Source organism: Ruegeria sp. AL1 (assembly GCF_056540905.1).
Window position 1 is genome coordinate 1 of the sequence record NZ_JBQFXP010000002.1, and the last position, 55,206, is coordinate 55,206.

At 56.1% G+C, this 55,206-nt stretch carries 59 protein-coding genes and 2 pseudogenes (1 of these 61 only partly in view); 42 read left to right on the forward strand and 19 right to left on the reverse strand.

Annotated elements, in window-relative coordinates:
* Positions 1–309: 309 nt before the first annotated feature.
* From ACRZ9X_RS03070 to ACRZ9X_RS03145, 16 genes are all read left to right on the forward strand, one after another.
* Positions 310–2,010, forward strand: a complete 1,701-nt coding sequence (locus ACRZ9X_RS03070) for a glycosyltransferase (protein ID WP_480515901.1) — start codon at positions 310–312, stop codon at positions 2,008–2,010.
* The gene (locus tag ACRZ9X_RS03075; RefSeq protein ID WP_480515902.1) at positions 1,998–2,834 is read left to right on the forward strand and encodes a sulfotransferase family protein; all 837 of its coding nucleotides are present in this window, start codon (positions 1,998–2,000) and stop codon (positions 2,832–2,834) included. The genes ACRZ9X_RS03070 and ACRZ9X_RS03075 overlap by 13 nt, the downstream gene beginning before the upstream one ends.
* On the forward strand, positions 2,828–3,880 hold the full coding sequence (locus ACRZ9X_RS03080) for a hypothetical protein (protein WP_480515903.1): 1,053 nt from the start codon (positions 2,828–2,830) through the stop codon (positions 3,878–3,880). Before ACRZ9X_RS03075 ends, ACRZ9X_RS03080 begins: the two co-directional genes overlap by 7 nt.
* 679 nt (positions 3,881–4,559) lie before the next feature.
* The gene (locus ACRZ9X_RS03085; protein WP_480515904.1) at positions 4,560–5,582 is read left to right on the forward strand and encodes a hypothetical protein; all 1,023 of its coding nucleotides are present in this window, start codon (positions 4,560–4,562) and stop codon (positions 5,580–5,582) included.
* A 90-nt stretch (positions 5,583–5,672) separates the two neighbouring features.
* On the forward strand, positions 5,673–6,629 hold the full coding sequence (locus ACRZ9X_RS03090) for an AAA family ATPase (RefSeq protein WP_480515905.1): 957 nt from the start codon (positions 5,673–5,675) through the stop codon (positions 6,627–6,629).
* Entirely contained in the window at positions 6,626–7,531 is a 906-nt protein-coding gene (locus ACRZ9X_RS03095; RefSeq protein WP_480515906.1) for a DUF58 domain-containing protein, read from the forward strand. The genes ACRZ9X_RS03090 and ACRZ9X_RS03095 overlap by 4 nt, the downstream gene beginning before the upstream one ends.
* On the forward strand, positions 7,528–7,899 hold the full coding sequence (locus ACRZ9X_RS03100) for a hypothetical protein (RefSeq protein ID WP_480515907.1): 372 nt from the start codon (positions 7,528–7,530) through the stop codon (positions 7,897–7,899). Before ACRZ9X_RS03095 ends, ACRZ9X_RS03100 begins: the two co-directional genes overlap by 4 nt.
* Positions 7,892–8,854, forward strand: a complete 963-nt coding sequence (locus ACRZ9X_RS03105) for a VWA domain-containing protein (RefSeq protein ID WP_480515908.1) — start codon at positions 7,892–7,894, stop codon at positions 8,852–8,854. Before ACRZ9X_RS03100 ends, ACRZ9X_RS03105 begins: the two co-directional genes overlap by 8 nt.
* Complete coding sequence (locus tag ACRZ9X_RS03110) at positions 8,851–9,750, forward strand: VWA domain-containing protein (RefSeq protein WP_480515909.1); 900 nt, start codon at positions 8,851–8,853, stop codon at positions 9,748–9,750. The genes ACRZ9X_RS03105 and ACRZ9X_RS03110 overlap by 4 nt, the downstream gene beginning before the upstream one ends.
* Positions 9,747–10,421: a hypothetical protein gene (locus tag ACRZ9X_RS03115; protein WP_480515910.1), complete on the forward strand. Its 675-nt coding sequence runs from the start codon at positions 9,747–9,749 to the stop codon at positions 10,419–10,421. Before ACRZ9X_RS03110 ends, ACRZ9X_RS03115 begins: the two co-directional genes overlap by 4 nt.
* Positions 10,418–11,599 (forward strand): hypothetical protein, encoded by a 1,182-nt coding sequence (locus ACRZ9X_RS03120; RefSeq protein ID WP_480515911.1) that lies wholly within the window; start codon positions 10,418–10,420, stop codon positions 11,597–11,599. The genes ACRZ9X_RS03115 and ACRZ9X_RS03120 overlap by 4 nt, the downstream gene beginning before the upstream one ends.
* A 110-nt stretch (positions 11,600–11,709) precedes the next feature.
* Entirely contained in the window at positions 11,710–12,429 is a 720-nt protein-coding gene (locus tag ACRZ9X_RS03125; protein ID WP_480515912.1) for a response regulator, read from the forward strand.
* A gap of 9 nt (positions 12,430–12,438) precedes the next feature.
* Positions 12,439–13,596 carry an FIST N-terminal domain-containing protein gene (locus ACRZ9X_RS03130; protein WP_480515913.1) on the forward strand — a complete coding sequence of 386 codons (1,158 nt, stop codon included), beginning with the start codon at positions 12,439–12,441 and terminating at the stop codon, positions 13,594–13,596.
* Between the two features lie 2 nt (positions 13,597–13,598).
* Complete coding sequence (locus ACRZ9X_RS03135; RefSeq protein WP_480515914.1) at positions 13,599–15,854, forward strand: PAS domain-containing sensor histidine kinase; 2,256 nt, start codon at positions 13,599–13,601, stop codon at positions 15,852–15,854.
* Between the two features lie 45 nt (positions 15,855–15,899).
* A complete protein-coding gene (locus ACRZ9X_RS03140; RefSeq protein ID WP_480515915.1) occupies positions 15,900–16,574 on the forward strand; it encodes a hypothetical protein in 675 nt (224 codons plus the stop codon).
* Positions 16,575–16,606: 32 nt separating this feature from the next.
* Entirely contained in the window at positions 16,607–16,957 is a 351-nt protein-coding gene (locus ACRZ9X_RS03145) for a hypothetical protein (protein WP_480516567.1), read from the forward strand.
* Positions 16,958–16,977: 20 nt separating this feature from the next.
* On the opposite strand, the gene ACRZ9X_RS03150 is transcribed toward ACRZ9X_RS03145, so the two are convergent.
* Complete coding sequence (locus ACRZ9X_RS03150; RefSeq protein WP_480515916.1) at positions 16,978–17,790, reverse strand: quinoprotein dehydrogenase-associated SoxYZ-like carrier; 813 nt, start codon at positions 17,788–17,790, stop codon at positions 16,978–16,980.
* A 122-nt stretch (positions 17,791–17,912) separates the two neighbouring features.
* Between ACRZ9X_RS03150 and ACRZ9X_RS03155 the strand changes: the two genes are divergently transcribed.
* The gene (locus ACRZ9X_RS03155) at positions 17,913–18,944 is read left to right on the forward strand and encodes a quinoprotein relay system zinc metallohydrolase 2 (RefSeq protein WP_480515917.1); all 1,032 of its coding nucleotides are present in this window, start codon (positions 17,913–17,915) and stop codon (positions 18,942–18,944) included.
* Positions 18,945–19,012: 68 nt separating this feature from the next.
* On the opposite strand, the gene ACRZ9X_RS03160 is transcribed toward ACRZ9X_RS03155, so the two are convergent.
* The gene (locus ACRZ9X_RS03160) at positions 19,013–19,627 is read right to left on the reverse strand and encodes a hypothetical protein (protein ID WP_480515918.1); all 615 of its coding nucleotides are present in this window, start codon (positions 19,625–19,627) and stop codon (positions 19,013–19,015) included.
* Between the two features lie 164 nt (positions 19,628–19,791).
* Here ACRZ9X_RS03160 and ACRZ9X_RS03165 point away from each other — a divergent pair, with 164 nt between their 5' ends.
* The 7 genes from ACRZ9X_RS03165 (at position 19,792) to ACRZ9X_RS03195 (ending at position 26,036) form a co-directional block, all read left to right on the forward strand.
* Complete coding sequence (locus ACRZ9X_RS03165) at positions 19,792–20,904, forward strand: S-(hydroxymethyl)glutathione dehydrogenase/class III alcohol dehydrogenase (RefSeq protein ID WP_480515919.1); 1,113 nt, start codon at positions 19,792–19,794, stop codon at positions 20,902–20,904.
* Position 20,905: 1 nt separating this feature from the next.
* A complete protein-coding gene (gene fghA, locus ACRZ9X_RS03170) occupies positions 20,906–21,739 on the forward strand; it encodes an S-formylglutathione hydrolase (RefSeq protein ID WP_480515920.1) in 834 nt (277 codons plus the stop codon).
* A 55-nt stretch (positions 21,740–21,794) separates the two neighbouring features.
* Complete coding sequence (locus tag ACRZ9X_RS03175; RefSeq protein ID WP_480515921.1) at positions 21,795–22,151, forward strand: c-type cytochrome; 357 nt, start codon at positions 21,795–21,797, stop codon at positions 22,149–22,151.
* Between the two features lie 132 nt (positions 22,152–22,283).
* Positions 22,284–24,086 (forward strand): lanthanide-dependent methanol dehydrogenase XoxF5, encoded by a 1,803-nt coding sequence (gene xoxF5, locus ACRZ9X_RS03180; RefSeq protein ID WP_480515922.1) that lies wholly within the window; start codon positions 22,284–22,286, stop codon positions 24,084–24,086.
* Between the two features lie 69 nt (positions 24,087–24,155).
* Positions 24,156–24,659: a c-type cytochrome, methanol metabolism-related gene (locus ACRZ9X_RS03185; protein WP_480515923.1), complete on the forward strand. Its 504-nt coding sequence runs from the start codon at positions 24,156–24,158 to the stop codon at positions 24,657–24,659.
* Entirely contained in the window at positions 24,643–25,485 is an 843-nt protein-coding gene (locus ACRZ9X_RS03190) for a substrate-binding domain-containing protein (protein ID WP_480515924.1), read from the forward strand. The genes ACRZ9X_RS03185 and ACRZ9X_RS03190 overlap by 17 nt, the downstream gene beginning before the upstream one ends.
* Positions 25,482–26,036: a PQQ-dependent catabolism-associated CXXCW motif protein gene (locus ACRZ9X_RS03195; RefSeq protein WP_480515925.1), complete on the forward strand. Its 555-nt coding sequence runs from the start codon at positions 25,482–25,484 to the stop codon at positions 26,034–26,036. The genes ACRZ9X_RS03190 and ACRZ9X_RS03195 overlap by 4 nt, the downstream gene beginning before the upstream one ends.
* 1 nt (position 26,037) lies before the next feature.
* Here ACRZ9X_RS03195 and ACRZ9X_RS03200 read toward each other — a convergent pair whose 3' ends face one another.
* From ACRZ9X_RS03200 to ACRZ9X_RS03210, 3 genes are read right to left on the reverse strand one after another with little or no spacing between them, the layout of a single operon-like run.
* Complete coding sequence (locus ACRZ9X_RS03200) at positions 26,038–26,856, reverse strand: quinoprotein dehydrogenase-associated SoxYZ-like carrier (RefSeq protein ID WP_480515926.1); 819 nt, start codon at positions 26,854–26,856, stop codon at positions 26,038–26,040.
* The gene (locus tag ACRZ9X_RS03205; protein WP_480515927.1) at positions 26,853–27,818 is read right to left on the reverse strand and encodes a beta-propeller fold lactonase family protein; all 966 of its coding nucleotides are present in this window, start codon (positions 27,816–27,818) and stop codon (positions 26,853–26,855) included. Before ACRZ9X_RS03205 ends, ACRZ9X_RS03200 begins: the two co-directional genes overlap by 4 nt.
* Positions 27,784–28,323 carry an SRPBCC family protein gene (locus tag ACRZ9X_RS03210; protein WP_480515928.1) on the reverse strand — a complete coding sequence of 180 codons (540 nt, stop codon included), beginning with the start codon at positions 28,321–28,323 and terminating at the stop codon, positions 27,784–27,786. The genes ACRZ9X_RS03205 and ACRZ9X_RS03210 overlap by 35 nt, the downstream gene beginning before the upstream one ends.
* Before the next feature lie 299 nt (positions 28,324–28,622).
* Here ACRZ9X_RS03210 and ACRZ9X_RS03215 point away from each other — a divergent pair, with 299 nt between their 5' ends.
* The 7 genes from ACRZ9X_RS03215 to ACRZ9X_RS03245 are packed head-to-tail and all read left to right on the forward strand — an operon-like array spanning position 28,623 to position 33,844.
* On the forward strand, positions 28,623–29,804 hold the full coding sequence (locus ACRZ9X_RS03215) for an ABC transporter substrate-binding protein (protein ID WP_480516569.1): 1,182 nt from the start codon (positions 28,623–28,625) through the stop codon (positions 29,802–29,804).
* Positions 29,805–29,816: 12 nt separating this feature from the next.
* Positions 29,817–30,788: a YVTN family beta-propeller repeat protein gene (locus ACRZ9X_RS03220; protein ID WP_480515929.1), complete on the forward strand. Its 972-nt coding sequence runs from the start codon at positions 29,817–29,819 to the stop codon at positions 30,786–30,788.
* A gap of 19 nt (positions 30,789–30,807) precedes the next feature.
* The gene (locus ACRZ9X_RS03225) at positions 30,808–31,245 is read left to right on the forward strand and encodes a cupredoxin domain-containing protein (protein ID WP_480515930.1); all 438 of its coding nucleotides are present in this window, start codon (positions 30,808–30,810) and stop codon (positions 31,243–31,245) included.
* Positions 31,246–31,260: 15 nt separating this feature from the next.
* The gene (locus ACRZ9X_RS03230) at positions 31,261–31,509 is read left to right on the forward strand and encodes a PepSY domain-containing protein (RefSeq protein WP_480515931.1); all 249 of its coding nucleotides are present in this window, start codon (positions 31,261–31,263) and stop codon (positions 31,507–31,509) included.
* A gap of 20 nt (positions 31,510–31,529) precedes the next feature.
* Positions 31,530–32,495 carry an ABC transporter substrate-binding protein gene (locus ACRZ9X_RS03235; RefSeq protein WP_480515932.1) on the forward strand — a complete coding sequence of 322 codons (966 nt, stop codon included), beginning with the start codon at positions 31,530–31,532 and terminating at the stop codon, positions 32,493–32,495.
* A 6-nt stretch (positions 32,496–32,501) separates the two neighbouring features.
* Complete coding sequence (locus tag ACRZ9X_RS03240; protein WP_480515933.1) at positions 32,502–33,251, forward strand: ABC transporter permease; 750 nt, start codon at positions 32,502–32,504, stop codon at positions 33,249–33,251.
* Entirely contained in the window at positions 33,248–33,844 is a 597-nt protein-coding gene (locus ACRZ9X_RS03245) for an ABC transporter ATP-binding protein (protein ID WP_480515934.1), read from the forward strand. Before ACRZ9X_RS03240 ends, ACRZ9X_RS03245 begins: the two co-directional genes overlap by 4 nt.
* A 3-nt stretch (positions 33,845–33,847) precedes the next feature.
* Here ACRZ9X_RS03245 and pqqE read toward each other — a convergent pair whose 3' ends face one another.
* The 9 genes from pqqE to ACRZ9X_RS03290 form a co-directional block, all read right to left on the reverse strand.
* On the reverse strand, positions 33,848–34,960 hold the full coding sequence (pqqE, locus tag ACRZ9X_RS03250) for a pyrroloquinoline quinone biosynthesis protein PqqE (RefSeq protein ID WP_480515935.1): 1,113 nt from the start codon (positions 34,958–34,960) through the stop codon (positions 33,848–33,850).
* Complete coding sequence (gene pqqD, locus ACRZ9X_RS03255; protein WP_480515936.1) at positions 34,960–35,235, reverse strand: pyrroloquinoline quinone biosynthesis peptide chaperone PqqD; 276 nt, start codon at positions 35,233–35,235, stop codon at positions 34,960–34,962. Before pqqD ends, pqqE begins: the two co-directional genes overlap by 1 nt.
* Positions 35,232–35,981, reverse strand: coding sequence for a pyrroloquinoline-quinone synthase PqqC (pqqC, locus tag ACRZ9X_RS03260; RefSeq protein ID WP_480515937.1), 750 nt, complete (start codon positions 35,979–35,981; stop codon positions 35,232–35,234). Before pqqC ends, pqqD begins: the two co-directional genes overlap by 4 nt.
* On the reverse strand, positions 35,978–36,874 hold the full coding sequence (gene pqqB / locus ACRZ9X_RS03265) for a pyrroloquinoline quinone biosynthesis protein PqqB (protein WP_480515938.1): 897 nt from the start codon (positions 36,872–36,874) through the stop codon (positions 35,978–35,980). The genes pqqC and pqqB overlap by 4 nt, the downstream gene beginning before the upstream one ends.
* Before the next feature lie 23 nt (positions 36,875–36,897).
* Positions 36,898–36,999, reverse strand: coding sequence for a pyrroloquinoline quinone precursor peptide PqqA (pqqA, locus tag ACRZ9X_RS03270; protein ID WP_120634970.1), 102 nt, complete (start codon positions 36,997–36,999; stop codon positions 36,898–36,900).
* Between the two features lie 102 nt (positions 37,000–37,101).
* Positions 37,102–37,785: a response regulator transcription factor gene (locus ACRZ9X_RS03275; RefSeq protein WP_480515939.1), complete on the reverse strand. Its 684-nt coding sequence runs from the start codon at positions 37,783–37,785 to the stop codon at positions 37,102–37,104.
* 9 nt (positions 37,786–37,794) lie between these two features.
* Positions 37,795–39,396, reverse strand: coding sequence for a sensor histidine kinase (locus ACRZ9X_RS03280; protein WP_480515940.1), 1,602 nt, complete (start codon positions 39,394–39,396; stop codon positions 37,795–37,797).
* Entirely contained in the window at positions 39,393–40,184 is a 792-nt protein-coding gene (locus ACRZ9X_RS03285; protein ID WP_480515941.1) for an ABC transporter permease, read from the reverse strand. Before ACRZ9X_RS03285 ends, ACRZ9X_RS03280 begins: the two co-directional genes overlap by 4 nt.
* Positions 40,181–40,927, reverse strand: a complete 747-nt coding sequence (locus ACRZ9X_RS03290) for an ABC transporter ATP-binding protein (protein WP_480515942.1) — start codon at positions 40,925–40,927, stop codon at positions 40,181–40,183. Before ACRZ9X_RS03290 ends, ACRZ9X_RS03285 begins: the two co-directional genes overlap by 4 nt.
* A 180-nt stretch (positions 40,928–41,107) precedes the next feature.
* On the opposite strand from ACRZ9X_RS03290, the gene ACRZ9X_RS03295 reads away from it, so the two are divergent.
* The 4 genes from ACRZ9X_RS03295 to ACRZ9X_RS03310 are packed head-to-tail and all read left to right on the forward strand — an operon-like array spanning position 41,108 to position 43,529.
* On the forward strand, positions 41,108–41,545 hold the full coding sequence (locus ACRZ9X_RS03295; RefSeq protein ID WP_480515943.1) for a thiosulfate oxidation carrier protein SoxY: 438 nt from the start codon (positions 41,108–41,110) through the stop codon (positions 41,543–41,545).
* A 15-nt stretch (positions 41,546–41,560) separates the two neighbouring features.
* On the forward strand, positions 41,561–41,890 hold the full coding sequence (gene soxZ / locus ACRZ9X_RS03300) for a thiosulfate oxidation carrier complex protein SoxZ (protein WP_480515944.1): 330 nt from the start codon (positions 41,561–41,563) through the stop codon (positions 41,888–41,890).
* Between the two features lie 2 nt (positions 41,891–41,892).
* Complete coding sequence (locus ACRZ9X_RS03305) at positions 41,893–42,246, forward strand: c-type cytochrome (RefSeq protein ID WP_480515945.1); 354 nt, start codon at positions 41,893–41,895, stop codon at positions 42,244–42,246.
* 23 nt (positions 42,247–42,269) lie between these two features.
* Positions 42,270–43,529: an FCSD flavin-binding domain-containing protein gene (locus ACRZ9X_RS03310; RefSeq protein ID WP_480515946.1), complete on the forward strand. Its 1,260-nt coding sequence runs from the start codon at positions 42,270–42,272 to the stop codon at positions 43,527–43,529.
* 354 nt (positions 43,530–43,883) lie between these two features.
* On the opposite strand, the gene ACRZ9X_RS03315 is transcribed toward ACRZ9X_RS03310, so the two are convergent.
* Both ACRZ9X_RS03315 and ACRZ9X_RS03320 read right to left on the reverse strand, forming a co-directional pair.
* On the reverse strand, positions 43,884–44,912 hold the full coding sequence (locus tag ACRZ9X_RS03315) for an IS110 family RNA-guided transposase (RefSeq protein WP_480515947.1): 1,029 nt from the start codon (positions 44,910–44,912) through the stop codon (positions 43,884–43,886).
* Between the two features lie 102 nt (positions 44,913–45,014).
* A pseudogene (locus ACRZ9X_RS03320) lies at positions 45,015–45,812 on the reverse strand (IS5 family transposase).
* A gap of 146 nt (positions 45,813–45,958) precedes the next feature.
* Here ACRZ9X_RS03320 and ACRZ9X_RS03325 point away from each other — a divergent pair.
* Both ACRZ9X_RS03325 and ACRZ9X_RS03330 read left to right on the forward strand, forming a co-directional pair.
* Entirely contained in the window at positions 45,959–46,336 is a 378-nt protein-coding gene (locus ACRZ9X_RS03325) for a hypothetical protein (protein ID WP_480515948.1), read from the forward strand.
* Positions 46,323–46,575: pseudogene (locus ACRZ9X_RS03330) on the forward strand (IS6 family transposase); the annotation flags it as partial. The gene ACRZ9X_RS03325 and the pseudogene ACRZ9X_RS03330, both read left to right, overlap by 14 nt.
* Before the next feature lie 79 nt (positions 46,576–46,654).
* Here the strand turns inward: ACRZ9X_RS03330 and xylB are convergent.
* From xylB to ACRZ9X_RS03345, 3 genes are read right to left on the reverse strand one after another with little or no spacing between them, the layout of a single operon-like run.
* A complete protein-coding gene (gene xylB, locus ACRZ9X_RS03335; protein ID WP_480515949.1) occupies positions 46,655–48,118 on the reverse strand; it encodes a xylulokinase in 1,464 nt (487 codons plus the stop codon).
* A 34-nt stretch (positions 48,119–48,152) separates the two neighbouring features.
* Positions 48,153–48,884 carry an HAD family hydrolase gene (locus ACRZ9X_RS03340; RefSeq protein WP_480516571.1) on the reverse strand — a complete coding sequence of 244 codons (732 nt, stop codon included), beginning with the start codon at positions 48,882–48,884 and terminating at the stop codon, positions 48,153–48,155.
* 11 nt (positions 48,885–48,895) lie between these two features.
* The gene (locus tag ACRZ9X_RS03345) at positions 48,896–49,912 is read right to left on the reverse strand and encodes an ABC transporter ATP-binding protein (RefSeq protein ID WP_480515950.1); all 1,017 of its coding nucleotides are present in this window, start codon (positions 49,910–49,912) and stop codon (positions 48,896–48,898) included.
* A 149-nt stretch (positions 49,913–50,061) separates the two neighbouring features.
* Here ACRZ9X_RS03345 and ACRZ9X_RS03350 point away from each other — a divergent pair, with 149 nt between their 5' ends.
* From ACRZ9X_RS03350 to ACRZ9X_RS03370, 5 genes are all read left to right on the forward strand, one after another.
* Entirely contained in the window at positions 50,062–51,405 is a 1,344-nt protein-coding gene (locus ACRZ9X_RS03350; protein ID WP_480515951.1) for an ABC transporter substrate-binding protein, read from the forward strand.
* Between the two features lie 64 nt (positions 51,406–51,469).
* On the forward strand, positions 51,470–52,336 hold the full coding sequence (locus tag ACRZ9X_RS03355) for a carbohydrate ABC transporter permease (RefSeq protein WP_480515952.1): 867 nt from the start codon (positions 51,470–51,472) through the stop codon (positions 52,334–52,336).
* Positions 52,337–52,339: 3 nt separating this feature from the next.
* The gene (locus tag ACRZ9X_RS03360) at positions 52,340–53,158 is read left to right on the forward strand and encodes a carbohydrate ABC transporter permease (RefSeq protein ID WP_480515953.1); all 819 of its coding nucleotides are present in this window, start codon (positions 52,340–52,342) and stop codon (positions 53,156–53,158) included.
* A gap of 64 nt (positions 53,159–53,222) precedes the next feature.
* On the forward strand, positions 53,223–54,194 hold the full coding sequence (locus ACRZ9X_RS03365) for a sugar-binding transcriptional regulator (RefSeq protein WP_480515954.1): 972 nt from the start codon (positions 53,223–53,225) through the stop codon (positions 54,192–54,194).
* A gap of 12 nt (positions 54,195–54,206) precedes the next feature.
* Positions 54,207–55,206: the 5' portion of an NAD(P)-dependent alcohol dehydrogenase gene (locus tag ACRZ9X_RS03370; RefSeq protein ID WP_480515955.1), read on the forward strand. It continues 44 nt past the right edge of the window; the window shows 1,000 of its 1,044 coding nt (coding positions 1–1,000); it begins with the start codon at positions 54,207–54,209; its stop codon lies off the right edge, out of view.

Genomic DNA, 55,206 nt, shown 5'->3' on the forward strand with positions numbered 1-55,206 from the left:
AAACACCTTGCGCAGGGGACGTCCATAGATCCACTCCTTGGCGGTTAAGATGCGCCAGAAACCCTCTCTTATCACATCGACTTAAACTGCCACAGTGGCCATGACGAAGACACTTAAGTTGACATCTGACGGGTTGGAATGTTGGTGCTATCATGCCCAACCATAGGCGAACTAGGCATATTGGCTTGACATTTTTTAGTGAATTGAGCACCAGCTAGTTGAACCGCGCTCTTGGCAGTCAGTAACCGTAAGTTGTTCTGAAGCTTTAAGGTGCAATCTTTGCCTGCTCATTTCAATTTGGTCAAATAGATGGTAAAATCTTCATCGGTCGCGGAGAGCTCGGCGTTCAAAGTTTGGACATATTGGGAGAACCTTCCCGGACATCGCACGCCGCCTTACTTACAGCTCTGTCACGAAATTCTAAATAAACAATGTGCGACGGGGGATGTCCACTTAGTCGGACCGGACGATTTGCCGGAATTGATCGGAGACCTACCGATAGATTTCGAGAGGCTACGAGTCCGAGGGAAGACTGGACCGCAATTGGCGCAAAAGGCCGACTACATTCGTTTGCAACTATTGGAAAAGTATGGCGGCCTTTGGGTCGACATGGATGCCATCGCTTTGCACGATCTTGCAGCCTACGCCGATGCCGAGCTTGGAGAGGCCCAATTCTTGTGTATGAAAAAGGCGCGGGGCCACGTTAGCAATAACTTTATGGCGGCACGGCCGGGATCTAAGATCGTTAGTGAAGCTGTGGCTGAAGTGACAAAGCTCTTAGTTGACGCTGTTGCTACGGGCGAAGAATTGGATTGGCAGGCTGTAGGGGCGGGGGTAATCACGCCACTTGTAGAAAAGCACGCGTCAACTGCCAAACTTTTGCCCGAAGCTGCTATCCATCCTATCGACTGGGCTGATTCCGACCTGTTTTTCAAACGCTCCGATTTGTTGAACTATCGCAATTACATAAGTGAAGACGCTAAACTTGTAATGCTGTACAATGCGCGCTTTCGTCCAGTAGACCGCGCTTTGCCACGGCGGGAGCTGCTCAATGATAATACGCTGATTGGCCAACTCTTCCGGGTCGCAATGAGTGACGATACTGGTTCGTCTTCCGACATTCCAAAGACTAAAACGGACAATGGATTCTCCGCCGCTGACGTCGACATGATATTCACCACGGTTAATCGGATCGACTCAACAACAACATTTATCAAGTCCGTTCGAAAGCAGATTGGCCCACAAATTCGGATAAACATCGCTGTTCAGGACCAAGATAGAGCACCTTGGGAGGTTCTTGCAAAAGAGTATGACCTTAGGTTGATCTTTATGGATCCAGATGCTGGTTTATCCCGCAGCCGAAATGCGTGTATTGAAGCGACCGACAGACCCATCATTTTTTTGGTTGACGATGATTTTATTTTTGATGACCAGTTGCATTTTAAGCAGGCGCTGAACGCAATGGAATCCTATCCGCAAATTCAAATTCTAGGAGGGGTGGTTCTGAATCAGGAAAGGAATCGAGATGGTTCTTTGAAAGAGCCACTACCAAACACCTTTACTTTAAAGTTAATTGATGATTCTGACACTGCTACTTTTGTTCCCGTGGAGTATACTGCCCGAAAGCGCCATTTTTTGAATGAGCGTCATTTCTTAGAATATGCTGATACTGTAAACAATTTTGCTCTAATACGCCGTAGCTTATTCACAGATCATGGCTTGCGTTGGAACGATGACATAAAGATTCTCGGAGAACACGAGGAATTCTATATCAAGTTAAAACGACTTGGGTTAGCTGAAAATGCAGTCGCTTATACAAACCTGCTCGTTACCTGTCATGTCCGCGAGACTAACTCGCAGTTTGAAGAAATGCGAAAGCGTACAGAAGGCCTTTCGACAGCTATGCGAAGCACCGGGCACAAGTGTTACCAATTCATTGGCAGGCGTACGGAAATCCTTTGTTCGGATGGGGACGTATTGAGGATGAAATACCCATCATGGACGCAATGACGATGCGTATTAATAAAAACATGAACAAGATAAACTCAACCGACGTGGCCATGTTACGGCATCGTAGTCATAGGTCTTATACGTTTGACAACGATGTGTTATACTGCAGCAATATTAGCCTGATTTATACGGCTGTTTCCAAGAATGGTTGCAGTACGATGAAAGCGTACTTTTATCACTTGGAGAATTTTCCAAAATTTCTTCCGCAAAATGTTCAGCCACATAACCGTGTGAATACTGGTCTTAAGGGTGCTGCTGAAATCGGCGACGATCAATTTGGTAAACTCCTGTCGAATTCGTCAATACCTAAAGTTACGATAGTCCGAAATCCCTTTTCACGGATAGTATCGTGCTATTTGAACCGTGTTGCAGATTTCGGCACGGAGACATATGATCTCAACAGACGGTTTGATGAATGGGTTTATAATAGAATAAAGATCCTTGATCATAAAACTGGTCGACGTTGTACTTTTGATGAGGCGGTCAGCACGGAAATCTCTTTCAGCGATTTTGTCGAGTTCGTATGCGAACAAGCTGACTTCGAAATGGATCGCCATTGGGTTCCGCAAAGCGCCGCGATTTATCACGATGTTATTGAATACGATTACATCGGACGACTCGAGAAGATTGATGAGGCGCAGAAGTGCATTGCCGACATCGTTGGTGCCGATAGTAAGTGGCAAACCGGAGCTCGCCTTAATAGAAGTGGCAGAACCAAGGACTATTCTGATTTTTTTGATTCGAAGACATTGAAACTGTTCTTAGATAGATTTCGCACGGATTTTGAGCTTTTCGATTATTCAACGGATCCATCAGCATGCTGACCAAAAACCTCGTTGTTTTTTTCCCCGCGGCTTCCGAACAAGAGGCGATCCAAGCCCTGTCCATTGGACAAGCGATTTCCGTTTCGGGCGTGCCGATGCTCATTTCTGCCCCTACTGTATTGGAGAGGTCTCTCAGTGGCGCAGTTGCGCGGTTCGGTGGTAAAATCATTTCTGCAGATCAGGACCCGCTTCGTGTGGCTGCGCGGGTCTGGCCCGGTAAGCATGTTCTGCTTTTGCCTGCTTGTACCACCGACGTCTCATTACATGGTATAACCTTGGCCTTGGAACTATTGGAGCAACAGCCCGAAGTCACTGGTATTGCGGGTGTCCTAAATACATCAGAAGAATGGAGCAGCCATGCATTATGTTGGGCAAACTATGCAGTTGGTACGTCAACCAAGATAGCACTACCTGCCGAAACATCGCGTCGGAATTGGTCGCCAGCGGGTATGCATAGCTACATGTTTGTGGATGCTCCAGGCCCTTTTCAGTTGCTACGGTCGTCGAAGATGGACAACATAAATTATGTTGGATCTCCATGGCTGCTTCAAACCACCGAACATTTGATTTCGCATTTTGAAAATGACCGGCAGTTCCTCCTTTTTACCGGGATGCAGGCAATTGTGGGAAATAATCCCCGACAGTCTCAAGCTGTGATGGCTGAGGGTGATGTATGCGACTTATCCGATAAATCACACGCCATCCTTGAACAGATGGGTGTAGATCAAATCGTAATTCCAGGTGTTGCGCGCATCTATTTTGATGACGTGAACTCGGTTTCGTTTCTGACCAAAGAAACAGCTGTGGACGTCTTTGGGCAACCTTCCGAAAGGGAAATTGGTGTTGAGAGTTTTTATCAATCGGCGTTGACTAGCAAAATTGTTGGACCGCTTCTTGATAAAATATCGGAAGAAGAAACTGAGTTTGACGAGAAGTATCAAAAAAAGCGCGTGGTACGTTGGAGAAAACGCGCCCATGCATTAGTCCGTCTCCTTATTATTTCTCTGCTTATTTCGTTTTTGTTGCTTATTTTGGTGTTGCGTTAACTACCTAACGTGAGTCGATGTTTTTTGTTCAAACAACAAGTCCAACGGTTACTTCCCAGTTTGGAACCGTTGGCAAGACTTGTCGCTATCTAAGACGGTCTTTTTGGGGCCTTGTCATTTGTGGACGTCTCTTTTTTGCAAGAGGTTTCTTGAGCGACGTATATCGAAGCAGGTTGCAGTCATTTGTCAGGCCTGTTGGCGCGGTGCATACGACCGCTGGCCTTGATGAATTCCGCATGCCCGGTTCCGATCAGAAGATCGGACTTTAATGTCCCGACAAGGCCTCGGGGTGTCCCGGCTGCGGTCCCTGTCGATCATCATAACTCACGTCTGCCCTTGCATCCATTGCAACCACAATCGTTGTCACCAGAGCATCGGCAACCTAACACTTGCTGATGTTTACTTTGGTCAGGCTGACACCATCTTCAGGCGCAGAAAGGAGATCAAGAAACAGACAATCCAGAAACGCTGCTTGCTGCATCAACACAACGCGGCATAAAATGAAACTACAACGAGCCTGATCCTCCTAAGCCAATCAATCGCTCGTGTTCCAAATCATTCGATGACGGACAGTTCCGGATCGGTATTCGGTTTTAACGTCATACTATTACCGGTTCGAATTTGTCTGACAGCATCTGCCGGAGTTCTACGGGGTAATTAGCTCGGTTTCACCGGGCTAATGAACCGTGATGAAGTTGAATGCGAATGTTGTATTTCCGTTCGCGGACGGCCTTTGTATTCTAACAGTGTTGTTCTGCGCCGCACGAGGGATTGCATGCGCTATCTTCTTTTACAGATCACCATGCTTGTTGCCTGCGCTGGTGCGCTTCACGCAGGTAAGCGCGATTACATTGAGCTTGCGCAAAAAGGATGGGGGTATGAGCTTCGCTCAACCATGCTGGGGCGCGATTTGGCAATTCCCGTTCATATAAACGGGCGCGATCTGGCAGGTGCAGCCTTGTGCCTTGTAGGGGAAAAGCCCCACCCGCAGACATTGGTTGTTCTAAATGCATTTCGGGATCTGTTGAAACACAGTTTTGGGCATCCAACGCCAATGCGGTATGCTGGTTCTTCAGCGCGGGACTGTGGAACTGGTCGAACGGTGGTATTGCGCCTATATTCGGGATACCCGCCAAACAACGATTTGTCGGAGGATATTGCTTGGCTTAGTGAAGTCCATCAGCTTGGGTTGCCTACGGGTCGCGGCTATGTGGTGACGTCTCCGGCCATGGCGCAGACATTCTTTGGCCGTCGGGGGCAGGGGACTCATATCGTGGTCAAGCAACCTGCACATGACCACCCCGGCCAGCTAGAGCGAGATTTTCACAAATCGATCCTGCTGGAAGAATTATTTCAATCCTTCACCTTTGGCATGGACATTCTGCTGTTTGACACGTCGATGGGATTCTTGTCCAAGCTGCAGGAAACGCCAGTGAACCTGCAGCGTCTGCCGTGGAGCTCACATGACTTCATGCGTGCACTTCTGAATTCCAACCCAAGTGGTCTTTGCGCGTTTGACATCTTCATGTTGCATGCCGTTGCACAATCTCCGGTTGATCAAACCATCGACCCGGGATTTATCGAGTATATCGATAGCCAATATGACCATCTATGGACCAAAACAGATAAAACACTGGCGGATCCGCAGTTTGCGGCTCTGTTTGATCAAGGTTGTACGACATCGGTCCAAGTGCCCAGGTAATACCAATACCATCTGGTATATTTTGCCCAGCGCACGCTGCAGGTAGCCTGACCTCAGGTATTGGACCCCCATGGGTCTAAGGGAGGACATATGGACACCAGGCCTGAAAACCCGCCGCGCGCGATTGCGGGATTATCGGGATATTTGTCGCAGGGGCTTGTCGGGCACGCGCATCTGGTGGAATCCCTTTTGATCGCATTGCTGGAAGGCGGACATCTTCTTGTCGAAGGCCCGCCGGGGCTGGCGAAAACGCGTGCAGTTAAATGGTTGTCGAACGCCGTCGAGGGCAGCTTTGCCCGAATTCAGTGCACGCCCGATCTAATGCCCTCTGATGTGACAGGAACGCCCGTGTATCAGCCGCAGGAAGGGCGATTTGAGTTTGTTCCGGGCCCGGTATTTCACACATTGGTACTGGTTGATGAAATCAACCGCGCGCCACCGAAGGTGCAGTCGGCCTTGCTGGAATCCATGGCCGAGCATCAGGTTACGGTTGGTAATGAAACGCATGCCCTACCTGACCCGTTTCTGGTCATTGCCACCCAGAACCCGATCGAGCACGACGGAACCTTCCCTTTGCCAGAGGCACAGCTGGACAGGTTCTTGTTGCATGTTGTGCTGACACTGCCGGATCTGGAAACCGAGCGCCAGATCCTTGATCTGGTCATTGCCGAAACGCAGGACGGGCCGCCGGACGCTCAGCAGATGACGCTTACCGAATTGCAGGCGGCGCGTGCCGAAGCCCAAGCCGTGCATGTGGCGCCGGAGTTGCGGGATTACATCGTGCGCCTTGTGACCGCGACCCGCGAAGGCCCGTTTGCCGGATTTATTGAACACGCGGTTTCGCCCCGTGGTTCGCTGGCCTTGGCTTCGGCATCGCGTGCACGCGCTTACCTGCGCGGTCGCGATTTCACCTTGCCCGAGGATGTGGCTGCCGTTGCGCCCGATGCGTTGGCCCATCGCATGGTACTGACATGGAGCGCCATCGCAGATGGCAAAAAGCCCCGCGAACTGGTGGCGGACATTCTGAATGCGGTCGAGCCGCTGTGACCGATGTGCTGGCTCATACGGGCGTGAGCCTGACAACGGACGCCTTGATCGCCTTGCGACACGTCGCTTTGACCGAAAACGAGAACCCCGTATTGGCGGCTTTGCCGGGTGGATTCCTGACCCGAAAGCGCGGGCAGGGTATCGAGGTTGCAGACGTGCGCGAATATGTGTCGGGGGATGACATGCGCCATCTGGATCGCGGCACAACCGCCCGCACCGGGCGCCTGCATATCCGCCAGTTTCAGGAGGAACGGGATCGGGTGGCCTTGTTGATTGCCGACTTTCGCGCGCCGATGTTTTGGGGATTGCAACGGGCATTTCTCTCGGTCGCAGCGGCCGAAGTTCTGACCCTGGTCGGATGGCAAATGGTCGAAAGCGGCGGAAGAGTCGGGTTGCTGGCGCTCACCACCGACACACCTGTTATTGTCCCACTGCGCGGAAAGACGCGGGGGATGTTGGATGTGATCGGTGGTCTGGTTCAAGCCCATGCACGTAGCCTGAATTCCTTGCAGACGGGTGAAGATCAGGGGTGGACCCTGGAACATGCGCTTGCGGGTGTTGAACGCCTGACGCCGTCTGGGTCCGAGATCATTGTCGCATCCGGCTTTGATCAGCAGGGAGAGGGTTTTGCCGATCTGCTGGATCGGCTCGATCATCGCAGAAACACACGTTTGGTCCTTGTGACGGAAAGCAAAACGCACGAAATGCCAAGGGGTTGGTATCCGATCCGCCTGTCTGATGGACAGCAAAGGCGCGTTTATCTGGATGAGGCAGCGCCCGAGGATGCACCGATTTATCAAAAGGTTGCCGATCATACGGCGCTTGTTGTGAATGCCAGTGACACGGTCGAACAAACCTCTCGCCGCATTTCGTCGGGTTTTGCGGAAAGATACGTGTCATGACCGAGACCGCCCTCTCAGAGGCCACTATGCTGGCCAGTCTGCGGGACATTCATTTACCCGCCGAGGCTGCGGGCGGGGCACCTGCCGAATATGCGGTTGTTCTTGGGATCGCGGCGTTGGCGTCGGTCGGATGCGTTGCCATCCTGCGGTTTCTGAGTATCCAGACCAGCGCAAACAAGTCGATGGATCCGACAGATGAGTTCGCAGATCAACAAGGTTGGACTGCTGAGCGGCGAAAGGTGGCGCTTCTGCACAGGCTGCGTTCTCAGAATCCGATGCGCTATGCAGAATTAAGGGGTGAGCTGTATCAACCCGGCGGGGGCCCCGATCTTGAGACTTTGCAAGATGAGGTTGCGAGGCGTGTTTGAACTGGCTGATCCCTGGGTCTTGCTTCTGTTACCGCTTCCTCTGGTAGTTGTTCGTCTGATCAAACCACGGCCAGTTTTTGAACGCGGGTTTCCGGTTCCTGATCGCATTGGTGGGACGCTGTTGGCTGCCAGCCCTGAAGTTAACGCCGCAAACCGGCGCTTGGCTGATCGCCTCACCTTGTGGACCATTTGGGCGCTGATTGTCCTGGCCTTGTCCGGTCCGCGTGAGCTGCAGCCCGTCAGCGCGCTGAAAGTGTCTGGCCGAGACCTTGCGATTGTTCTGGATCTTTCAGGTTCAATGGTGCGGGATGATTTTTTTCTCGATGGGCGGCGGATCACCCGGCTGGAAGCGGTGACAAGCGTCGGGTCTGAATTCGCCCGACGCCGCGCAGGCGACCGGGTGGCTTTGATCGTGTTCGGGTCCGAGGCTTATTTTGCCACGCCTTTCACCTTTGATACTGAAGCTGTCGCGCGACGAATTGAGGAAGCCACGATAGGGATCTCAGGCCGCGCAACCAATATTTCCGACGGCCTGGGCCTCGCGTTGAAGCGGCTCGCTGATAGTCAGGCAGCCTCGCGCGTTGTGATCCTGTTGTCGGATGGGGTGAACAATGCAGGGGCTACGAACCCCCGTGGTGTGGCGGAACTGGCTGCTGAAATGGGGGTGCGGGTCCACACGATTGCACTTGGTCCCAAGGACCTGCAAAGCGCTGAAATCGGCGAACGCGGCGTGGTTGACGCTGCCACATTGCAGGCCATTGCCGAGGTATCGGGCGGTGAGGCTTTTCGCGTCAAAACCACAGATGATCTGATCGAGGTGACACAGGCGTTGGATCGGTTGGAAGCAACGGACAGCGCAGGCCTCACGGCTGAGGTTCACAAATCCTATTGGACATGGCCCGCAGCATTGGCTGCGGCGCTTGCTTTGATAGCGGCGTGGAGGCAGTCGGAATGACTGAATTGGATATTACTTTTCTCAGGCCGTATTGGGGGCTTTTCGTGCTCTTCCTGGGCGCAGTTGGCTGGTGGTTGCTTTCCCGCGCCGGAGGGTTTGGGGCATGGGACAAGGTGACTGACCCTCAGCTTATGAAAGCGATGGCGGCGATTGGCAGGATCGAAGGAGGTTCGTTCCCGATCACGCCAGTCGCCTTACTGCTGATCAGCGGCACCATCGCAATTGCGCTGACTGGCCCAGCCATCGAGCGACGTGACGCGCAAACCTATCGCAACCTGGACGGAGTATTCTTCCTTGTTGATGCATCGGACAGTGTGGTGAACGACAACCGCTGGCCACAAATGCTGAGCATGGGGCGCTTTGGCATCAGTGCACTTGGGTCTCGGCCCGGTGGTATCGTTGTTTTCGCGGGCGATGCCTATGTCGCGACGGACATGACGACGGATCACCGGCAACTGGGGCAAACCCTGTCTCTCATCGATAGTGAGACCGTTCCCGACAAAGGATCGCGTCCGGAACGGGCGCTGGCATTGACGCTTCAGCGGATCGAAGAAGCAGGGATTTTGGCCGGGGACGTGGTGATCTTTACGGATGGCGACGGTCTGGGCGCACCCTCACTGCAGCAAGTCGCGTCCCTTGCATCGCGCGGGACGCGTGTGTCTTTGGTGTCGTTAAACTCTCCGACAGCTCAGATGCAAACCCATGTCGGCGTTGGTGACGGTGCAGTCTTCACACTGGATCAGACAGATGATTTGGCCGTTTGGTTAGCTGATGATGCTGCGACTAGGTTGGAACGTGCAGACTATCCCGTGCTGTTCTGGCACGATTTGGGGCGGTATTTTTTGATCTTCGCACTGCTCCCCCTGTTGTTACTGTTTTGGAGGGAACGCGCATGAGGTTGCTTGCGATTGCAGGCGCTGCGTGTATTGCGCTTACCCTTGCGACGGGCGGTGTTGCCCCCTTTGGTCGCGTTGCCTTGGCGTTAGGTCTGTATCCTTTGGCAGCAAACCTGTTTTCCGACCCGAGCTGGCAAGGTATTGCCCTCTACCGTGCGGGGGAGTTCGACAAAGCCGCCGATGCGTTCAAGCAGGCCGGAAACCACTACAACCTGGGCAATGCCGAGGCCAAAAACGGTCAGTTGGCCGCGGCGTTGGAGGCTTACGATCAGGCCATCAATAAGGGTAACCCGGATGCTCAGGCAAATTTCGATGTGCTGGCCGCGTACTATGCAGGGCAACAGATCGACCCGGACGCTTTGGGCCTTTTCCCGGAACGTAAGTCGGGTCCCAAAGCCGATAGCTTTGTAGCCCGAGGCAATGCGCGCGCAGCGGGAACAGGCAGTGAGGTCACAAATTCGAACACGATGCTGGGACTGGCAGAATTGGACAGCCGCGGTCGGTTGGGTGTGCGGCGCATCTTTGATGACAAATTCATGGTCGCCGACCAACGCTGGCTCAATCAACTCTCTGATGTTCCCGGAGAGTTCATGGCGGCCCGGATCGCGCAGGAACATAAGCGCCGGGTCAAGCTGGGCGTGTCCCCGCCAGAAGCGGAGAGCCCGGAATGAGGTGGTTGGTCTTATTTGTCATCATGCTTCCCGTTCAGTTGGTTGCGCAATCCAAGACCGTGCTACCTTCTGAGGTGTCAATAGAGGTCACCATCGACGACGACTCCACTGTGCCCTTCACCCGCGAGATGGTGCTTTTGACCATACGCGGTGTTTATCGTCGGCACATCACGCGCGAAGAATTGATCCAGCCCGATTTCGAAGGGTTCAGCTGGGCCCAGCTAGGACCTGACAACTGGACAGAGGAGCGGATCAATGGCCGAAAATACAAAGTCTTCACAAGGCGCATGGCAATCTATCCTGTTGAGGCAGGCGAGCTTTCGATTGGTCCGTTCGTTCACAGATTGACCCTGACCGACGAAAACGACGACTGGTTCGAACATGACATTCAATCGAAACCGCTAACCATTCAGGTGGCCGAGGCCCCTGCGACAAAGGATTGGTGGTTTCCGGTCCGCAAACTGCAAATCTCGGACCAATGGTCGAACGCCCCGGATCAGCTCGCGCCCGGTGAGGGTGTATTGCGTGTTATCCGGCTTGAGGCTTTGGGCGCGACGCCCGAGATGATTCCGCCAATGCCAGAACTTACTTCACCCTCGGCCCTGATCTTCGCGCATCCCGAAAAACGCCTTGTCGAACTGACCCCTGAGGGGCCGGTCACCTATGCATTCTGGCGCTGGACCATTCGTCCGTCGAACGACACATCAGGCATCGTCGAGCCGTTGCACTTCAGTTATTTTGACACTTTTGCGCGCGAAGCCCGAGAGGTCACGATCTCTCCTCAACGCATTGCCTATGGTACTGTTACATCACCGGAGCGCTCCGACATCGTGCAAACATCAGCACCCCCTGCAACTTTGCCGGGTTGGCCGGTTTTTGCGGTCGCCATCGTTGTTTTTCTGACAGGTCTGGCCTTTGGCATGTCGGGCCACCGAATGGCAGCTTCACGCGCCCTGCAACGCTTTGCGTTTTTCGATCCTCTGGTTCGCGAATTGCGGCGCTGTGCAAAGGCCGGTCGCGCGAATGGGCTGCGACAAGCTGCTACCGCGATTTTGCGCCGGGACGGGCCGTCATCTCGGCGTCTGGAGCAATTGCGGGACTTAGACCGGCAGATTTTCGATCCCAGCGCGGCAGACCCGGACTTGATGGAATTTTCCCGTCGGTTCCTGCATAACTAGGCCGCTCGAAGTATCAAGCTTTTGTTATTAATAGTATCTTTCGTCTACTTAATAATGAAACAGTTGAACTGATCTGGAAATGATGTACTTTTCCTCTCGGAGGAGAGGCAATGCATACTATGGGATGTCCTGAGCCGGTGGACCAGGTATCCAGCGTGTTGATCGTTGACGATCATCCGCTGTTCAGCGATGCATTGGCTGCAGCCTTGCAACTGAGTTTCGAGAAGTGCCGGATCGAAAAAGCCAGCACCCTCAAGCAAACGTTTGAGATACTTGGCACAGGCTTCAAGCCCGACTTGATCATGTTCGACCTCAAGCTGCCGGATGTCACCGGTATCTCGGGGTTTCAACAGTTGCGGCAGCGCTGTCCCAAGGCACCGGTTCTGGTGATATCGTCGCTTGCGTCTGGCGAGCTGGTGCGCTCCCTTCTGGACCACGGTGCTATGGGGTTCTTACCCAAAGACACGCCTGCGCAAACACTGAAACTTGCGGTACAGCAGATCGCGTCGGGCCGAAAATACGTTCCGACCGAATACAGCCGTGTCGAAGAGACGAAGCCGCCCGAAAGCGCTGTTTACCAATCCAGCCCCGAGCTGTCGTCGCTGACTCCGCAGCAGGTCAAAATCCTCAAGCTGATTTGTGTGGGTCAGTCCAATAAACAGATCGCATATGAGCTGTCGCTGGCCGAGGCTACGGTCAAGGCGCACATCACCGCTTTGTTGCGTCGCCTCGGGGTGCGTAATCGAACTCAGGCCGCAGTTTTGGTCGACTCTGTCGTCGCCCGGCAATCGCGACATGAGCCGGAGGTTAAGTCCTTTCTTCAACACTAGGGGGCGCATATGCGGGATCTGGAGCACGGACCGAATTTCATCGCCATAGGCCGTTCCGTTGCCTTGGATCCTGCGACTGCTGTTGAAGAAGCTTGCGCGGAAATTGATTGTCATCTGTCATGCTTCGTTTTGGCTTTTATTCCGAGCAACCTTGATCCGATAGAAATCGCGCGCTGTCTGGATCGGAAACTGGCGGGCGTTCCTGTTTTCGGTTGCACCACTGCGGGGCAGATCACGCAAACAGGGTATGAATCGGACGCGCTTTTGCTGCTGGCCTTTCCGAAGTCGAATTTCCGCTGTTCATCCATCCTGTTCGAAGGAATCAGACCGCTTGAGTCGACCGAGATCGCGGTGACTGCGCAGCGGCAGGCGCAACGGTTTCGCCATACAGCAGGGTGGAACAGGCTGGCTTTGGTGTTCTCGGACGGATTATCCAAGCAAGAGGATTTGCTGGTCTCGACCCTGGAAACCGTTTTGGACGGGCTACCGATTTTCGGCGGCTCTGCCGGGGACGGCCTGCAGTATGAAGAAACCTTTGTTTTTCATGGCGGCAAGGCCCACAGCAATGCGGCCGTACTATTGTTGATTGAGACAAACCTTGGTTTTCAGGGCATAGGGTTCGACCATTTCCTGCCGATCGGGTCAGAGATCATCATCACCGATGCCGACCCCGAAGAGCGTGTGGTCTATGAAATCAACGGTGCGCCTGCAGCGCAGGAATACGCGCGCCTGGTCGGCTGCGCGGCCGAGGATCTTTCACCACTGGTATTTGCCGAGAACCCGCTGCTTTTGCGGCAAAATCTGAACTACTATGTACGCGCCATTCGCGAGCCGATGGAGGGGGGCTCTTTGTCCTTTCTGGCGGCGATTGATGATGGGCTGATTATGACTTTGGGGCGCGGGAAGGAAATCATCGAAACGCTCAAGGCCGGGCTGGATGTGCGCGACACGACCGGAACGGCGCCTGATTTCATCCTTGGGTTCGACTGTATTTTACGCAAACTGGAGATCGAACAAAAACAGCTGAGCAGTCAGGTCTCTGACGTGTTGCAATCCCACCGCGTAGTTGGCTTCAACACCTATGGAGAACAGCAATCCGGCGTACATATGAACCAGACCTTTGTGGGCGTCGCCTTCTTCGAACCAGAGAAGCGGGACCTGAGCTGACCATGCTGAATCCAGACGATCCGCTTGAAATCCAGGTCTCGAAACAAGCCAAGATCATTGATGCGTTGATGCGGCGCGCCAACCGTCAGAAGGATGTCGGCCCGTCCGCTTTTCTGGCGTTTCAGTCGGCCATCGAATTGCAACAACAGGTTATGGAACAAAGCCGCGATCTGGAACGGGCCACCACCGAACTAGAAAGTGCCAGATACGAACGCGAACAAACCCGAAAGAGCCTTGTAAAAGCGCTGTCCTCCATGGAAGAAGGGTTCGCGCTGTTCACCGATGGTGAGTTGAATCTGTGCAACGAGCTGTTTCAGGCAATTTTCCCGGACATGTCCGATCTGATCGGACCCGGTCTTACACTTGGGCGGTTCTTTCTGCTGGTTCAAAGCAGCCCCGAGTTCGTATCGTCCGACAATGGTATCTCGAACATGTTGGACACGCTGGAGCGCAATTGCCATACGGGCATGGTATCAAGCGACGTGATCGAACTGCGGCGTGATCGCTGGTACCAACTCAGCGCGCAGTACACTTCCTCTCAGAACGTGGTCATTCTGCTGACAGACATCACTTCGGTTGTACGCAGAAACCGCGATGAAAAAGAGACCCTGATCGACCGGCAGGAAGACTACCTGCAAGCGGTTTTTCAGAACATGAGCTCGGGCGTATGCACTTTTTCGTCAGAGTCCCAAATCATGATGCACAACGCGCGGTTCCGGGAGATCCTGAACCTGCCGCAGTCGCTTTTGCAGGGAAACGTACCTGTAAAAACGCTTCTGGACCTGATGCGGGCACGCGGGCTGATCAAGGCGGATGACGAGCGCAGAATCGGCAGGTGGCAACACGAGCTGAAAAGTCGGGGCTGGCTTCGCAAACGCGTACGTGACGGGTCGGACCGCGTGCTGGACATTCAAGTAAACCAACTGCCGGATGGCGGGTTTCTGGTTGAGTTGAAGGATGTAACGCTTGAGGCCCGCGCGACCGAGACGCTGGAAAACCGCGTCATGGAGCGCACGGCCGAATTGACCCATGCCAACGCCAAGTTGGTTCAGGAATACGAAGAAAAAGCGCGCGTGGAAGAAGCCCTGCGGATCGCGAAAGAACGCGCCGAAGCTGCGGTGTCTTCCAAGACACGGTTCCTTGCCGCGGCCAGCCACGATCTGCTTCAGCCGATCAACGCAGCGAAGCTGATGATCTCGACCCTGCTGGAAATCACCCGCGAGACCGAGTTTCATGAGATGATGGAGCGTCTGGACGGTGCATTCGGCTCTGCCGAGCAATTGTTGCATTCGTTGCTGGATATTTCGCGACTGGAAACCGCTGATCCGGATACCGTCTCACCCACAGATGTCAGCCTTGCTTCGATGGTTGCCGGGATACAGGGCGACCAGACGCTGGTTGCCGAGAACAAGAATGTCCGGCTTGATGTTGTGCCGTGTTCGGAAATCGTGAACTCGGATCCGGTCTATCTATTGCGCTCGATCCAGAATTTGGTGGTGAATGCCATCCAGTATACCGAGCCCGGAGGCCGGGTTCTGGTTGGCTGTCGCAGACGCGGTGACAAGGTCATCTTGCAGGTCTGGGACACAGGCATCGGAATTGCGCGCAAGGATCAGGAACGCGTTTTCGAAGAGTTCACACGGGCCGATAACGTGCCATTGGGCTCGGGTATGGGATTGGGATTGTCTGTGGTAGACCGCGCCTGCCGGCTCTTGGGGCACAAGCTTTCCTTGCGGTCAAAACCCGGCATGGGGTCAGTGTTCAGCATCGAAATGGACAGGGTCGCGGCGGCGCAAAGCCCGGTTGAGCCTCTGGACCTGTTGGCGAACACCAGCGATGTGCCGCTGGATTTCATTGTCCTGGTGATCGAAAACGACCGCGATGTTCTGTTCGGTACAACGCAATGGCTGGAACAGAATGGCGCAAGCGTGCTGCCTGCGCGCTCACCGGCTGAAGCGATGCAATTCATCAAAGACATTGGAATGCCGCCCGACATTATTCTGGCCGATTATCAACTGGATGACGGTGAAACCGGTGTAAATGCAATTGGCCAGATTCGAGAGATGACGCAGACTCAGGTTCCGGCAATTCTGATCACGGCCGATCGCAGTGAAGCCTTGCGTCAGGACGGGTTGCGGCATGAGATTTCGGTCATGACAAAACCGGTCAAACTGCCGCGTCTGAGATCTTTGATCATTTGGAAAATCAGGCGGGCTCAGAGTGTTCAAATATTGGACACCGACAAAAGTCGGCGGTGACATGGGCCGATTAGCCCATACTCTCATCCTTGGGAGGATGAAATCATGAGAATGTTTCTGTGCGGGCTGGCTTTTTCGTTCCTAACTTTGTCTCCGGCATCTGCTGCGCCGATAGACGCCGAACAAGCCTATGATTTGCTGTTCCAGGATGGTGTTCTGGACACAGTCGCCCGCGACAAGGAACTGGTATATCAGCGCACAGTGACAAACCGGCTGCGGCCTGACAGTGCGGAACGGGATACCGGCGATATCGCGCTCAGCTTCAGGGATGACGGGTCTGAAATGGCGCATCTGGAGTTCCGCCAGGACGAAAAACACCGCGCCATGGGAGTGTTCCCAGCCAGTGTCGGGAATCCCATGATCATGGTGTTTTATGAAAGCGCCATCCGGGACATGGCCGAGTCTGCAGGCGGCAGCCCGTTCTATATCCGAAACCGTGTCAAAGATGCGCTAGTTCAACCTGCCGAGATTATCGAGGGTGAGGCGGTGGTCGACGGCAAAACCGTCCCGGTGCAGACCATCCATATGCGGCCCTTTGCCGAAGACCCCAACCGGGACCGGATGCAGGGTTTCGGAGATCTCACCCTCAGTGTGACAGTGTCAGAGGAGGTTCCGGGTTGGTATCTGAGCCTTGTGGCAGAGGCTGTGCCGGAAGACGGCGGCGCGGCTGTTTACAGGTCGGAAATGCAGTTTGAGGGCGTGCAGGAGGGTCGCCAATGAAGGCCCGTGTTGTAACGTGGGAAGTGGGTCGGATGACCCTTGCAGTCGTCATCGCGGCTTACCTTGTTGCGCCGGTTTCTGCTGCGGCTCAAAGCGTCGCGGACCGGCTGAACGACTACCCGACCTCCGCACGCGCGGACTATGTGTTTGCGTGCATGGTAACCAACGGCCAAACGCGCGAGATGCTGGACCGGTGTTCATGCTCAATCGATCTGATCGCTTCGATACTGCCTTATGAGAGATATGAACAAGCGGAAACCGTCCTGTCGATGCGCCGCGTCGGCGGTGAGCGCATGTCGTTTTTCAAAAGCGCAGTCCTGGCTGAAAACATGGTGGCCGACCTGCGTCGGGCGCAGGCCGAAGCTGAAGTTGTCTGTTTCTGAACTGAACGTGAAACCGTCCGTTAGCTGGCGGCCGCCTTGGGCAGGTCTTTCTCGAACGTATTGCCCTCAGTATCCGTTGCCTTGACCGTCAGCATGGTCGTGCCGTTGTCGTTATAGGCAAAGCGGAACGCAGGGTTTTCCGAGATTGAAATGCCACCGTCCATAGTGAACAACAGCTCATCCCCCTGCCAAACCTCGATATGGTCGATGAAATGTGCGGGAATGAACAGCTGTGTGATCTGATCACGTTGCAGGCCGGAATAGTTGGGGTGCCGGATCATGATCTGAGCTTCGCGGCGTGGTGTCGAAATCTGAGCCTCTTGACCGAAACTGCGCAGTTTCATCTTGCCCATTGTCGCCAGGGCGACCTCGGGGTCTTTGCTGGCCGGAGCTGAACAACCTCCTGAGGCTTTGACAAAGCGACCGGTCATATGAAGCCCGTCAGGTGTTTCGGCAATCACGCGGACATTTGAATATTGATTCACGCGGACCCGCATTTCGAAATCCAACTCACCCATGGCCGGCGAAAAGGTAAAGACACCGGCGATTGGTGCGGGGTTTTCGTCGATCACCACAGTAGCGGCGGAGATTCTGGCTGCAGGATCAAGTTGCTTTAAAACGATAGGCACTGTTGCGGCATCATGTGCCCGATAAGGTGCATCCAGCGAAAGCAGCGTGTCCGCACTCCCGATCTGGCTGTCGCCAACAACATCATATTGCAGGTCCTGCCAGGTTTCGCTGTCAACCAGCGGATTCTTGACGGACTGCTCGGCCCATGCGGGCGCACAAAGCGCCAATGAAAGGATCGCTGCGGGTGCTAGTGCTTTGGCCATGATGTCTCCTCCGGCAACCGGTGCCGCAGAATATGCCATAAAACACCAGAAAAAAACATGCCGACGAAAGGTGGTGTGGTTCTGACACCGATTTGTGCCAATCTTCGGGACGGAGGGGCGTCATGTTCGAAGTCGTAATTTTGCTATGCGTGCAGGCCGCGACCGAACCCTGCAGAGAGCAGCTCTTGCCGGGCTATGAGGCTGAGTTGCAGGCAGATTGCGAACGGATGCTGGAGATGTCGCCGCCGCCGCGCGCTGATGGGCACAGCGGACAGCCCATCTGCCAACCTGTTGGCCAAACACTGGATTTCGAGGAAGCCGCGCCCGGTCTGTTTGTGCATCGTGGACTGATAGAAGAACCTAACGCGGAAAATCTGGGTGACGTCTCGAATATCGGATTTGTCATCGGTCAGGATAGCGTCGCGGTGATCGATACCGGCACGGCCCCGTGGATGGGCGAGGCGGTTTGGCGCGCCATTCGAGCCGAGACGGACAGGCCCGTCAGTCACGTCATTTTGACCCACATGCACCCTGATCACACCTTTGGGACAGGACCTTTGACCCTTTCAGGGGCGCAGGTCGTCGGCCATGCGGGGTTGGAGCGTGCTCTGCTGGACCGTCTGGGGAATTACATCGCCAGCCTGAGCGCTGTTATCGGCCCGGAAGCCTATGTTGGTATCGGGCCAATTGCGGTCGATATCGCGGTCGAAACCGAACAAGAGATTGATCTGGGCGGTCGCAAACTGGTCCTGCGGGCCTGGCCACGGGCCCATACCGGGAATGACCTGACGGTCATGGATGTGAATTCGGGTGTTATGTTCACCGGCGATCTGGTCTTTCATAGGCACACGCCGGCATTGGATGGCGCGTTGATCGGGTGGCAACGTGTTCTGAAGAAAATGACCGGGCTCGACGTGACCCAGATCGTCCCCGGCCACGGCGGCCCGATCCTGGCCTGGCCGGAAGGCTCCGAAGACATGGTGCGCTATCTGGATGTGCTGGAAACCGACACCCGCGAGGCGGTAGAAACAGGGCAGCGACTGGGCGATGCGGTCGAAACAATCGCCCGAAGTGAAGCGGAGCAATGGGAGTTGTTCGACGCCTATAACCCACGCAATGCAACGGTTGCGTTTACCGAACTTGAATGGGAATAGCTGTGTCAGCCGTCGCAGCGGTTAAGATTTTTTGCGACATACAAAAGGGCTAAATCCGCCCCGGCAACTTATCCCTGATCTGACGTTAATTGCTGCAGCATTTGCGAGATTGCAAACAGGCGGCGTTCGATGATCTGCGGAGTTTCGCACAGATAGGTGATCGAGCGCTGACGGTCCGTATAGATCAACTGATCCCAATCCAGTTGCTCTTCAAGGGCGTCAACGCGGTCAAAATCCGGCGGCTCTGCAGCTAAGGCCTGCTCCATTTCGACACGGGCCAGATCAATCTTTTCTGCCATATCGATCTGGTTCAGAGAAAACTCGCCGATCCCTGCGATGATCCGCTTGCGCCGTTTGGACAACGTGTCAAACACACGCTGAAACACCAACCCCAGAATATCCGGATCCCCATTGTAGCGCGCGGCAAACTGGGCGACCTGAGGCTGCAGGTCCTCAAGCTCAATCCGCCTGAGCGCCAGAAGGCCAGCGATTTCGTCAATGTCAGCACCGCTTTCAGAGGGTTCGGATTCGGTGATCTGGTGTGGCCACATGAGGCCCAACGACAAATCCTCGACCTTGCGTTGAATGCACGGCCAGGTGGGGTCGGAGAAATCTGCCGCAATACCAGGTCCGGCAACGCCAAACCAGGCTAACGCCATAACGATTAGCTTGCCGTTCGACATCACAGGTCTCCTCCACGCGGATACTATGCATGAAATCTGCGCCTTAAGTCCATTCAACCCAATACACACCATTGTCTTAATTGTTTGAACTAGGTGCTGGCCTTCATACTCATCCCAAGTTGCCGGTCTTTGAATGATTCCGGTACAAGGGAGGACAGACAGAAATGAGAACACGCGCGGCGGTTGCTGTGGCGGCAGGTCAACCTCTTGAAATCATGGAGGTTGAGCTGGATGGCCCGAAAGCAGGCGAGGTCCTGATCGAGGTCAAGGCGACTGGTTTATGCCATACGGATGAATTCACCCGTTCAGGCGATGACCCTGAAGGGATTTTCCCTGCAATTCTGGGCCATGAAGGGGCCGGAGTTGTTCTAGAGGTTGGCGAAGGCGTCACCAGCCTTGAGGTCGGGGATCACGTAATCCCGCTGTACACACCCGAATGCCGCGAGTGCGAATACTGCCTGAACCCCAAGACCAACCTGTGCCAGAAGGTACGCGCGACGCAGGGCGCGGGTCTGTTGCCGGATGGTACGACCCGGTTCAGCATGTTGGATGGAACGCCCATCCATCACTACATGGGCTGTTCAACCTTCGCCAATCACACTGTGGTGCCCGAGATTGCGCTGGCCAAAGTACGCAAGGACGCTCCGTTCGATAAGATTTGCTATATCGGCTGTGGCGTCACCACAGGCATCGGCGCCGTCATCAATACCGCCAAGGTCGAGATCGGTTCCCGCGGCGTTGTGTTTGGTCTCGGTGGGATCGGCCTGAATGTGATCCAAGGTCTGCGCATGGCTGGCGCGGATCAAATCGTCGGAGTCGATCTGAACGATGGCAAGGCTGAGATGGCTGCGCATTTTGGCATGACAGACTTCGTCAACCCCTCGAAAGTCAGCGGCGATTTGGTGGCGCATCTGGTCGAGCTGACCGGCGGTGGTGCGGATTACACTTTTGACGCTACAGGCAATGTTGGTGTAATGCGCACCGCTTTGGAATGCGCGCATAAAGGGTGGGGCGAAAGCATCATTATCGGCGTTGCCCCCGCGGGAGCAGAGATTTCGACGCGCCCCTTCCAGTTGGTCACCGGACGGTCGTGGCGCGGAACGGCGTTTGGCGGAGCCAAAGGGCGGACGGATGTTCCGAAAATCGTCGATTGGTATATGGACGGCAAGATCGAGATCGACCCCATGATCACGCACAAACTGACGCTGGATGAGATCAACCACGGTTTTGACCTGATGCACGAAGGCAAGTCGATCCGGGCGGTGGTGGAGTACTGACATGGATTTGAAGGTGATTTCGCAAAACCGTAGTTTCGGAGGAGAGCAGACTGTCTACTCTCACCCCTCCGAGACATGCGATTGCGAGATGACTTTTGCCATATACCTGCCGCCACAGACAAAATCCGGGCCAGTACCAGTGTTGTGGTACTTGTCAGGTTTGACATGCACCCACGAAAACGCGATGACCAAAGGTGGCTTCCAAGAGGCTGCAGCTGATTTTGGCGTCGCGGTTGTGTTTCCCGATACGTCTCCGCGCGGCGACAACGTTGCCGATGACGATGCCTATGACTTGGGGCAAGGTGCTGGATTTTATGTAAACGCCACTCGGGACCCGTGGCGGTCGCATTTCAGGATGTATGATTACATTGTCGACGAATTGCGCGATATTGTTCTGAAGAACTTTCCTGTTCAGGACCGTCACGGGATCACGGGTCATTCCATGGGCGGGCACGGCGCGATTACGATCGCGATTCGGAACGCTGACAAATTCGGATCTCTTTCGGCATTTGCCCCAATTGCGCACCCGACGCGCTCGGATTGGGGCCGCAAGCAGCTTAGCAGCTATCTGGGGGACGACGAAAATACCTGGGTCGCGCATGACGCGACACTGCTGCTGGAAGAACACGGCTGGAAAGGTGACCTGCTGATCGATCAGGGCGCGGATGATCAGTTTCTCGATCTGCTCAAACCCGAAGCTCTGGCCAACATGATGGCCAAACGTCGTCAACCCGGACAAATCAGAATTCAGGAAGGGTATGATCATTCGTATTTCTTCGTGAACAGTTTTGCGCGTGACCACGTCGAATGGCACGCGGAACGTCTTAGCCAATGACAACTCTAAGGAAAGAAAAATAGTGTTCAGAACGGTATTCACGGCAACCTGCCTCATGCTTGCACCCGCTTTCGCAAATGCCGAAGGCGATCCCGATGCAGGTGAAAAAGTCTTCCGCAAATGCAAGGCGTGTCATGCAGTTGGCGAGGGGGCAGAAAACAAGGTTGGGCCCCAGCTGAATGGTATCGTTGGCCGACAGGCCGCAACCGTCGAAGGGTTCGGTTATTCCCCTGCCCTTATCGAACTGTCCGAAGGGGGGCTGATCTGGACACCCGAGGAACTGGACGCGTTTCTGACCAAACCGCGTGACTACGCCAAGGGGATCAAGATGACCTTTGCCGGTCTGCGCAAGGAGGACGACCGCACCAATATCATCGCATATCTTGCGACCTTTGAAGACCCAGGGTCGTAAGAGATCGCATTGCTCGCCCGCCGATGAGACCGGAAAAGGGCTGGTCTGGGCGAGCATAAACAGACACCGCAATCCGACCTGGGTGAGGTGTTGCAATGCAGCGAAAACGCTGCACGAAAGGGAGGAGATTGAATGAAAAATCTATCGCTTTGGACCTCCGGGATTGCCATTGCATTGGCCACTGCGGCTTATGCCAATGACGACCTGGTTGCCCAGATGGAGAACTCGAAACAATGGGCGATCCAGACGGGTGACTACAAAAACCAGCGTTATTCCGAGTTGGATCAGATCAACGCGGACAATGTTGGCGATCTTCAGGTGGCGTGGACTTTCTCGACCGGTGTTCTGCGTGGCCACGAAGGTTCACCGCTGGTGATTGGCGACATGATGTATGTCCACACGCCGTTCCCGAACATCGTTTATGCTCTGGATCTGGCCAATGACGGCAAGATCGTGTGGAAGTACGAGCCTAAGCAGGACCCGGACGTTATTCCGGTGATGTGCTGTGACACTGTAAACCGCGGTGTGGCTTACGCGGACGGCAAGATCTTCCTGCATCAGGCGGACACCAAGGTTGTGGCGCTGGATGCCAAGTCCGGTGACGTGGTCTGGGAAGTCCAGAATGGCGACCCGGCGATTGGTGAAACCAATACAGCCACCGTGCTGCCCATCAAGGACAAGGTCATTGTTGGCATCTCAGGCGGTGAGTTCGGCGTGCGCGGATCAGTGACGGCCTATGACATGAACTCGGGCGAGCAAGTCTGGCGTGCCTATTCCATGGGTCCGGATTCGGACATTCTGGTTGACCCTGAAAAGACCACCCATCTGGGTAAACCAGTTGGCGCGGACTCGGGTACCAACACTTGGGAAGGCGACCAGTGGAAGATTGGCGGCGGCACGACCTGGGGTTGGTATTCCGCGGATCTGGACGAGAACCTGATGTATTACGGCACGGGTAACCCGTCGACGTGGAACCCGGCGCAGCGTCCCGGTGACAACCGCTGGTCCATGACCATCATGGCCCGCGACATCGATACCGGTATGGCCAAATGGTTCTACCAGATGACGCCGCATGACGAATGGGACTATGACGGCATCAATGAAATGATCCTGACGGAACAGGAAATTGATGGCGCCGAGCGTAAGCTGCTGACCCATTTCGACCGCAACGGTTTGGGATACACCATGGACCGCGTTACCGGTGAGCTTCTGGTGGCCGAAAAATTCGACCCGGTTGTGAACTGGACGACGGGTGTCGATATGGACCCCAACAGCGACACCTATGGTCGTCCGGCTGTGGTGGCTCAGTATTCGACGGAACAGAATGGCGAGGACGTGAACTCGACCGGTATCTGCCCGGCGGCTCTGGGTACCAAAGACCAACAGCCTGCAGCCTATTCGCCCAAGACCCAGCTGATGTACGTGCCGACCAACCACGTCTGCATGGACTATGAGCCCTTCCGCGTGTCCTACACCGCTGGTCAGCCTTATGTGGGTGCGACTCTGGCGATGTACCCGGCACCGGACAGCCATGGTGGAATGGGTAACTTCATCGCGTGGGACAATACCGATGGTAGCATCAAGTGGTCTCTGCCCGAGCAGTTCTCGGTCTGGTCCGGTGCGCTGGCGACAGCGGGTGATGTTGTCTTCTACGGTACGCTCGAAGGCTATCTGAAGGCTGTTCATGCTGAAACCGGCGAGGAGCTTTACAGGTTCAAGACCCCGTCCGGTATCATCGGCAACGTGATGACCTATGAGCAAGGCGGCAAACAGTATATCGGCATCCTGTCGGGTGTTGGTGGCTGGGCCGGTATTGGTCTGGCGGCTGGTCTGACCAACCCCAATGACGGTCTGGGCGCCGTGGGTGGCTATGCCGCTCTCAGTGACTATACCGCGCTGGGTGGTCAGCTGACCGTGTTCGCCCTGCCGAACTAAGCCAAGGAACCGACCGGCGCGGTCCAGAGGGACCGCGCCGGTTTTCACCTGTAAAGAAACGAGCTTTCCATGAACCACTCTGTACGTCTTCTGGCCTCTGTTCTTGTGTCCTGCCTTCCTGTGGCCGCGATGGCTGACAATCTGGCGGTCTCGTATTCCGAGGATGGGCGGTATTACACCGAAGACGATATCCCCACTTTCAACGTGGCCGAGGATGGAACCGTGGACTGGATGACATTTTCAGGCTTCCGCCGCTATCACGCGGAATGCCATGTCTGTCATGGCCCGGATGGCGAAGGCTCGACCTATGCGCCCGCTTTGAAAGAGTCTGCGCTGGACATGGACTATTACGACTTCGTCGATGTTGTTACAAACGGTCGCCAGGTGGTGAATGCCGCTGAAAACTCGGTAATGCCAGGCTTTGGCGACAACCCGAACGTGATGTGCTTTCTCGATGACATTTATGTATATCTGAAAGCCCATGGATCGGGTGCAATCCCACGTGGCCGCCCGCCGAAGAAAGAAGCAAAGTCTGAAGTGATCCGCGAGGATGAAAATGCGTGTATGGGCTAAGGCCTTCCTCGTTCTGACAACACTTGGCGTCTGGCTGGGACAGACTCAGCCCGGACAGGCGCAAACTTCAGATCTGGTATCGAACACAGCTTTTCGCGTTTGCGCGGACCCAGCCAACTATCCCATGTCGTCCGAGGATGGATCAGGGTACGAAAATCAACTGGCCGAACTGATCGCGGCCAAGCTGGAATTGCCCGTGCAATACGTCTGGTTCCCTCAGGCAACAGGGTTTATTCGCAATACATTGGCCGCCAAACGCTGCGACGTGGTGATCGGCTACGCGCAAGGCCATGAATTGGTGCAGAATACCAACCATTACTATACTTCGGCCTATGCGTTGATCGTACCGGAAGACAGCGATCTGACTGAGGTTGAGATGTTGAACGATCCTGCGCTCAAGGGGCGGAAGATCGGGATCGTGGCGGGCACGCCGCCGGCTGCGCATATGGCGCGAAACGGGTTGATCGGTCAGGCCAAGCCATACAACCTGTTCGTCGATCGACGTGTGGAAAGCCCTGCAATCGATATGCTGAATGACCTGCAATCGGGCGAGATCGATGCCGCCATCCTTTGGGGTCCGCTTGGCGGGCCTTTGGTCAAGGCAGATCACCCGGAATTCAAGGTGATCCCATTGATCAACGAAGAGTTGCCCCCGCGTCTGTTCTACCGCATCACCATGGGGGTGCGACAGGGTGAGAAAGTCTGGCAGCGGCAGTTGAATTCCCTGATCCGCCGCAATCAGGATGAGATTAATGCTGTGTTGGCCGATGCTGGCGTTCCGCTGGTGAATGATCTGGGGACCGAGGTTCTGGACTTGTCGCAATGATGCGTGCATTCGTGGCACTTGCGCTACTATCGACCGCTGCGATGGCGCAAACCGTTCCGGAACCCAGCGACTACCGCAAGGACCATTACCGTGCGCCGGTGCCTGACCAGATAACCGGCGGCACAACTATCGGACCAGAAGAGGCGCACAGCCTTTGGCAAGATCAGGGCGCTGCCTTTGTCGACGTTTTACCACGGCCCCCCAAACCCGCCAATCTGCCCGAGGGCACGATTTGGCGGGACAAGCCGCGCAACAGCATTCCCGGAACGACCTGGTTGCCCAATGTCGGCTATGGCGCGATCGCCGACGTCACGGCGGACTATTTTCGATCTGGGCTAGAGGCCAGCACCAATGGCGACACCAACCAAGGCGTTGTGTTCTTCTGTCTCGAAGATTGCTGGATGAGCTGGAACGCCGCCCGACGTGCAATCGAATGGGGATACACCAACGTCTATTGGTTCCCCGAAGGCACCGATGGCTGGGCCTTGTGGGGGTATCCGCTGGAACGGGTCGAGCCGTTTCCCGGCCAGCCTGTCACCGGCGGCGGTTGATCTAGAATCCAGCCAGTTTCTTGTGCAAATGGCTGACTGTGCCGTCCGTGTCGGTCATCGTCACATCAACAGCTTGCGCCCGGCTTGGTACCGAGATGCCGACCCTTGGATTTTCGGACAGCGAGATTGATCCGGTCATCTGAACATATCCCGCGCCATCAAGATCAATTTCCACGGAATCGACATATCGCATCGGAATGAACAGCAGAGAAATCTGGTCCATCTGCATTCCCGAATGGGACGGGTGATCAATGTTCAAGTCCATCTTGTTGGCGCGATCCGCACCCAAGTTGGATAGGCGCGCCAATGTATCCAGTGCGGGCACGCGGCCGACCAGTTCCGCCTCCATCGTTCCCAGTTTTTCCAAAGCCAGTTTCGGATCAGTTCCGGGTGGCGCGGCGCACGCCCCGAGACCGGATGTCTTGACAAATGTTTCCGAGACCCAAAGGCGGCCATCCGTGGTTTCGGCGATGACATGCATCGGGGTCGGGCCGTTCACGCGCATGGTCACGTCGAAGTAGAAACTCGGCAGCGGTTCTTCCAGCTCGAACACCGCAGAAACCGGCATCGGATTCTCGTCCAGTACCAAAGTCACTTTGGCTACATTCGTTCCTCGGGGGGCGACAACTTGCGCTGCCAATTCGGCCCGCGCATCATCTGGCGTGCGATAGGGCGCATCAATCGCGATCAGCGCGTCACCGTTCTGCATGGGTCGGTCGCCATAAAGCAGCGCGCGGACGTTGTCCCAGGCCTCATTCGATGCAAAGGCCGGGGCAGCCAGCACGCAGAACAACGCTGCAATCAGGTGAGAAGCCTTCATTGTCTTCCTCCTTGCAGAAATCTGCCAAAGGCACGCGGCCCGTCGCAGGTCTCTATCGTTTCTATCACAGTGAGCGCCTTTGGGTCCACGATGCTGACCGTGTTGTCGAACCAGTTGGCGACGACCACCAAATCCTCGCCGGAGGTCGCGTCGATACCTTCCGGATATTCTCCGACCTCAATCAAAGCTACATGCTCCAACGTTTCGAGGGAGATTACGCTGAGCGTATTGGCATATTGGTTGGTGACAAAGGCTCGGCCATTCGCGAAAGCGATGCCATAAGGACGCTCACCAACGGCAATCGTGGCAGTAACCGCAGCAGTTTCAACATCGATAACGCTGACATCATTGCTGCCGACATTGCCGGTTAACAGCCGCCCATCCGGTGCAAAGCGTAAACCGAAGGGACGGGTGCCAACTGGGATACGGTGCAACAGTTGGAGGGTGTCGGCACGAAAAACCGACACCTGATCCGCGTCCTTGTCGGCTGATGCCAGAAAACGACCATTTGCGGATATCGCGATCCCTGCGGGGGCGGTGCCTGTTGCTAGCTCTGTCAAAACCTGCAGATTGTCGCTGTCCAGCACCCAAAGACGGGCGTTGTACCAATCCGATACAAATACCCGCCCGCGCGCCGTGTCCAGCGCGATGCCGATGGGACCACCATCCAATACAGTCTGAGCCATCGTCTCACCGGTCTCAGAGGACAAACGCCGCACAGTCTTGCTGTCCGGGGATACGGTGAGCAGGGTTGCGTCCGATCCGACGGCCACGCCTGCAGGCTTGCCGGGCAAGGGCCAACGGGCTGTTTCCTGCCTTTTGGACAGGTCAATCCGACTAAGTTCCTCGCCATTTTGACAGGTGATGAAGGCCGTCTCTGCCAGTGTCGGGCTGGCAGTGATCGTCGTAAGCAACGAAAGTAATCGGCTAGCTTGCAGTACCAAAACGCTCGACCAGGGCATCGAGTCCTGCCTGATACACTCCGGTCACGGCGGCGATGGCAGCCTCGTCATTCAATTCAGCTGGAGGGTCATTGTTTGGATAACCGCGATAAAAGGCCCCGCGCCATTCAATGATCGACCCACCCCCATCGCGCGGTTTTACAGTCAGATGCGACGAGTAATTGGTGACGGGCAGAACCTCGACCGCGACTTCGGTGATCCGGTAAGAATAGCTCATCTTTTCGTCGCTGAACTTGTAGAGGATTTCGTCAATCGTCGGCCCGCCTTCCTGACCGAGTGTCAGCAGCCGGGTCGCGTCAATTTCGTTGCCGCCGTTACCTTCGGTCGAGAACACGGCGGGATGCCATGACATGTCATCAAAGTTCCCGACGACGGCCCAGACCTCTTCGGGTGAGGCCGCCACTTCGGTGGTCAGAGTGACTTTCTGTCGGGTTGGTCCGTGGGCCCAGACCATGCCGGGAACCAGTAGTGCAGCGGTTGTCACAAGAAGCGTTCGTCGATCCATTCTGTATCCTCCCTGAATGCGCTTGGCGATGATTGACCCGGCTTTCCCAGCCAATTCCAACGATCAAACACACCGAACCGGTCACCCGATGCGACCCCCTGAAAATCTTAGAGGGGCCGCGGGAAACCACAGCAAGATCAACCGCATAAGCGCATTCTTATAAAATAAGAATCGAGCTTAATCATGAAGCTGATAGGCTTTGTTTTACAACACGGCCAAAAGTATCGGTTCCGTTCCTGGGGCGTTTCGCTCTTGATGAGCCAACCTGATCTTTCGGGCAACGGGAGGACATCTTGACCATGCGCGTGCTGCCGCTGTTTGCGGCGCTTTTCTGGTGTATGACTGTGGGGACTGCGGCGGCGATCGATGTCAAAGCTGCAGTGCTGCGGATCGACTATCCATCGCTTCTGCCGATCTCGCGATATGATCTGAAGCCGGACGATCTGGGCTTTGCCGGTGCCGCGCTTGGGGATGAGGATAACGGCACCACCGGCGGTTTTCTGGGACATACATACGAGACCGCGACCGCTGCGGTTCCGCCGGAAGAAGCCGACGCGGCGATGGATCAGATCCTTGCCGAAGGCGTGCGCCTGATCGTTCTTATCGGCGAAGTCCAAGATGTTTTGCGCTTGACGGACAAGGCCGCTGAGGCAGGGGCGCTGGTGTTCAATGTGTCTGCACCGGATATCGAGTTGAGGGATGCAAACTGTCGCGGCAACCTGCTGCATATTGCTCCGTCCCGTGCCATGACAGCTGATGCTGTGGCGCAGTTTGCGGTCTGGAAGAAATGGGGCGATTGGTTCCTGCTGGCCGGTTCTAACCCCGAAGATATGAAACTGGCAGATGCCTATCGCCGCGCGGCTACCAAGTTCGGTGCAAAGATCGCCGAGGACCGAACCTTTGCGGATACCGGGGGGTCTCGGCGGACGGATTCCGGGCATGTTCTGGTTCAACGCCAATTGCCGCTGGATACGCAGGATGTACGCGATCATGATGTGGTGATTGCTGCGGACGAAACCGATTACTTCGGGCGCTACTTGTCTTATCACCTGTGGACCCCACGCCCGGTGATGGGATCGGGCGGGCTACGCCCGACGACATTTCACGGTGCACATGAGGCTTGGGGGGCCACGCAGTTCCAGACACGTTTCGAAGAGCTGACTGGCCGTTACGTGCGGCCCGAGGATTACAACACTTGGCTTGCCCTGCGTGTGATCGGTGAGGCCGTGACCCGTGCCAGCACAGCCGAGCCGGACGGCGTTCGCGATTATGCCCTGTCGGACGAATTCGAACTGGCGGCCTTCAAAGGCCAAAAGGTAACCTTCCGCGACTGGAACGGGCAGTTGCGCCAGCCGATCCTGCTGTATGACGGGTCGATCACCGTCAGCGTCAGCCCGCAAGAGGGATTTCTGCACCAGGTCTCACCGCTCGATACGATGGGTCTGGATCGGGCGGAATCCAGTTGTCAGGCATTTGAATAACCGGAGGTTTTAATGAAACAACTATTGTTGACCGTTGCCTGTGTTGCGTTGACCTCGGGTTCCGCGTTTGCGGGCAAGGCTTTTGTGTCGAACGAGAGGGGCAACACCATCACGGTCGTGGATACCGAAACCTGGGAGGTGATCACCGAGTTTCCCGGTGGAAACCGCCCGCGTGGTATCACCGTCAGCCCGGATGGTGGGACGCTGTATGTCTGTGCTTCGGACGACAATATCATCCGGGTGTTTGATACCGAGACCTATGAGGAACTGCCCAGTCTTCCCTCTGGTCCGGACCCCGAGCTTTTCATCCTCGAACCCTCGGGCAAGCGGCTCTACATCGCCAATGAGGACGACAATCTGGTGACGGTCACGGATACCGAGACGCGCACCATTCTGGCCGAGGTGCCGGTTGGCGTCGAACCCGAGGGCATGGGGATGAGCCCGGATGCCAAATTTGTGGTCAACACGTCCGAGACCACCAATATGGCACATTTCATCTCAACCGAGGATTACACCATCAAGCATAACGTTCTGGTCGATCAGCGCCCGCGTTATGCCCAGTATACAGCCGATGGAAAGCGGCTGTTTGTAACCTCGGAAATTGGCGGGACAGTCTCGGTCATGGATATAGCCGAGGACGGAACGCCAACGGTTGTCGGCAAAATCAGTTTCGAGGTGCCCGGGGTGCAACCGGAATGGCTGCAACCTGTTGGCGCCAAGGTAACCTCGGATGGCAAACGCTTGTTTGTTGCGCTTGGACCCGCAAACCGGGTCGCCGTTGTGGATGCGCAAAGCCTTGAGGTTCTGGACTATATCCTCGTGGGGCAGCGGGTCTGGCAGCTCGATTTCACACCGGATGAGAAATACCTGCTGACCACAAATGGCAATTCCAACGACATCACAATCATCGATGTGGCGGCAGAGAAAGCCATCAAATCGGTACAGGTCGGTCAACAGCCCTGGGGCGTGGTGACCATTGACTGAAGTTCTGGGAGGGACGGGAATGAAGAAACTTATGATCGCAGTGATGGTCGCGGCGCTCGGTGGGCCGGTTTCTGCGGCTCCGCTGTGTGACGATCTGGGATTTGCCGGGCTATTGGCGAAGTGCAATCGGGGTGACACCATCAAGCTGACGCTCGCCTCGGGTCAGCCGCTGGGCGAGGACGTGGTTCTGCAGTCAGGTGCGTATTACAAACTTGAAATCACTGCCGACGGCTCGGCGGAATTGGCAATCGAAGGCCCTTCTTTCTTTCGTGCAATCTGGATGAATGAGATCGTGATCAACAAGATCGAAATCCGCCCGATGGCGGTGGATAGCATCGAGTTTGACAAGGCGGGTGTGGCAGAACTGTCGTTTATCGCCATCAAACCCGGCAGCCATGAAATTCGCATCCCCGGGTCCACCGGGGAAACGCAACGCATTACGGTCAGCATTCAATAGAGAAAGGATAGGATGATGAAAAAGCTTGGGGTTTTGTTGATTGCGGGCCTTGCCGTAGCACCGGCTTTTGCCGACGAAATTGACGCGGCGACCGTTGAAAAGATCGAGGCCTATCTTGCATCCATCGAATGCCAGATGGACCCGGACGATATTGAGGTCGAAGATGACGGCTATGATCTGGACGATGTGATCTGCAAAGGTGGCAATCAGTTCGACATCAAACTGGATAAGGACCTCAACGAAGTCAGCCGCAGGGCGGAATAAAGGGCGAAAAGGATGAAGCTATGAAGAAACTGTTTGCCGCATGTCTGGCGCTTGCTTTCACAGCGGGCACTCTGGCCGCTGATACTCTTCCGACCATTCGCGCTGCAGTTCTTAAGATCGGAACGGTGAATTGGGAGCTGGAGACCATCCGACAAAACGGTCTGGACAAGAAACATGGTTTCATTCTTGATGTTCAACCTTTTGCAGACAATGGTGCCACCCGCATCGCTGTGGAAGGCAACGAAGCTGATTTGGCCGTCGCTGACTGGATCTGGGTCGCGCGTCAGAGGGCAGCCGGGAAGGACTATGTCTTCATCCCTTACTCGAAAGCGGTCGGTGGGGTTGTTGTACCAACTGACAGCCCTGCAACCAGTCTAAAGGATTTGGCGGGCGGCAAGATCGGTATCGCCGGTGGACCGCTGGATAAATCCTGGCTGATCCTGCGTGCTTATGCAGCGCAGGAATATGGTATGGATCTGAAAGCCGAGACCGAGCAGGTGTTCGGCGCTCCACCGCTGATATTCAAGTCAGCACTCGGTGGGGATTATGCCGGAGCAATCAATTTCTGGCACTTTCTGGCCAAGATGAAAGCGTCTGGCATGAAAGAGCTGATCTCGGTAGAAGATGCCGGGCAGGCGCTTGGCCTTGATACCAATACGCCTCTGTTGGGATATTACCTGAAAGAGAGTTTTCTGACCGAAAACCCGGGCCTTGCGCAAAGCCTGTTTGCCGCCAGCCGCGACGCCAAGGATCTGCTGGCCAATTCACCCGAGGCATGGGAGGCGATCCGGCCTCGTATGAACGCCAAGTCTGACGTACAGTTTGAGCAGCTCAAATCCGATTGGATCGCGGGAATTCCAGATCGCAGCCCTATTGACGTGGATGCGGCCAACAAGATGCTGGAACTCATGGCTGAATTAGGTGGGGCTGAGCTGGTTGGCGAAGCAACAACAGTGCCACAAGGTCTGTTTGCTGTCGTGGAATAGGGTTTGATGCAAAACACGCGCCTCACGCCGCTTTTGTCCATTACGGGCCTTGTGGCGTTGTGGATTGTTGCGGCCTTTCTGACCGCAGACCCGCAAATTTTGCCCCAGCCCTGGGACTTGATCCCCCGATTTCAGCAGGAACTCGCGTCGGGGGAATTGCTGCGCAGCCTTGGTGCGACTTTGGTGCGCGTGATCTGGGCTTTTGCGTTGGCGATGACTTTGGGAACAGTCATCGGGCTGGCCATGGGGCGGTCGGATGCGCTTAACCGCTGGCTCGACCCGTGGTTGGTCATCTTCCTGAACCTGCCCGCCCTTGTGCTGATCGTTTTGTGCTATCTCTGGATCGGTCTGACTGAAGCTGCGGCGATCACAGCCGTGACATTGAATAAAATTCCCAATGTCGCGACGATCCTGCGCGAAGGCGGCAGAGCGCTGAACCCGGATCTGGACGCGATGGCCCAAGTTTACCGGCTGCCGTGGCAAACGCGACTGCGCCATGTGATCCTGCCGCAGTTGGCCCCGTTTATCGCTGCTGCTGCACGGTCGGGGCTTTCCCTGATCTGGAAGATCGTGCTTGTGGTCGAATTTCTGGGGCGCTCATCAGGCGTTGGATTTCAAATCCACCTGTATTTTCAACTTTTTGATGTGGCAATGGTGCTTGTCTATGCGTTTTCGTTCATCGCGGTCATGCTGGTCGTGGAATGGCTGGTCTTGCAGCCATGGGAACGCAAGACCAGACACTGGAGAGCCGCATGATCCGCATCGACATACGGCAAAAACACTTTGGCAGCGACGTTGTCCTAGGCCCCGTTTCCATCGATATCGCGGCTGGGGAAACGGTTGCCCTGACCGGACCGTCAGGCATCGGCAAAACCACTCTGCTGCGGTTGGTGGCCGGAATCGATCCTGACTTTGACGGCCGGATTGTGCGACCGGATCGGCTTGCGATCGTATTTCAGGAGCCCACCTTGCTGCCCTGGCGCTCGGTTTTGGATAATCTGATCCTGATCCATAAGGATTTATCTCATGCTGACGCCATCGCCGCCCTTTCCGATGTCGGTTTAGACGGGAAGGGCGATCTGTTCCCCGGTCAACTATCCTTGGGTCAGCAGCGTCGTTTGTCACTGGCGCGCGCCTTTGCAGGGCAGCCCGAGTTTCTGATTATGGACGAACCCTTTGTCTCTCTGGACGCCGAAACAGCCGAGACGATGCTGACCCTGACCGAGGACCTGATCGCGCGGTATGGCCCGGCCACCCTGTTCGTGACCCATTCCGAACCCGAGGCGCAGCGGCTGTCCGACCGGATACTGAATTTGAAATCCGGACCAAACGGGGCCGTCTTAGGATAGGGTTTATTCCGCAGGCTCGGTCGCTTTTCCGGGTGAGACGCGATAGACAAAGGGGGCGTCTTCTTTCGCTGCATGTTCGTTTGCCTGATCCTGCAAAGCCTGATGATGGGGGGATTTGATGCACACCGGATCGGTGGCGCTTGCATCTCCGATAACGGCCATGGCCTGACAGCGGCAGCCTCCAAAATCGATGGTTTTTCGTTCGCAAGACTTGCAAGGGTCTGCCATCCAGTCCGTACCGCGATACGCATTGAATGCCGAGCTATCGTACCAGATATCCGCAAGCGGTTTGTCCTGTACCCGATCAAATGTCAGATGCGGAATGGATTGCGCCGCATGACAGGGCAGCACCTGACCATCCGGAGCCACGTTCAGCCCGGTCGTACCCCATCCACCCATGCATCGCTTGGGATAATCATCGTGATAATCCGCCGGAACATAGTCGATCACCAACTGCCCTTTGAGGGTTTTCCGCGCTTCAACCACCTGTTGCGTCACCTGCTGCGCCTGTTCGCGTGTCGGCATCAAAGCGTCCCGGTTCTTCAGGGCCCAGCCATGGAATTGCACCGTTGCAACCTCGATCCGCCGTGCGCCCATCTCTTGTGCCAATTCCAGTGCGCGTGGCAGTTGGTGCGCGTTGTGACGGTGCAGAACAAAGTTCAGGGTCAACGGGAATCCGATCTGTTTGATCCATTCGACGGTCTTCATCTTGCGGTCGAACCCGCCCCGATAGCCACCCACCTTATCTGCCATCCCTGCGTCGGTGCCTTGAAGGGACAGCTGGATATGGTCCAGACCGGCCTCATCCAACTCATTCAGACGACGCTCAGACAAGCCTATCGCTGATGTGATCAGGTTCGTATACAGCCCTGCCTCGCGCGCGGACTTGACCAAAGAAACCAGATCACGACGCGATGCGGGTTCGCCGCCCGACAGGTGCAGTTGCAAGACGCCAAGGGCGGCGGCCTCCTGGAAAACGCGTGCCCAGGTCTCGGTATCCAACTCGCTGTCGAGCTTCGCCATTTCGACCGGGTTGGAGCAATAGGGACAGGATAGCGGGCAACGATGGGTCAACTCGGCCAGCATGGCAATTGGGGGTGGGGCCTTTGTCTGCATCACATCACGTCCAAAAAGCGCCGGGCCCTCAGGGCGTCCAGAAAGCCTGAACTGTCTTCGGCAATCTGTTCTTTCGGAGCGTTGTATTTTTCGGACAATATAGCCGTGATCTGACCAAAGCTGCGCTGGCCGTCAACTTCGGTCAAAATTGCATGCCCGATCTGATCCAGCGTAACGGCTCGTTCCGGCGCCAATAGAACCCATTTATCCCGCACGGAATCGAAATGGATGCGCACACCGCGCGGAAGCGTGGGAATTTCCTGCGCCAACATCATGATGCCTGCCGCATTAGCAAGCCGACCTCCGGTTTCCATGCGCCCGGAGGAATGCGCGCTGGCTCGACATAGGCTCCCCACAGGGCATCCAACTGCGACCAAAGAACATCTGTCTTGAAAATGAGCGCTTGCGCCGCCGCATCCTGCTTTTCAGCGGTGTCGGCGTGATCCAGCACCCACGCCAAACCAAAGGCCACATCTTTAGGGGCCTCTTTCAGCCGATTGCGGAAATAGGACAATGAGCTGTCATCCGCAAAATCGTAGTGTTGGAGCAGGCCTTCGATCCTGTTGGCGTGAATTTGGGGTGCGAAGAGTTCCGTAAGCGAAGCCGCAACCGCTTCAAGCAGCGTCTTTTCGCGGACAAATCGAACATAGGCGTCCACCGCGAATTTGGTGGCGGGCAACACGCCGTCGCATGTGGAGACGTAGTCCGGATCAAGTCCAACTGCCTCGGCCAGTCTTAACCAGCGTCGGATGCCCCCTTCGTTCTCATCCGTACCATCATGATCTTCGATCCGTGAGCGCCACGCACGCCGCAAGGCCGGGTCTTCAACCCGGGACATGAAGGCCGCGTCCTTCATCGGGATGGAATGTTGGTAATAATACCGGTTTATCACCCAGGCACGGACTTCATCGGGTGTACATTGACCGCCGTGCAGGCGGTGGTGAAAGGGGTGCAGATCATGATACCGCTCGGCCCCGATCTGGCGCAGCCGGGCTTCGAATTCTTCAGGGCTTTGGGTCATAGCGTGATCTCCATTCCATCCTGACCAATCGTCCAGCCTTTGGCTTGGGCCAGAGCATTTTCGGTGCTGTCGGGCCGCAAAACCGGATTGGTGTTGTTCATGTGGACAAAGATTTTCTGTCCGATGTGCATGTCGGCAAAACTGGCGATCGAACCATCAGGCCCGTCCATCGACATATGGCCCATGCGTTTGCCCGTTTTCTGACCCAGCCCCGCGCGCACCATCTCGTCATCCTGCCAAAGCGTGCCGTCGAAAAACAGAAGATCGGCCCCTTCAAGACGGGCGCGCAACTCAGGGGTCAGTGCTGCGCAGCCTGGGATGTAGTAGGCCGTCTTTCCCTGTGTGTTCAGCGCCACCCCGACCGTTTGTTCGCCGACCAGATCGGTTTGGACATTCTCCCCTTCCAGATACAGGGGGACTTTGCCGGGCACGGGAAACAGGGTCGCCGTCAGGTTTGGAACCAGTTCGAAGGGCTCATTCAACGAAATAGGTGCGCGCCGCACGACAGAGGCGTTCAAGGCATCAAAGATCGGGTTTGCCCCAATAACGTCGTGGATGCTGTTGGTCGCAAACAGGGTAAAGGGTTGCATCTCGCGCAACGTAAGCAAGCCCGCCACATGGTCGATATCCCCGTTTGTCACCAGAACCGACTGAACCGGCATATCCCGCAACCCTGTGGGAAACAAAAGGGGCGTCTCAGCCAGTTGCACGCGAATATCGGGCGATGCGTTCAAAATGGCCCAGTTCTGACCATCGGGGGACACGGCGAGAGAGGACTGCGTTTGCGCAGGAATCTCTCCGCGACGTGCAAGATTACAGTTCTCGCACCCGCAGTTCCATTGCGGAAGGCCGCCGCCAGCAGCGGCCCCAAGTATTATTGCGCGCAACGTCATTGGGTGTTGGCGCTTGCGGCTGATCAGATCAGGCCGCCACCGCGCTCATCATCATGATCGGGGCCGTACATGTTGATTTCCATGCCGCACTCGATTTCGCGGATAACAGGTTTATTCCAAGCCATATCTGGGTCCTCCTCCTAAGATTTGCTTTCACACAATGTGGCAGGTGTCATGCGAACGGGCCACTCTTAATTCATAAGAGAGCGTTAGACTTTCGTCGGTAGTCAGTCGTCATCCGGTATCGGAGCAAGCCCTTGAATGCAGAAGCCTTGGTTGCGTATGGTTTTGATTTCAAATCCGAAATCGTCGGACCCCAGTTTCTTTCTCAGATACCCGATATAGACATCGACCACATTTTCGTTACTGGACCCGTCCTGCGACCAGAGCGTGTCAAACAGCTCACCTCGCGGGACAGGAGATCCCGCTTTGCTGTTGAGCAACATGAGCAGATCGAACTCACGCTCGGTCAATGCTACATGTATGTCCCGGACGGTGAGGGTTCTGTTGCGGGCTGAAAAACGCGCCGGGTCGGGTCGCTGTGACAGCGCCCGGTGTTCTTGTACCTGCAATCGGGCCACAAGTTCATCAAAGCTGAAAGGCTTCACCACATAGTCATCAGCCCCTGCTTCAAGCCCGGCAGCGCGATGATCAACGTCCGAGAGGGCCGACAACATCAGAATAGGAATCGCAACACCTGCCGTACGCGCAGCCTGAACCAACTCGATACCACTGTCTGCACCCAGCATGACATCAACAATTGCGCCCGAGAAGGCACCGCTTTTCAGCCGCTCCAAACCTTGATCGGCGCGGTTCTCCGCTTCGGCCGAGTAGCCGTGCAGTGACAGGCCCCGGACAAGGGCCGAGGTTATTTTCGGGTCGTCGTCTATGATCAAAAGTTTCGAAGCCATGGGGTCACTCTACGCTTTAGCCAACGGCAATCGAATGCAGACATTTGTACCGGCATTTGCTCCCAAGGCGCAGTCACGCGGAACCGGGCTGGTGACCGAGATCGATCCTTCGTGGGCCTCGACGACCCATCTGGCCAGGGCCAGTCCGACGCCAAATCCCTGACTGTTCGCGGCACCACCCTGAACAAACCTTTCAAATATTTGACTTTGCGCGCTTTCGGGAATGCCCGGACCGTTATCGGTTATCTGTATCTGAACAATTCCACCTGCTGTTCGACCCAAAAGTGACAATGCTTTGCCCTCACGCGCGTGCCGGATCGCATTGCGCAAAAGGCTGAGAAAAACCTGACGCATCCAGTTTGGATCACAATTCAACTCACAATCCGGGAATTCTCCGACCTCAAGCTGCATATTAGCGCTGTCGATTTCCGGTTGAATGTCACGGACAACGGTTTGCATCACCGCGCGCAGCGCAACATCACGCGGGTCCAGAGCCAGTTCACCGGTTTCAGACCTCGCAACACGTAGTAAATCGTCAATACGCTGATTCAGTTTTGCCGCGCTGGTTTCGATCGTTGCCAGAGCCTCTGGCGCGGTCTGGTTGTCCCGTTGGCCAATCTGCGACTCCATCATGATGACTGTCAGCGGTGTGCGTAATTCGTGGCTGATATCCGCAAAAAAGCGGCGGCGGTTTTCGTCAATTCGGGACAGCGTTTCATTTGCCGCGCTAAGTTCCCGTGTCCGCTGAGCAATTGTTTCATTCAATCGCGCCCATTCTGCAACAACCTCATCTTGACGCTGCTTTAATGCCGCTGCCATTCGATTGGTTTCGCCATACAGTTGACCGATCTCATCGTTGCGGGTTTCCGGCAGCGAAACCGCGAACTCTGATTTGCCAACCTGAACTGCTGCGTTCCGCAGACGGTCCAGACGAGAGAACTGCGGCCGTACCAGACCAAAGTAAAACCATGCCGTGCTGAGCAACGCAAATAGCGCAAGCGCCAAGGCGACCCACGTCAGCATCAGGCGGGTCCTTTCGATTCCGGTCAGTATCGCGTTTCGAAACAGAACCTCGGTATTCACGGCCTGACTGAGCAAGGGATCAAATGCTGACGCAAACGAGTCGATATAAGCGCGCAACCTCGCCTGATCGGCCTCGGTATCCGCAAGCCCGTCCAGTGTATTGGCCAGCAGCGCTTCCATCCTGGCCAGGCCCAGGGATTGGGTTCCGTATCGGGATTGCTCGTCCAGGCCGAGGGATTGAACAGCGCTGACTGCGTCTTCCACATCGGATCGAAGTTGCAGAAAGGTTGTCCCGATCTGGTCCCGGATCGGGGACAGGCGATCCAGTCGGGTTTCGACGGATTGGCCAGTCTGGATTGACTCGGTGGCGATCACAAGAAACGTCGCGGCCTGGGTCGACAAAGCAGCATAGCGCGCCATCCGGGTCTCCGAGGCCAGCGCGGTCTCCAGACGATTGGCGACGGTTTGCATTCCGAAATAGAGGATGGCCGCCGTCAACAAGGTGCCTGACCCAAGCACAATTGCGCCAAGACCTAGACGGGTTTTCAGTAGCAGGCTGCGTTTTGGGGCTTGGGGCTGGGTCGTCATGATTTACGCTTCATCAACCCACGGGCCGGATCGTATCCCCAAACGGCAATTGTGCACAAAACGGCGGTAGACCCCAGAACCCAGGCTAAGGCCCCCCAATTGATCTGCATGTACAGCAGGAACCGGATCAACTCGACAACATGCGTAAATGGGTTGAACGCGCAGATATCACGCAGCAAGGGTGAGCTTTCGGCCATTTTCCACAAGGGATAGAGGGCCGAGGACAGGAAAAACATCGGGAAGATGACGAAGTTCATGACCCCAGCGAAATTCTCAAGTTGTTTGATGAAACTGGATAGCACCAATCCCAGCGCCCCCAGCATCAGGCCGCCCAGAACCAGACCCGGCAGCACAGCGAAATAGCCAGGCAGAGGCAGGACAATTCCGAACAGCGCTGCCAGCCCCAGAAATGTATAAACCTGAAGGATGGAAATGGCTGTCGATCCCAGCAGGCGGCAGAACAACAGCCACCAGCGCGGGAACGAACTGGTCAGCAATAGGCGCATCGATCCCATCTCGCGGTCATAGACCAGGCTCAGCGAGCTTTGCATTCCGTTGAACAGCAGGACCATCGCGCACAGGCCGGGTACGATGTAGGTCTCATATGTAATATAGGTCTGATAGGGCGGGATGATTGACAGGCCGAGGGCGGCACGAAACCCGGCCGCGAAGATCAAAAGCCACACCATTGGCCGGACCAAAGCGGCAAGAAACCGTTCGCGCTGATGGATGAAGCGCAGGAATTCGCGCCCGATGATGGCCCGTGCGACCCCCCAGAACCCGCTCATGCCGGGACCTTGGTTTGGGCCAGGAACCAATCAGAGAGTGTCTGATCTCCGCGCAGGTCGCCTGCCTGCCCACGGGCGAGTATTTGTCCGCGATGCAGCACCAGCAACTGGTCATTGTCGAGAATTTCATCGGTGAGGTGCGTGGCCCACAAAACGCATAACCCCTGTGCCGCCAGATCGTGCACATGGTCGGTGATCGCCTGCCGCGCCGCAGCATCAAGCCCGACGGTTGGCTCATCCAACAGCAGCACTGAGGGGTCGTGCAGCAAAGCACGCGCCAACTCCATGCGGCGACGATGACCGCCATTCAGATCGCGCACCCGTTCCCCGGCGCGTTCCCGCATGTTCAACCGATCCAATGCAGCGTCGATCCGGGCAGGAACCTCTGACCGCGGCAATCCGTGTAAAGCAGCGAAATAAGTCATGTTCTGGCGCACTGTCAGACCCAGATCCAGAGTTGGTTGCTGAAAAACCACCCCGAGTTTGGCCAGCGCTTTGCGCGGGGCTTGGCGCAGGTCGTGACCTGCAACACTGATGTCACCTTCCGGGGCTACAAGCAGTCGCGTCAACAGGGATACCAAGGTCGATTTTCCAGCCCCGTTGGGGCCGAGCAGTCCGCAGAAAGTCCCGGCTGCAACCTCGAAAGACACGGCATCTAAAGCTGTCTTGGTGCCATAGTGAAAGCTCAGCTCGCGTACGGCGAGACCGGTATTGGCTGCCGTCTGGGACCGCGCGTCTGACATTCTTCCTCCGTCCCGAGCTGTGGGGCTTTCTCGCAGCTTGCAATGTCGGGTCGCGTTTCTCAACCTTCCTGTCCGGGACCCGACTGCGACTTAAGTATGTGAAGGTTCACGGATATGTTATGTATCCGAACAAAGGTGCCGCAGGTAACATCGGCGTCAGTTTAACGGGAAAGGGCCGAAATGTCCGTAAATCGGCGCGACGCATTGCAAGTGAGCCTTTGGGCGTTGATTTGCCTTGGCACGCCCGTGCGCGCGCAGGATTTGATCGCTTTGCCAAATGTCGCAACGCTGCACGAATTGATCGCCAGTTTTGCCGGAAATACGCCGATTGAGGACACCGGTGTTTCCATCGACATGGATGACATCGCTGAAGATGGCTATCGCGTGCCGGTGACCGTTGATGCGCCTAAGGCGCAAGAGGTCCTGTTGATCGCGCCGGGCAACCCGGTTCTGCCGGTTCTCAGGGCTCGGTTCGGCCCCTTGGCTGGTGCGCACTCCATCGCAACGCGCATGCGTCTGGGACAATCCCAAGAAGTTCTGGCCCTCGCGCGTTTGCTGAACGGCAGTGTCAACCGTGGTACACGGGCTGTTTCGGTGGTCGTCGGTGGGTGCGCGTGATGGAGGATCTTTGACATGGCCTCAGGTGTCAAAACCCGCGTCAAACTGCCCAAACAGGCCCGCGTTGGCGAGGTGATCACGATCAAGACGTTGATCACCCACCGCATGGAATCCGGGCAGCGCCTTGATTCCGAAGGTGATCGGATCCCCCGGTCCATCATTCATCGTTTCCTGTGTGAATTCGAAGGAGAGGTGGTCATCGACCTAGACATTGGCCCTGGCATTTCGACAAACCCTTTCTTCGAGTTTCAGGCAGTTGTCCCGGGGCCGGGTGTTTTTACCTTCAGTTGGTTTGACGATGACGGCGCGATCTATACTGACAGTCGCGCGATCAAGGTCGCATGAAGATGCCGACGAAAGTTGCGGTTCTGGTGGGGCTTGGAATTTGCAAACGTTGGACGTCTTTGGCCGTTTGTGCCTGTTTCGGTTTCGCGCATGTTGCTTCGGCACAGGCAGGCACAGCGGAAGGAGATATCGAACTGGGCGCTTACCTGTCTGCAGAATGCGTGGCTTGCCATCAGGCAAATACCCAGGCGGAAAGTATTCCGCAGATCGTCGGACTTGATCCGGATGCCTTTGTAGAAGCGATGCTGGCCTACAAGACCAAACAGCGTGAGCATCCGATCATGCAGATGATGGCCGGACGTCTGAACGAAGAAGAAATCTCGGCGCTGGCGGCTTATTTTGCCACGCTGAACTAACTGGGCTGCTGGGAGGGATGTAGATGAGTTGGAACAGACGCAAGTTTCTGGGTGCCGCCACTGGTGCCTTGTCGGCCCCGGCGGTTCTGGCAGAGGGCAGTGGAAACCCTCGGGTCGTTGCCATTGGTGGCGGTGCAGGTGGGGCCACGGCCGCAAGATACATCGCCAAGGATAGCGAAGGCGCAATTGATGTGACTCTTGTCGAGCCATCGCAGGTGTATTTCAGCTGTTTTTTCTCCAATCTCTACATCGGTGGACTGAAATCAATCGACGATATCGGACACACTTATGGTGCGCTTGCTACAAAGTATGGGATCAATGTCATCCATGACTGGGCCGTTGCAGTTGACCGTGCAGGCAAGACCGTAACGATAGCGGGCGGTCAGGTCCTGCCGTATGACAAGCTGATCCTTGCACCGGGTATCGATTTCGTGGACGGGTCTGTTCCGGGCTGGTCTTTGTCGGCGCAGTCGAGAATGCCGCACGCGTACGAGGCCGGGTCACAGTCTCAGATTCTGCGCGCGCAAATTGAAAACATGCCTGAAGGCGGGGTGTTTGCGATGGTCGCCCCGCCAAACCCCTATCGCTGTCCCCCCGGCCCCTATGAACGTATCTCAATGGTGGCGCACGTTTTGAAAACCACCAATCCAACCGCCAAAATCATCATCGCCGACCCTAAGGCCAAATTCTCCAAGATGGCGCTATTCGAGGACGGATGGGCCACACACTATCCCGGCATGATCGACTGGATCGGAGAAGATTTCGGAGGCGGGGAGGTCTCTGTAGACCCGGAAAAAATGACGCTTACGATTGAAGGCGAAGAAATGGCCGTCGATGTCTGCAATGTCATACCCGCGATGAAAGCAGGGCGCATTGCAGAGCTTGCGGGTGTCACGGATGGCCGCTGGGCCCCGGTGAACTCGATCGACATGTCCTCAAAAACCGACCCGGATGTTTATGTGTTGGGCGACGCCAGTGAGCAGGGTGACATGCCAAAATCCGGGTTCTCGGCCAACTCGCAAGCCAAGGTCTGCGCCAATGCCGTCCGAGGAGCACTGACCGGATCCCGGATATTCCCGCCAAGATACGCAAACACATGCTGGTCACTGATCGCCGTGAATGACGGCGTCAAAGTTGGGGCAACTTATGAAGCGACCGAAGAAAAAATAGCACGCGTTGACGGCTTTATCAGTCAGGTTGGTGAATCCGCTATTTTGCGAAAGACAACATACGAAGAATCCGAAAGTTGGTACTCTGCCATCTCTGCGGACATGTTCGAGTAGGAACTTTGTTCTGGGGCTTATGCTAGGCTCAGGACTTCGGTAACGGGGTCGCCTCATTCAAGCGTTTTTGCGCAAAACAATTGATCCGCCATAGCGGTTCCTTTGATATTTTTGGTGCCCGTCCTGGCTTCTGTCTCGGTTTTCGGTTGAGATCCTTGGGGTACATGCTTCGGTTCGTGGTCAGCACGGCGACTGCCAACATGATGCTGGTTCGATGTAATTCCAATGTGCCCATCTCATAGGCGTACTTGACGGGAGTCAGCGACAGTCCAGACCACGGCATCATCGGAACCACGTCCCTGCGGGACCTCAAAAGCCTGCAATCAGGCAGGCAACGGGAGGGATATCATCCTGTCAGACAGGGTTCGGCGCCGCATCTGGCTGGAAAGTTGTGCCATCTACCCAAATCCGATGAAAAATGACCGCTATGCGGCGTGCGAGTGCGACCATTGCAATTTTCCGGCCTCGGCGTTGTGCGATTTGGGCTCCCCATGTTCTCAGCCATGTCGATCGGCCACGGTTCATCATAACGGTTGCTGCCTGGCACAATGCCCGCCTCAGATTGACGTCACCTGCTTTGGTGATGCGGCCTGACACGTCCCGTTCACCGGACTGGTTGCGTGAGGGCGTCAGGCCAACCCAGGGGCCAATTCTCTTTGAAGACCGAAAGCGTGTCGGATCATCGACCGCAGCACGGTAGGTTAGTGCCACGACCGCGCCAATCCCCGGCATTGTCATGAGGCGACAGCAAACTGGATCGTCACCGGCAAACTGGCGCACGTGTTTTTCGAGACCGGCCAGTTCCTGCCGCAGGGACGCTCGGGCCCGCAGCATCGGTTCTGTCGCGGTTTCCAGCATCGGATTGCCATCTGCCAATTCCCGAATGCGTGTCTCAAACCTACCGCGGGAGATCGCACCCACCTTCAGGCCGAAGTTCCGCAGCAGACCTCTCAGCGACATTTCCAGAGCGATCATGTTCTGCTGGATAGCCTTTCTAGCGCCGAGAACCGCTCGGACTTCCTGAGCGGAGACAGATTTACAATGCACCGGACGGAACCAGCCGAGATGTAGAAGACGCGCAATCCCTTCCGCATCGCGCCGATCCGTCTTGATCGGCATCGCCTTCAGCGCTTCTTTCACCTGACGCGTTTCCATGAGCACCGTATCCAGGCCAGCTTCAGCCAGCCCTCGGTGCAGCCATTGCGACAGTGGCCCAGCTTCCAGGCCAATTGCAGCGATGTTGCCTTCAAGTTCGTTCATCCAGCGCGCCAGAGCTTCGGGTTCACTTCCAGTCTCCGCCTCTTTGAGGATCCGACCATGCTCGCTGATCACACACACTGCGGTCTTCGCCAACGACACATCCAATCCAATAAACAGCTTCATCCCGTCATCCTCCAATTGGGTTCAACACGGGTATGGCGACAGCGCGGTGCTGATCTGACAAGTAGCAACGGCGGTGCGTGACGCTGGCCCCGTTACGGCATCTCATAGCCAGTAAATCACGAGGGCAGCCAATGAGATTGCCGAGAGGAAGACCTTTGGGCATCTGTCATAACGGGTTGCCACTCGCCGCCAATCCTTGAGCCTTCCGAACATAATTTCGATACGGTTCCGTCGTTTATATCGGCGCTTGTCATATCGCACGGTCGCCTTGCGTTGCTTGCGACCTGGGGTGCATGGGCGTATCCCTTTGTCTTTCAACACGTCTCTGAACCAGTCTGCATCGTAGCCCCGATCCCCAAGTAGCCAGTCGACATCTGGCAGGCTGCTCATCAACGCACGTGCGCCTATGTAATCACTGACCTGCCCGGCGGTGACAAACTGGTTCAGCGGACGCCCTCGGCTGTCACAGATCGCGTGCAGCTTTGTGTTCAAACCGCCTTTGGTTCGACCCCTTTCGGCAGCACCCTTCGGATGCGCCTGCCGGGCAGTGAATCAGGCGTCCACGTCCCCTTTTTTGACCGCAAGGCTGGACGCCGTGCAATGGGCTTTGAGATATGTTGCGTCCATCATGACCGTCTTTTTCTCACCATGGTCGGCCGCCAATCCCACCAACATCGGCGCAAAGATCCCCTTATCACCACATCTCTTCCAACGATTGTAGAGTGTCTTATGCGGCCCATATTCTTTGGGTGCGTCTCGTCGCCGTAAGCCATTGCGATTGATAAAGTTAATCCCACTCAACACACGCCGATCATCGACGCGCCGTTTGCCGCGAGACTTCGGGAAGAAAGGTTCAAGACGTGCCATCTGCGCATCCGTCAGCCAGAAGAGATCAGACATGGTCACCGCTCGGTTTTCAAACCGTGAGTCATGCCGAACCACTGATATCAATGGGTCCGGAGCCTAGCTTGTGAGCCAATTGGGCAAGGGATGATCTCGAACACTCGAAACGCGCCCCGCTGTACGCAGCCGTTGATGAAGTCCCGTTGGCCCAACCGTTTTTCATTCTGATTTCCATCTGCGATGAAGCTGTCGTGAGTGAAATGCGTGTCGATGCGATCATGCCGGCTCATCAACATGGGATGAACGACACGCCCAGGGTCACTGCAAGGGGCGAAGGAATGTTCCGTGTCGAGGCCCTGTTGTCTGAAGACCAAATCCAACAAACATTGTCTTATGGACCATGGCCACCATCCGAACATTCAGATCCAAGCAACAGCGATTACGCTCGGCGCGGCCTTGAAATACTCCAATACAAACTGAGCGCCATCAGTGGTGTGAGAAATGTCGCTTTTGGCGAGCCGACATTCTCTGCATTTCCGAGAGCGAAACTTCTGATCTGTAAAGCAATCATACAGGGCTGAACTCAGGGAATTAGCATCGCCCGACAGGCAAAGTACGGCAAGGTGACTCAACAGCCGCGTCGAGAATTCGTGCTTGCCGTTTCGATGAACAGAACGCGCCATTCAGCGTTTCAGACCTATGCAAAAGCTGCGGGATTTTGCCGCCGTCCATTCCAACCGCCTCAACCAGGAAAGATCGCTGACCAGCCGAGAGACATTCAGGCTGACACACCGCTCATTTTTTAGAATGGCGACAGATTTGTTTCGGATTGGTTCACGGCCTCTGCGGCAAATTGAAACTGGTCCGAGCTTGTCTGACGTCGCCCCTGCCAGGCACGTTTATCGACGCCTGGACGATATTTCCTGAAGATGTTCGTAGGCCGCCCGGAAACGACTTTTCGCCGTGTCGAAGGCATCGGTCATATTGGTCTCCGGAAGGATCCGTTCACCAATCCTGGGTGGTTTGAGGATGTCTTCGGCGGTAGCTTCGGAGCCAGCGATCATTGCAAGACGGGCCGCCCCCAGCGCGGCACCGAACTCGCCGTCCTGAGGCAGTTCTATGGGTACATCCAGAACTGTTGCGATCAGCTTGGCCCAGTACCGTGATTTCGTTCCTCCGCCGATGCCGATCAGCCGGTCTATGCGGGCTCCGGTCCGCGCAAGTGCTTCATACGAGTCACTCAGGCCGTAAGCGACGCCTTCGAGCACGGCGCAGGTCAGGTCGTTCTGGTCGGTATCCTTGCCCAACCCGGTGAAGCTGCCGCGAATGTTCGCGTCGTTATGCGGTGTGCGCTCTCCGGACAGGTAGGGAAAGAACTGGACGCGGCCGGGCGCGCGCAATTCGTCACCCAGATCGCGCGTCAGGTCAGATGGTTTCTTGCCGGTGATCTGACCCAGCCAGTTCAGGCTGTCCGTTGCCGACAACATGACACCCATCTGATACCAGCGATCCGGAACCGCGTGACAGAACGTGTGCAGCGCCGAGTCCGGGGCCGGGTAGTAGCCATCCCGCGCGGCCAACAAAACGCCAGAGGTGCCAAGGGACAAAAAACCATCGCCCTCGTTCAGGGCACCCAGCCCACAGGCGGCGGCGGCGTTATCACCAGCGCCGCCCGCGACGACCACGCGGTCCTTGACGCCCCAGTTTGCCGCCAGACCGCGCCGTAAGGTGCCTGCGGGCTGGCAGCCCTCTACCAGCCTGGGCATCTGTGTTTCGCTCATCTGCCCGGCGTTCAACAGCTTCTCAGACCACGCACGGCCGGACACGTCCAACCAGGATGTTCCGGCACTGTCCGACATATCGGCGACATAGTCGCCTGTGAGATAGTAGTTCAGATAGGCCGCAGGCAGCAGGACTTTCGCGACGCGGGTGAAGAGGTCAGGCTCGTGCGCTTTGACCCAAAGAAGTTTGGGGGCCGTAAACCCGGGGAACACGATGTTTCCTGAAATCTCGCGCACACCGGGCAGGGCGTCCAGCTCTTTTGCCTCGATGTCAGAGCGCGTGTCATTCCACAGGATGCACGGCCGGATCACGTCGCCGCTGGCGTCCAACAGCGTTGCACCGTGCATGTGCCCTGCGACACTGACTGCGCGGAGGTTGGAAAATTCGGGATGCGTGCGGCGCAATTCGCCAACCGCGGCCTCAAGCGCTCTGATCCAGTCTGCGGGGTTTTGTTCGCTCCAGCCGGGGTGTTTGTGATCGGATTGGTAAGATTGCTCGGCCGAGCCGATCACGTTGCCATCTTGTGCCAGAAGCAGGGCGCGCAACCCGGATGTTCCCAGATCAATGCCAAGGTAGCTCATGCGACGATGCCTCTCATAAGTGCCTTCAAAACGTTTATTGTTTTTTCTTCTGCTTGCAAAGCGCAGGCCCGAGTGACTCGTAGGATGATATGATCAGGTCAGCCCCTTGCTGACGCAGAAATTTTCCGTGCTGGTCTTCAATGCCCCGCAGGTGAGCACCGCCTACAAAACCGGCGCAGAACATGTTGGCTGCCTTGGCAGCGCGCACACCGTAAGGTGAATCTTCGATCACCAGGCAGGTTTCGGGTTCAACACCAAGCTGGGCTGCGGCATGCAGGAAAAGGTCTGGTGCCGGTTTGCCGTGTTCGACCTCTTCGGTGCTAAAGACGTTGTCGAACAAAGCCGTCATCTGCATCGCAGTCAGGGCAACGCCGATGCGTTCAAACGTGCCGCTGGACGCGATGCAGTAAGGAACACCCAGCGCGTTCAAATCTTCTAGAAAACCTGTGACATGAGAAATAGGTGAGAGTTCCTGGCGAAAACGACGGAACAGTTCGGCTTGCCAGTCCTGCGCAAATGTACTGGCGGAAAGCGACGGGCTGTTCTCGGCAACGAAGGTTTCAATTGCAGCCAGAGACTTACCCAAAAATTGCCGTCGAACCTGTTGCGTTGGCAGGTCAATGGCATACGCAGCCAAGGTTTCTTTCAACGTCGAGAGCGAGATGATCTCACTATCGGCAATGACCCCGTCAAAATCGAAAATAATGAGGTTAAAGGCCGCAAGCGATAAGGGAAACTCTGCCCCGGTGGGATCGTCTCTGGTCATCGCGCGCACCGTTACAGCGCGCGCCCATCGGTGCCGAAATGATGCAGCCGATTTTCGGGGATCCGAACGCCGACGATCTGGCCGACAGGCGTGTCGTCATCTCCACCAACACGCGCGACGATCTCGCTTTTGTCCGAGAGGGTCAGGTAAAGTAAGCTCTCGCCTCCCAATTGTTCTTTGACCCGAACCGTGGCGTCGGTATTGCCTTGGCCGTGGGGCAACAACTCAAGATGTTCAGGGCGGCAACCGACGAATGCCGCTTCCGGCTTGATGGTCAGGCCGCTCACTGTGTCGCTGGGGGCAAACACATTCATGGCCGGCGATCCGATGAATTCCGCCACAAAGCGTGAACGAGGCGAGTGATATAGCTCCATCGGGGTTCCAACCTGCTCGACACGCCCGCCGTTCAACACAACGATTTTGTCTGCCATGGTCATGGCTTCAACCTGATCATGGGTCACATAGATCATGGTTGCGGCAAGCTGCTTATGTAAACCTTCCAGCTCGACCCGCATCTGCACGCGCAGTTTGGCGTCGAGATTTGATAGCGGCTCGTCAAACAGGAAAACCTTGGGGTTTTTGACGATGGCCCGACCAATCGCCACGCGTTGCCGCTGACCGCCTGACAATTGCGAGGGCTTGCGGTCAAGATAGTCTTCCAGCTGCAGGATACGGGCAGCCTCTGCGATCCTCTCTTGCCGCAGGTCAGGGGTGAACCCGTTGACTTTCATGCCGAAATCCATGTTTTCGCGCACGCTCATATGGGGATAAAGGGCGTAGGACTGAAACACCATCGCCAGCTCGCGATCGGCAGGTTCGGCATGGGTCACGTCTCGCCCGTCAAGCTCAATGCGCCCCGAGTCCGCGGCCTCAAGCCCGGCCAGCGTACGTAACAGAGTAGACTTGCCGCAGCCCGATGGCCCGACGAATACAACAAACTCTCCGTCCCGGATGTCGAGACTGACATCAAACAGGGCCTGCGTTTCGCCATAAAATTTGTTGAGTCCTTCAATTCCGATGCCAGCCAAGGCAACCCCTCCTCAACGGCGAGCAGTGCGGCCCGCGCATATTCTTTTGTTTATCAGTAGAAACAAATGTATTGACTTTCAAGTCGAAAAAATACTTTTGTATGACCCAGTATGCAAAAGATGATTTTGTACTGGGAGGAGAACTGAGAATGAAAACTCTTAGAAACTTGCTGGGCACCGCAGCTGTCGCAAGCATCATCGCGACAGGTGCTGCCGTTGCAGAGGACGGTTGGAGCCTGAAAAAGGCGGCAGAGCCCTATGCGGGCACAACGATTGACGTCGTGTTCCTGCTGCGACCGGGCTATGAAGCGATCGAAGCCATGCTGCCTGCGTTCGAAGAGGAAACCGGCATCAAGGTCAATGTCATCAAGCATCCTTACGAAAACGCTCTGGGCGAGCAGGTGCGGGATTTTGTGGCGGGCGGCGATCTGGATATCGCGTTGATCGACCTTGTCTGGATCGGCAACTTTGCTGAAAACGACTGGATTGTTCCGCTGGCGGATGTGCAGGCAAAATTCCCTGACGCTGTTGATACAGATCTGGACATCGACGACTTTTTCCCGCTGGTGCTGAACGCGTTTGGCGGTTGGAATGACACGCTTTATGGCCTGCCGTTCGACAATTATTCCGGCCTGATGTTCTATAACCGCTGCATGCTGGAAGAGGCCGGGTTCGACCGCCCGCCGGAAACCTGGCAGGAGCTGAAGGACACCTATGGCCCGGCGCTGACCAAAGATGGCAAATATGCATTTGCGTTGCAGTCCAAGCGGAACGAAACCCAATCGGCTGACAGTTTCGCGCGGGTGCTTTGGCCGTTTGGCGGCTCGTTCTTGGATGAAGACTTCAAGTCGAACCTGATGAGCGACGAGAGCCAGGCCGGTCTGAAATTCCGCCAGGAGCTGATGGAATACATGCCTGATGGTATTGTGGCCTATGACCACGCTGAAACCGTGAACGGGTTCAGTCAGGGTGATGTCGCGATGATCACCGAATGGTCGGCTTTCTATTCATCGGTGGTCTCGCCGGACACGTCGAAAGTTGCCGATTGCGTTGAAATCGCACCGGAGCCCACAGGCCCGGCAGGGCGTAAACCGGCGCTTGGCGGGTTCTCTCTGGCTGTTGCCTCGCAAGCGGACGAAGCCGAGCAGGCCGCGGCCTATCTGTTCATTCAGTGGGCGACCTCGAAGGCCAATGCGCGCGAATATCTTGAGCGCGGCGGCGTACCTGCCCGTCAATCTGTCTATCAGGAAGACGGTCTGGAAGACTTCAAGTTTGTGCCCGCACTGGTCGAAAGCTGGCAGGACGGCGTACCTGAGTTCCGCCCGCGTTTCGCGGAATGGCCTGAGATCACCGAGATCGTTCAGGAATGGGGCACCAAGATGATGCTGGGTGAAGTCTCGACTGAAGAAGGTGCGCAAGAGATCGGCTCTCGAATGGAAGCAGTTCTGGAAGACGCCGGCTATTATTCCGGCGACAAGCCACTGGCCCAGTAAACAAGAACAATAAGTGGGACGCATTCGTGCGCCCCTAGACAACCGGGGAAACCGGAGGACGGATATGCGTGGTCAGGTGTCCCGCAAGACAATCTTTGCATTTATTGGCCCGGCAGTCATTGGTCTTGCCATGGTGGGCATCGCGCCATTGCTGTACGCGATCTGGACCTCGGCGCATTTCTACAACCTTACAAAGCTGAAGCGGGTCGAGTTTATCGGTTTCGAAAACTATTGGACCGTTCTGACCGATGAGGTGTTCTGGCAGGCGATGGGCCGTACATTTTTTCTGCTGGGCACGGCCCTGCCGCTGCAAATCGCGCTGGGTCTGGGTATTGCGCTGGTGTTGCATCAACCCGGTCTGACACTGGTGAAAACACTGGCGCGGCTCAGCCTTGTGCTGCCGATGGCCACGACCTACGCGGTTGTGGGGTTGCTGGGACAGGTGATGTTCAACCAGAAATTTGGCGTCGTGAACCAGTTGCTGGGCGGCGCGGATATCAACTGGATCGGCGACCCGCAGAATGCCTTTGCCATGATCATTTTCTGGGATGTCTGGCAGTGGACTCCCTTTGTGGCGCTGGTTCTTCTGGCGGGTCTGACCATGGTGCCGGGTGAAGTGGAAGAGGCCGCAAGGCTTGAGACCAAATCCAAATGGATCGTACTGCGCTATGTGCAACTGCCATTCCTGCTGCCGGGACTGGTGGCGGTGCTGATCCTGCGCACCGCTGACACTCTGAAACTGTTCGACATGGTGTTCACGCTGACGCGCGGCGGGCCGGGATCGTCGACTGAGTTCATTTCGCTGATGATTCAAAGGGTCGGGTTTCGCGGCTTTGATCAGGGTCTGGCATCCGCACAGGCGATTATTCTGCTGATCATCACCATCGTGCTGGCGCAAATCTATATCCGCGTCTTCTACAAGGAGGTCTGAGCCATGACGACAACGCGCTCATACTGGTCGCAGATCGCCTTGCTGGTGCTGATCATACTGGTCTGTGTTTTCCCATTCTACTGGATGGTCACGACATCGCTGAAAACGCAGATCGTTGCGCTGGAATCGCCCCCGGTCTGGATTTTCGAGCCGACACTGGCCAATTACCGCGAGGCGCTGTTCGAGGACGGGGTGTTTCGGACACTGATCAATTCGCTGATCATCGCAATCTCGACCACGTTGCTGGCGCTGCTGCTTGGGGTGCCAGCCGCCTTCGCCCTGGCCAGGTTCGAGTTTCGCGGCAAAAAAGACCTGTGGTTCTGGTTTATCACCAACCGGATGGTTTCTCCTATCGTGCTGGCGCTGCCGTTCTTTTTGATCGCACGGAACCTGTCCTTGCTGGACAAACACATCACGTTGATCCTGATATACCTGACCTTCAACCTGCCGATCGTCATCTGGATCGTGACCGACCAGTTTCGCGGCATCCCCTATGATCTGGACGAGGCCGCGCGGCTGGAAGGCGCGTCGCAATTCACCATCATGCGCAAAATCTGCCTGCCATTGGCCATGCCCGGTGTGGCCGTGTCGGCGATCTTTTCCTTCATCTTCTCGTGGAACGAGCTGATGTTCGGCCTGATCCTGACACGCACCGAGGCCAAGACCGCCCCGGCAATGGCCGTGTCCTTCATGGAGGGCTACAACCTGCCTTACGGCAAGATCATGGCCACATCGACCCTGATCGTCATCCCGGTTCTGATCTTCGCGCTCATTGCCTCCAAGCAACTGGTGCGCGGCCTGACGATGGGGGCTGTGAAATGACGCCGCCGACCACTCCCTTTCCTGTTGCGTTGCGTTAGAACGGGAACAAAAGGAAAGGATATCCATGTCACGCTATATCAAACTTGACCAGATTGACCCGGAAGAACAGCTGCTGGTGCGGCTGTGCTGGGCCTGCGAGGTCGAGGGCATGACACAGGCAGATGCGGCTGCACGGTTCGGTACCACGCGTTTGCGCGTCAACAAAGCGCTCAGCGAGGCGCGGCGGCGCGGTATCTTGCGGGTCAGCGTAGAATCCGTTTTTGCGGCGGCGGCACAACTGGAATGGGAACTCGAACGGCAATTTGACCTGACCCGCGCGGTTGTTGTCCCATCCCCCGAAGACCGGGTGTCGGTAACACCGTTGGTGGCGGCTGGGTTGGGCGCGCATCTGGGCGAAGTCTTGAGTGACCCGAACCTGACCCATTTTGGCATGTCCTGGGGCAACACCCTGAACCTTGCCACGCGACACATGCAGCCGCTGGACCGCCCAGATCTTGAGATCGTGTCGATCATGGGCGGCGTGTCGCGCGGATCGGATGTGAACGGGTATGAGATCACGACACGACTGGCTGATCTGTGCAACGCCGAGCACAGCTTTTTCACCGCACCGCTTTATGCGGGCAGTCCGGAAAGTCAGGCCTTGTTCATGGAGCAGGATGTGATCCGTGACATGTTGGAAAAGATACGCGCGTGTGGTGCCATTGCGCTGGCGACGGGTGATCTGGAAAGCTCTTTGCTGGTGCGGGATGCGTTGCCAAATGGGGTTGACCCGGTCGATCTGATCGAAAAAGGCGGGGTGGGGGACATCACCGGGCATATCCTGAACGCAGATGGCGCGATGATCGACCACCCTTTGAACCAGCGTGTGATCGGTCTTTCCCTGGATGAAATGGCCCAGATTGACAATGTCATTCTGGCGGCGGGTGGTCTTCACAAAGTGCTGATCATCACGGCGGCATTGACGCGCGGATTTGTCGACACTCTGGTTACAGACGAAAACACAGCGGCGGCGTTGCTGGAAACCAAAAAGAAGTGAGAGAGGTGTAAGATGGCCAAAGCTCTGGTTCTGGAAAAAGCCCGCAGTCTTTCACTGCGCGAGATCGAGCTGGCCGACACACTGGGTCCCGAGGATGTCCGCATCGCAATTGACACCGTCGGCGTTTGTGGCAGCGATGTGCATTATTACACGCATGGCCGGATCGGGCCCTTCGTTGTGAATGCGCCGATGGTTCTGGGGCACGAAGCGGCGGGCGTGATCACCGAGGTTGGTTCGGCCGTAACCAGCCTGCGCGTCGGTGACCGGGTCTGTATGGAACCCGGGATTCCCAACACTCGGTCCAAAGCGGCAAAGCTTGGCGTCTACAACGTGGACCCGTCTGTGCAGTTCTGGGCGACGCCGCCGGTGCATGGTTGCCTGACACCGTCTGTCGTGCATCCCGCCGCCTTCACCTATCGACTGCCCGACCATATCAGCTTTGCCGAAGGGGCGATGGTCGAACCCTTTGCGATTGGGATGCAGGCGGCAACCAAAGCGCAAATCAAACCGGGCGATGTGGCGTTTGTCACCGGTGCTGGCCCGATTGGCATTATGGTGGCTCTGGCGGCATTGGCGGGTGGCTGCGCAAAAGTCTTTATCTCTGATTTGGTCGAAGAAAAACTGTCGGTCGCTGCGCGCTATGACAATATCGTACCGATCCTGATCGGGCGCGACGATCCGGTCGAAACCTTACGGGACGCAACCGAAGGGTGGGGTGCAGATGTGGTGTTTGAATGCGCCGGGGCGGCGGCGTCCGTAAAGACCGCGCTTGAAACTGTGGCTCCGGCGGGGTGTGTGGTCTGGGTCGGCATGCCGGTCGATCCGGTGCCGATGGATATCGTGCTGGCACAATCCAAGGAAATCCGGATGGAAACGGTGTTTCGTTATGCCAACATGTACGACCGCGCCATCGCTCTGCTTGGGTCGGGAAAGGTGGACCTGAAACCGCTGATATCGGAAACCTTCGATTTTGAGCACAGCATCGAAGCCTTCGACCGCGCGGTTGAGGCCC

Coding starts and splice junctions, on each gene's coding strand:
- ACRZ9X_RS03140 (WP_480515915.1), top strand. CDS start 15,900: ATGAGAATGTTTCTGTGCGGGCTGGCTTTTTCGTTCCTAACTTTGTCT.
- pqqC (WP_480515937.1), bottom strand. CDS start 35,981: ATGACCCAAAGCCCTGAAGAATTCGAAGCCCGGCTGCGCCAGATCGGG.
- fghA (WP_480515920.1), top strand. CDS start 20,906: ATGGATTTGAAGGTGATTTCGCAAAACCGTAGTTTCGGAGGAGAGCAG.
- xoxF5 (WP_480515922.1), top strand. CDS start 22,284: ATGAAAAATCTATCGCTTTGGACCTCCGGGATTGCCATTGCATTGGCC.
- ACRZ9X_RS03080 (WP_480515903.1), top strand. CDS start 2,828: ATGCTGACCAAAAACCTCGTTGTTTTTTTCCCCGCGGCTTCCGAACAA.
- ACRZ9X_RS03200 (WP_480515926.1), bottom strand. CDS start 26,856: ATGAAGGCTTCTCACCTGATTGCAGCGTTGTTCTGCGTGCTGGCTGCC.
- ACRZ9X_RS03115 (WP_480515910.1), top strand. CDS start 9,747: ATGAGGTTGCTTGCGATTGCAGGCGCTGCGTGTATTGCGCTTACCCTT.
- ACRZ9X_RS03285 (WP_480515941.1), bottom strand. CDS start 40,184: ATGAGCGGGTTCTGGGGGGTCGCACGGGCCATCATCGGGCGCGAATTC.
- ACRZ9X_RS03240 (WP_480515933.1), top strand. CDS start 32,502: ATGCAAAACACGCGCCTCACGCCGCTTTTGTCCATTACGGGCCTTGTG.
- ACRZ9X_RS03120 (WP_480515911.1), top strand. CDS start 10,418: ATGAGGTGGTTGGTCTTATTTGTCATCATGCTTCCCGTTCAGTTGGTT.
- ACRZ9X_RS03100 (WP_480515907.1), top strand. CDS start 7,528: ATGACCGAGACCGCCCTCTCAGAGGCCACTATGCTGGCCAGTCTGCGG.
- ACRZ9X_RS03135 (WP_480515914.1), top strand. CDS start 13,599: ATGCTGAATCCAGACGATCCGCTTGAAATCCAGGTCTCGAAACAAGCC.
- pqqA (WP_120634970.1), bottom strand. CDS start 36,999: ATGGCTTGGAATAAACCTGTTATCCGCGAAATCGAGTGCGGCATGGAA.
- ACRZ9X_RS03215 (WP_480516569.1), top strand. CDS start 28,623: ATGCGCGTGCTGCCGCTGTTTGCGGCGCTTTTCTGGTGTATGACTGTG.
- ACRZ9X_RS03290 (WP_480515942.1), bottom strand. CDS start 40,927: ATGTCAGACGCGCGGTCCCAGACGGCAGCCAATACCGGTCTCGCCGTA.
- ACRZ9X_RS03275 (WP_480515939.1), bottom strand. CDS start 37,785: ATGGCTTCGAAACTTTTGATCATAGACGACGACCCGAAAATAACCTCG.
- ACRZ9X_RS03230 (WP_480515931.1), top strand. CDS start 31,261: ATGAAAAAGCTTGGGGTTTTGTTGATTGCGGGCCTTGCCGTAGCACCG.
- ACRZ9X_RS03150 (WP_480515916.1), bottom strand. CDS start 17,790: ATGGCCAAAGCACTAGCACCCGCAGCGATCCTTTCATTGGCGCTTTGT.
- ACRZ9X_RS03310 (WP_480515946.1), top strand. CDS start 42,270: ATGAGTTGGAACAGACGCAAGTTTCTGGGTGCCGCCACTGGTGCCTTG.
- ACRZ9X_RS03360 (WP_480515953.1), top strand. CDS start 52,340: ATGACGACAACGCGCTCATACTGGTCGCAGATCGCCTTGCTGGTGCTG.
- ACRZ9X_RS03235 (WP_480515932.1), top strand. CDS start 31,530: ATGAAGAAACTGTTTGCCGCATGTCTGGCGCTTGCTTTCACAGCGGGC.
- pqqE (WP_480515935.1), bottom strand. CDS start 34,960: ATGCAGACAAAGGCCCCACCCCCAATTGCCATGCTGGCCGAGTTGACC.
- ACRZ9X_RS03365 (WP_480515954.1), top strand. CDS start 53,223: ATGTCACGCTATATCAAACTTGACCAGATTGACCCGGAAGAACAGCTG.
- soxZ (WP_480515944.1), top strand. CDS start 41,561: ATGGCCTCAGGTGTCAAAACCCGCGTCAAACTGCCCAAACAGGCCCGC.
- ACRZ9X_RS03175 (WP_480515921.1), top strand. CDS start 21,795: ATGCTTGCACCCGCTTTCGCAAATGCCGAAGGCGATCCCGATGCAGGT.
- ACRZ9X_RS03350 (WP_480515951.1), top strand. CDS start 50,062: ATGAAAACTCTTAGAAACTTGCTGGGCACCGCAGCTGTCGCAAGCATC.
- ACRZ9X_RS03155 (WP_480515917.1), top strand. CDS start 17,913: ATGTTCGAAGTCGTAATTTTGCTATGCGTGCAGGCCGCGACCGAACCC.
- ACRZ9X_RS03280 (WP_480515940.1), bottom strand. CDS start 39,396: ATGACGACCCAGCCCCAAGCCCCAAAACGCAGCCTGCTACTGAAAACC.
- ACRZ9X_RS03245 (WP_480515934.1), top strand. CDS start 33,248: ATGATCCGCATCGACATACGGCAAAAACACTTTGGCAGCGACGTTGTC.
- ACRZ9X_RS03190 (WP_480515924.1), top strand. CDS start 24,643: ATGCGTGTATGGGCTAAGGCCTTCCTCGTTCTGACAACACTTGGCGTC.
- ACRZ9X_RS03145 (WP_480516567.1), top strand. CDS start 16,607: ATGACCCTTGCAGTCGTCATCGCGGCTTACCTTGTTGCGCCGGTTTCT.
- pqqD (WP_480515936.1), bottom strand. CDS start 35,235: ATGATGTTGGCGCAGGAAATTCCCACGCTTCCGCGCGGTGTGCGCATC.
- ACRZ9X_RS03315 (WP_480515947.1), bottom strand. CDS start 44,912: ATGAAGCTGTTTATTGGATTGGATGTGTCGTTGGCGAAGACCGCAGTG.
- ACRZ9X_RS03090 (WP_480515905.1), top strand. CDS start 5,673: ATGGACACCAGGCCTGAAAACCCGCCGCGCGCGATTGCGGGATTATCG.
- ACRZ9X_RS03070 (WP_480515901.1), top strand. CDS start 310: ATGGTAAAATCTTCATCGGTCGCGGAGAGCTCGGCGTTCAAAGTTTGG.
- ACRZ9X_RS03185 (WP_480515923.1), top strand. CDS start 24,156: ATGAACCACTCTGTACGTCTTCTGGCCTCTGTTCTTGTGTCCTGCCTT.
- ACRZ9X_RS03210 (WP_480515928.1), bottom strand. CDS start 28,323: ATGGATCGACGAACGCTTCTTGTGACAACCGCTGCACTACTGGTTCCC.
- ACRZ9X_RS03220 (WP_480515929.1), top strand. CDS start 29,817: ATGAAACAACTATTGTTGACCGTTGCCTGTGTTGCGTTGACCTCGGGT.
- ACRZ9X_RS03075 (WP_480515902.1), top strand. CDS start 1,998: ATGGACGCAATGACGATGCGTATTAATAAAAACATGAACAAGATAAAC.
- ACRZ9X_RS03160 (WP_480515918.1), bottom strand. CDS start 19,627: ATGTCGAACGGCAAGCTAATCGTTATGGCGTTAGCCTGGTTTGGCGTT.
- ACRZ9X_RS03340 (WP_480516571.1), bottom strand. CDS start 48,884: ATGACCAGAGACGATCCCACCGGGGCAGAGTTTCCCTTATCGCTTGCG.
- ACRZ9X_RS03085 (WP_480515904.1), top strand. CDS start 4,560: ATGAACCGTGATGAAGTTGAATGCGAATGTTGTATTTCCGTTCGCGGA.
- ACRZ9X_RS03305 (WP_480515945.1), top strand. CDS start 41,893: ATGCCGACGAAAGTTGCGGTTCTGGTGGGGCTTGGAATTTGCAAACGT.
- ACRZ9X_RS03195 (WP_480515925.1), top strand. CDS start 25,482: ATGATGCGTGCATTCGTGGCACTTGCGCTACTATCGACCGCTGCGATG.
- ACRZ9X_RS03205 (WP_480515927.1), bottom strand. CDS start 27,818: ATGCCCTGGTCGAGCGTTTTGGTACTGCAAGCTAGCCGATTACTTTCG.
- ACRZ9X_RS03110 (WP_480515909.1), top strand. CDS start 8,851: ATGACTGAATTGGATATTACTTTTCTCAGGCCGTATTGGGGGCTTTTC.
- ACRZ9X_RS03295 (WP_480515943.1), top strand. CDS start 41,108: ATGTCCGTAAATCGGCGCGACGCATTGCAAGTGAGCCTTTGGGCGTTG.
- ACRZ9X_RS03125 (WP_480515912.1), top strand. CDS start 11,710: ATGCATACTATGGGATGTCCTGAGCCGGTGGACCAGGTATCCAGCGTG.
- ACRZ9X_RS03225 (WP_480515930.1), top strand. CDS start 30,808: ATGAAGAAACTTATGATCGCAGTGATGGTCGCGGCGCTCGGTGGGCCG.
- ACRZ9X_RS03355 (WP_480515952.1), top strand. CDS start 51,470: ATGCGTGGTCAGGTGTCCCGCAAGACAATCTTTGCATTTATTGGCCCG.
- ACRZ9X_RS03130 (WP_480515913.1), top strand. CDS start 12,439: ATGCGGGATCTGGAGCACGGACCGAATTTCATCGCCATAGGCCGTTCC.
- ACRZ9X_RS03165 (WP_480515919.1), top strand. CDS start 19,792: ATGAGAACACGCGCGGCGGTTGCTGTGGCGGCAGGTCAACCTCTTGAA.
- pqqB (WP_480515938.1), bottom strand. CDS start 36,874: ATGACGTTGCGCGCAATAATACTTGGGGCCGCTGCTGGCGGCGGCCTT.
- xylB (WP_480515949.1), bottom strand. CDS start 48,118: ATGAGCTACCTTGGCATTGATCTGGGAACATCCGGGTTGCGCGCCCTG.